Source organism: Enterovibrio makurazakiensis, from assembly GCF_050336585.1.
GTDB lineage: Bacteria > Pseudomonadota > Gammaproteobacteria > Enterobacterales > Vibrionaceae > Enterovibrio > Enterovibrio gelatinilyticus.
Genome location: NZ_JAKJSE010000039.1, coordinates 1 through 47,679 on the forward strand (window position 1 = coordinate 1; position 47,679 = coordinate 47,679).

A 47,679-nucleotide genomic window follows, 5' to 3' on the forward strand; every position below is an offset into this window, starting at 1 on the left:
GTGCAATCCATCCACCGACTGCATGAACGACGACCGAGCCAGCAAAATCATGGAAAGCCGCGCCAAATGTGGCTTCTAGCCAATCTTGGAAACCGAAGTTACCGTTCCAAATCAGGCCTTCAAAGAATGGGTAAACAAAGGCGACAATCGCTGCGGCTGCTATCAACATCGGCGTAAATTTTGCGCGCTCTGCGACACCACCAGAAATAATGGCGGGAATCGCGGCGGCGAACGTCATCAAGAAGAAGAATTTAACCAGTTCGTAGCCATTGTTGGCTGAAAGTGTTTCTGCACTGCTGAAAAAGGTTGTGTCGTAGGCTACCCAGTAGCCAATAAAAAAATATGCGAGCGCAGAGAAACCGAAGTCGGACATGATTTTAACCAGTGCGTTAACTTGGTTACGATGCCTGACCGTACCGACTTCTAAAAAGGCAAAGCCTGCGTGCATGGCAAGTACCATAATGGCACCCATCAAGATAAAGAGCGTGTTCGCGCTTTCCGTCAGCGTTTGAATCGCGCTACTAATATTTTCCACAATGATTTCCTCTACTTCCTTGAGAACGGTGTTTTCCTAAAGGGTGTTTAAGCACGAATCGTGCCGAGTTGCTCAAGAAGGGGGCAATGAAACACCAAGAAGGTGCGCATGGCCTATAACATCATGATATCAATGGGGGTGAAAAGGCTATTTTTGGGAATGTATTGCACCGTTATTTAACGATGTGGAAACATCAGGTGCATCAAAATTGTGCAAGTTACCGACTTTCACCGCACCAACATGGTGCTCTGCAATGTCCCCCTACATGACAAGGCGTGATGTAATACTGTGTGAGGGCAGAGTGAATCGCGTTACTCTGCCCTCTGTGTTATCAGGGTTACGGTGGCGTTGTTTTACTATTGCCAGCTACTTGCTTAGATTGCATTCCAGTTGCTCAACTCGACACAATCACCCTGATACAGCAGCTGACTGTTAGGATCGCCGTTTTCTGTCACGAGTAGCTCTGAGCTATTTTTTAGAGCCTTCCATTCCTCTGGGCTCATGAATCGAGTGTCATTGATGCTCCGTAACGTCCCCACCTCTCGCAATTTCCCACTCGATTTGTCACGCATCCATACCATGGCGGTCTCTGATGGCAATGTTGTTTCCCTCAGGTTTCGTTGTAGTCGGAGTGTGGACTCTCCGGCTCTAGCGCCTTGATACGCGACTAGAGCAAATTGATTATCTTCGACTTTCGATGACATCATGGCGAAGTAAGCGGCAGGCTGAACGCGGGAAATTGACGTTATTGATGGCGTATCATTTATTGGTGTGTTTTGCTCTGGAGTAATGATAGGTCTTAGCAATAGCCCCAACACTAAAGCAAAGGTAAAACCAACAGGCATGAACCACAAGGGCCATTGGCGTGTAGGTTTGCGAGTGATGAAATTTGACGCATTTCTATGTGTTTGAGGGAACAGAGCCATTGAAATCCGATCCCAGACCTTACTGGGAGGAGTCGAAAACTGCTGCTCTTCAAGGTGTTCATCCATCGACGGTGTTAACCCGCTAAAGTGTTTCTGCCAATGGGCGATATTTTCCCACCATGTTGGGTCTTGTTGAATCAAGTTCTCCAGCCGGCGACGCACTCGGGGAGGCAACGTACCCAGCACATATTGCGCAGCAAGTCTGTCGCGAACTTCGAATGATGCATAGCGCTTTGCTGTTATTCGGTTAGGCATCGCTTCAACTCCTGTAGTCCGCGTCTGATCCATGACTTTACTGTACCCAGCGGCGAATTGATGTGCTCTACGATTTCTTGGTGTGTCATGCCATGTTGATAGGCGAGTACGATGGCATTGCGCTTTTCATACGCCAACGCCTCGAGGCAAACATCGAGGCGTTGGGGGTCTTTTGATTGGCTTGATACATTCATGGCGGTAGATGGCACATCCGAAAGCACATACGGTGACTGGTTATCGCCTTGTCGTCGTCTTCGCTGCCGTAGTTCATCAATAGCGAGGTTTCTCATGCTTTGGCACAGCCAGGCCCAAGGATGTTCGACGGGGTAACGACGATCGTCAAACCAGAGTTTTAGGAAGCCCTCTTGAAGAAGATCTGCTGCTAGTTGTTCATCTTTCACCATGGCAGTTAATAGGTTAAATAGCCGAGGACTGGTTAAGGTATAAAGCGCTTCGAATGCTTCTCTGTCTCTAAGCGCTACGCGTGAGAGTAGCGATGTTAGTTGTTGTTTTTCGACGCTCACTGATTACCCCTGTTGTTGAATGATATGTTGAACGTTTTCTCTACGTCATCACTGGTGTGATCGAGTGTTTTTGTTTGTCTTTAAACCAAAGATAAAGAGGCGTGCCATTGTGCAATCATTGGTGTGTGCCGTCTGTCCATTCGGTGATACCACAGCCAAGACTAAGACTTCGCAAAAGCACATGACGCCCTAGGAGAGAAGGTTTATGACTGCAATATTTGGGTCTGAATTTTGTATCGTGACGTGGTTTAGACCTAGAACAAGAGACGGAGGAGAAAGAAAATTGGATGCAAGAAAGTGAAAAAAAATGGAAAAATGCTCTCTTACAGGCATAAAAAAGCCCAATGTGTCGCGCATTGGGCAGGATATGACGCCATGTGCCTGTTTAGTGCTAGCTGTCGTCTAGCTGTCGTCTAGCTGTTGTTTAATGCGGCGCGAATAAAACCATTGTGATGCTCAAGCCTTGTTTTGGCTTCTTGTGCATCAATCCCCGCCAGTAACATCAGAATGGCGGTTTTGCAGTGGCGATGGCAAGCATTGAGCGCTGCTTCGGCTGCTTGAGGTGACTCGCCGGTTGCTTCAATCACAATGTTCACCTGACGCTGAACCAGTTTGGCGTTGGTGGCTTCCACATCCACCATCAAGTTGCCATACACTTTACCGCTGCGAATCATTGCGCCGCTGGTCAGCATATTCAACACCAGTTTCTGCGCCGTACCTGCTTTCATGCGTGAAGAACCTGTCACCACTTCAGGGCCAACAACTGGGGTGATGGCGATATCCGCTTCATCAACCATTGGGCAGTGCGGATTGCACGCAATGGCGACCACCGTTGCAGCAACTGATTTGGCGTAGCGCATACCGCCTAATACATATGGTGTGCGCCCACTTGCCGCAATGCCAACGACAACGTCGTGGCGTGTTAAGGCTAATTCTTCAAGGTTGCGCTGACCAAGTTCTGCGTTATCTTCGGCATTTTCGACCGCTTTTAATATCGCTGGGTGTCCTCCTGCGATAAGTCCAACGACGATTTCTGGTTTTGTGCCATAGGTTGGCGGGCATTCACTGGCATCTAAAATACCTAAACGGCCTGACGTTCCTGCCCCCATGTAAATTAAGCGACCACCATTGGCAAAGGCATGGGTAATCGCATCGACTGCAAGGGCGATGTTGGGCAGTTGCGTTTCCACTGCGAGAGCGACTTTTTGATCTTCTTGATTGATCACTGTCAGCATGTCTAATGTCGATAAAGTATCGATGTTTGCACTGGCGGCATTGCGACTTTCTGTGACGAGTTGGGTTAAATCAATATTCATTGGGTGCGTCTCTTATGTCGCTAGTGAGCAAGGATTTTTCTATTTTGCTCAGTATTCCTTATCTGTGCCTTTAACCTCAAGTGAAAAGCCGTTTTCTGCGTTGTTATTGCTGTGATTTTCTGACTTTTACTACGATAAAAAACGTTTTAGATAACGAGAAATAACGCGATTGGTCATTTTTCTCAGGAAGCATAGACTTGCGTTTTTTCTGGCGGTGGTGGATCCCCATGTGTTGCAAATTCTTTGATCAGCATACGTGCCGTTCCTGTTCATTGAGAGAAATACCTTACACAGAACAGATTGAACAAAAAGACGAAGCGTTAAAATCCTTGTTTGAACAACGTCTGCCGGAGCAGTGGCTATCGCCCGCGCTAAGCGATGAAGTGGCTTGTCGTAACAAAGCGAAAATGGTGGTGATGGGCGCTGCACATGCGCCGGTATTGGGTATTGAGATGCCCAGCGGAGAACCCGCAAGCCTGACGCATTGTCCTCTATACACAGACGACATGAAGGAATTGTTGGATTACCTGCGTGATTGGATTCGTACCTCGGGTATTTCGCCTTACAACAAAGCAAAGAAGAAAGGAGAGCTGAAGTATATTTTACTGACTCGCGCGGCGATTAGCGGTGAGTTTATGCTGCGATTTGTTACGCGAAGCCAAGAGGCTATTGCGCGATTTGAAACGAATCTACCTCGTTTACAGCAATCGTTTCCAAAGGTTCGCGTTGTGACGGTAAACATTCAGCCAGTTCATATGGCACGTTTGGAAGGTGACGAAGAGATTTTTCTCACACAAAAACAACACCTTATCGAACGATTCAATCATGTGCCTTTGGTGATCCGTCCGAAAAGCTTTTTCCAGACTAACCCTAAAGTTGCTGCTCAACTCTATGCCACTGCGCGTGAGTGGGTAAAAGAGATAGCGCCAGAGCGTATGTGGGATCTTTTCTGTGGTGTAGGCGGCTTCGCCCTGCATTGTGCTGACGTGACGAATTCAGTGACAGGGATTGAAATCGAACCCGAGGCCATCGCTAGCGCTAAACGGTCTGCGGATGAAATGGGGATCACTAACCTCGACTTCGATGCGTTAGATTCTACCCAGTTTTCACAGCGTCAAAACTCAGCACCTGATCTGGTCTTGGTGAATCCGCCGCGGCGTGGCCTCGGCACTGAATTGGCCGAACAGCTTTCGGCGTTGGCGCCCAAACACATTGTTTATTCAAGCTGCAATCCTGACACCTTGCGAACAGACCTTGATGCTCTGCAATGCTATACCGTTAAACGTTTGCAGTGGTTCGATATGTTTCCTCATACCGATCACACTGAGGTGATGGTGCTGCTCGAGCGCTCGGAAATCGCTTAAGTTTCACGTCACTGGGCAAGGGATTGCCCTGCATTCACTGTTGTAAGTACGCGTGACTCAGCAAAAATTGTTCTCTTTTCTCTTTTCTCTTTTCTCTTTTCTCTTTTCTCTTTTTTTCTCGCATTTGTCGCCCATTACGCCTTTCGTTCTCGCTTAGAGAACAATCATTTCAATTTATCGCTGTTTATTCATTTCATGAGGTTGATTATTGTTTGTCCATCAAAGGTTGAGACGAAGGAAGCGAGATATGGGTTTATTAGTGGATGGAAAATGGCGCACCGATTGGTATGACACATCGAAAACCAACGGACGTTTTACTCGCAAAGCCACCAGCTTTCGCAATTGGGTAACGCAAGATGGCTCAGCAGGACCAAGCGGCGAAAGTGGCTTTAAAGCAAAACCTGGTCGCTATCATTTGTATGTTTCCCTCGCGTGCCCTTGGGCACATCGCACCTTGATCTTCCGTGCGTTAAAAGGGCTAGAAAGCATGATTTCAGTGTCTGTCGTGAATGCCTTTATGGGCGATGACGGTTGGACATTCTTGCCGGGTGACGACGTGATTGCAGACAGCGTGAACAACAAAACGCATCTGCACCAAGTGTATACGGCAGCACGCGCTGACTATACCGGACGGGTTACCGTGCCTGTGCTTTGGGATAAGAAAACCCAAACGATTGTGAGCAATGAATCCGCAGAAATCATTCGCATGTTCAACAGCGCGTTTGATGACGTTGGCGCAAAGGGCGGCGATTTTTATCCCGAATCGATGAGAGAGGTAATCGATGAAATTAATGACTTCATTTACCCAAACATCAATAACGGCGTTTATCGCGCAGGGTTTGCGACGACTCAAGAAGCCTATGACGAAGCCGTGGACGACCTTTTCAGTGCCTTGGACAAACTGGAAGAACGCTTGGCAGAAAGCCGATATTTGGTCGGTGACCAAATCACTGAAGCTGACTGGCGTTTGTTCACCACCTTGGTCCGATTCGATGCTGTTTATGTCGGACATTTCAAGTGTAGCCGTCGCCGCATCGTCGAATATCCAAACCTCTCAGGCTACTTGCGCGAGCTTTATCAACAGCCGGGCGTTGCAGAGACGGTGAACATCGACCACATCAAGGCGCACTATTACGGCAGCCATGAAACGGTCAACCCGACACGCATTGTGCCGATTGGCCCAGCATTGGATTTCACGACACCACACGGCCGTGAACAAATAGGAAAATGATTCAAACACGTCAACGCAGAGAAGGCGAGTGACGTGCAGTTAAGGAGTGAAGCAATGGGAAAATTAGTTGAAGGCCGCTGGCTGACCGATGATGCGTTGCGTGAGTTGGAAGCCAAAGAATATGAAAACGCACAAGGGCGATTTGTGCGCGGTACGGCTAAATTCCGCAGTTGGGTGACAGCGACAGGCGAAGCAGGACCAAGCGGCGATGCGGGCTTTAAAGCCGAAGCAGGACGCTACCACTTATTCGCGGCATTGAACTGCCCATGGGCGCACCGAACCTTGATTTATCGCCAAGTGAAAAAGCTGCAAGACGTGGTGGGCGTGTCTCTAGTTGCACCGCTTCGCACTGACCAAGGGTGGGTGTTTGATGCGAGCAATCCGCGCTTTACCGACGAGCTGCTAGGCCTTGAAGCCATGCACCAGCTTTACGTGAAATCGAACCCTGATTTCACCGGGCGCGTCACGGTGCCTGTGCTTTGGGATAAGAAAACCCAAACCATTGTCAGCAATGAATCGTCAGAGATCATTCGCATGTTCAACAGTGCCTTTAACGAGGTGACGGGTGATCAAAAAGATTTTTATCCTGACGCATTTGCGCAAGACATTGATGCGCTGAACGATTGGATTTTTAACACGGTCAATAATGGCGTGTACAAAGCAGGGTTTGCGCGAACGCAAGACGCTTATAGCGAAGCGGTGACTGTGTTGTTTGAATCATTGGAAAAGATCGAAGCCCGCCTTGGCGAGCAGACCTTCTTGCTGGGCGATGCGATCACCGAAGCGGATTGGCGATTATTGCCGACGCTGGTGCGCTTTGATGTGGGGTATTTCACCGCCTTCAAATGCAACCTGAAAGCCTTGCGTGATTACCCAAATATCTCGGCATATTTGAAAACATTGGTGAAACAACCGGGCGTGCGAGACACCATTGATCTGGATGTGTACCGCCGCGGTTACAACTCGAAAAGTCCACTGCGCAACCCGCACGGTATTGTGCCTGTTGCCCCAACGGTCGACTTTTTGTAAGCGCAGTTTTCTATGCGCTAAGAAAAAATACGAACAAAGCAATATTTACCAACGTACGGAGGAGTCATTATGTTATTCACAAAATCAAACACGGCGACAAGACTATTCAACGCAGCGCCTGACATGTCTGCGTTGGTAAACGATGAAATGCTGAAAGACAGTGCATTCCACCCCAATTTAGGTGGCGTGACGAAAGGCGGCATGGCGAACCATTACCCGATGACTATCATGTCATTGCAGGGCTTGGGCGCGAGCGATGAAGCTATACGTAACTTCCGCTCAACCTGGCCTCGCTATCGTTCGAAAATCAGTGATGATTTACGCTTAATGGACAAAGGCGTGATCACCCAAGAAAACTGGCCTGACTATTTAGGGCAAGCCAATATGCTGGCAGATTTTCAGCGTGTGTTCTTTGAAGGCTTGAATGCCACCGACGATCAAAATGCGTACTTGATGGCAGTACTTGAAAGGCTGCAATACGCACTGCCAATGGGTTTGTTTCACCCATTGATCCGATTAAGCTTTGCCATGATGCACGGCGATAAAGGCTTGATTGCGGATGCACTCGCTTACTGGGCGATCCGTTACGAAGATTTGTATAAACGTATGCTGCCACCTCGCACGGATTTGACAACGGTGTCAGCCAGTGCTGCGGAGAATTGGGCACTGCTGCATGCGGCGAAACCCCAAATCAGTTTCTGGGGTGGAAGCCTGAGTGTGTGTGAACGCCTGTGTTCTGAACCTGTGCTTCACGACATCGCCGTTGCTGAGAATTTCTTTATTACTGAAGAAAATCTTGAGCTGAAAATTCAAGAAATCGGTGATCGTGCTATTAGCTTGTACCTGTTCGAGCCAGCACTCACGACCTTGCATTGTGTGACCGCATATCAAGCACTGGCGGATATCACTCAGCAAATGCTGCAAAGCGGTAACAGTGTTCGCCCAGTGTTGGCGGAGCTTTGGCAACGTTATTGGATATGGTTGACTGGCTTGTACCTTGAAAAAGGTTTCCCTGAAACCTTGCCGACGATAGCCTCAGAAGCGCAAGCGTATGTGGATGCGACGGAATGGCAAGACATTGCAAGCGGCATCACGTCAGTGCCAGAAGTGCATGCTATTAAAATGGTGTTTAGCTGCAAGTGGCTTTTTGAGAACATTGAAGCGAACCCGCTCTACAAAGCGGCGGCCATCAATGTGCTGGCAGAGCACACAAGGGTAAAACCTGTTGCACTCAACTAATGCTGTAGAGTGTGATAACGGAAAAATAACAGAGCGGGCATTGCCCGCTTTTGTTTTATTCAGCAGCTAATTTCCTCGAGCCCCAATTTACTCAGAACGTAATTTACTCAAAACCTAAGACTCAATGCGCAAGGTGAGAATTTAGAGCTCTGCACCAATCCAGCGATAAAAGCGAGCTGCCTGCCTTGTTATGTGCGCCAAATTGATCTTCGTATGGTAGTTTGTGCTCAAAGCTATTGAACGGATTCAACCTCTTGATAAAGAAACTGTTACTTTCTTTTTTTGCCATTCTTATTGTCTGTGTCGTCATCGCGTTTACCTATCAGCCAAGTTATGGCGAAGGACATTCTCCTAAGGCCGAGCAATATCATTCTGGCTATCAAGCCAATACTGTACTTTCGAATTATTTCTCGAAGCCTGATGGTGTGCCTGATGCGTTTTCAGGTTTCTTCCCCTTAGAAACGGGCCATGATGCATTGTTGACTCGTTTAGCCATGATTGAATCGGCTGAGCATAGCCTTGATCTGCAGTACTACATCTTCAGTAACGATGAAACGAGCCAACTGATTGTCTGGCGCTTGTACGAAGCGGCAGAGCGAGGTGTAAAAGTCAGGTTACTGATCGATGATATGCAAAGCCGTAAAGACAGCGATCTTGCGTATCTTGATGGTCACCCAAACATTCATGTTCGCTTGTTTAACCCTCATCAATTTCGTGCCCTCAGAATGCTGTCTTGGATTACCGATTCAAAGCGCTTGAACCGACGCATGCACAACAAATCGATGACGGCAGATGGCGTTGTCTCAGTGGTGGGTGGACGCAATATTGGCAATGAATATTTCTCGTTTCGCTCGAACGTGGAATTTGGAGATTTCGATGTGCTGCTCAATGGCCCTGTGGTTGACGACACCGCAGAGCAGTTCGACCTGTACTGGAATAGCGAACACGCTGTGCCGATGTCCTGGATACAAAAGAGCAAGCGAGTACCTAAAGCGGAAGATGTTGCTCGCTGGCGACAAGATTCGCGCATCGAACACAAGTTCACCAGTGATGAATATAACTTCGCGACCTTGCCGCTATACAAAAAAATCAAAGATAACCAGATTGCCTTGAACTGGGGGCCAGCCCGTTTGTTGTTTGATTCACCCGCTAAAGTTGACGATGGCGACAGTCTTTTGATCACTGGGCTTACCGAGGTACTTGAAGGGGTCGAAACCTCGATAATACTCATCTCTCCGTATTTTGTACCCACAGAAGCAGGCACGCGAGCCTTGATTCAAGCGTCACTGAGCGGTAAGCGCATCGTGGTGCTGACCAATTCCTTGGCGTCCAACGATGTCTTTGCGGTGCACGGTTGGTATGCGAAATATCGCCAAGCGTTAGTGGAAGGGGGCATTGAGCTTTGGGAAATGAAAGCGCACAGTTATTTACGTCATCATTGGAGTGTCACAGGAAGCAGTCGCTCAAGCCTTCATGCCAAAGTGATGATGCTTGATTCAGAAAAACTCTTTGTGGGCTCGATGAATTTAGACCCACGCTCTGCCCGTTTGAATACGGAAATGGCAGTGATGTTTGAGACGCCGAACTATGTGTATGGCGCCGAGCGTACCTTCTTTGAAGAACTGAGCAAAAACGCGTATCAGGTGAAAATGGAAAATGGGAAGATGCATTGGATTGACCACCATTATCGTCGTTCCTTTGAGACCGAGCCTGATACTGGATTTTTGTTGCGCACGGGGGCATGGCTGAGTGGTTTGTTACCCATTGAAAGCTGGCTGTGAAGAGTAGCAATAAGCCTTGATAGAAATAAAAAAGTTCGCCAACACTGGGCGAACTTTTTTTATGCAGCAGGAGTTGCTTGCCTGTGTTGGGGGCGGGAAATGTCACATTTCATCGCATCACTATCTGTATGGCATAAGCAGGGCAGGCGACGCGGCATTGGGCACAACCGGAACATTTTTCAGAGTTGATAGCGATACTGCGATTTACAGTGTCAATCGCTTGATGAGGGCATGCCTCTGAACAGGATTGGCAAGGCGCACTCATTTGACGAATACACATGCCTGATAGCGTTGCCACTGCGCCTGTTGATGGCAATGTATCAGGTGATGCATTGGCCAATGCCAGGGTGGGACACGCGCGTTGGCATTCTCTGCATTCAGTGCACGCGCCTCCATCTAAAGTAAGTACTGGCTTACCTTCAATCATGCTGATAATACGCGGTGGGCAAGCATTGGCACACTTTCCACACCCGTCACACAAACGATTCAACAGACTTTCATCAACCGCTGTCGGTGGCCTTGGCACGGTGCGCTTTGCGGCAAGGCCTGCTTGTGTTTTTACGGGCTTACTGACGCCAGACCACAAGCCACGAAACAGCCCACGACGGCTGCATGTTTGCATGTTGAGTTGTGCAGTGTAGTAACGCTCGTCTCTGTCAGACATGATGAATTGCAGCCTATATTAGCGGTAAACCGTCACGATTTTGTATTGTGCATCGACCTGTGAGGCCAGTTGCTCCAACGTACCTTCAGCCAATAAGCTCAGGCCTTGGTAAAACTCGGTGGTTGCGCCTTCTCGCATTACTGCGAAGAAACGCGGTGCCCACGTCAGTACATGGTCTGTGAGGAAGGTTTGCAGTGATACCAAGCTCTCGTTATGTGCCATTTCGATGACTTGCGTGGTCAGCGCGGTTTCCACCAAGTAGGCGATAAATGAAAACACCAAGCCGATGTGATCTTCAGGTTCGCGTTCGCCGGTGTCGATGGCAATGCCGTGGTCTGCATAAAAGGCGCGGATCGCCAGGGTGGTTTTGCCACAAGTGGTTTGCTCTTCTGCAAGATACACAGAACCCCAAGGCGCAGCCGCAAGGGTGTTAGGCCCGACAAACAGTTGCGCGTAATCACGGGAAATGGCCTGCAAGTCAGGGCGTGCTTTTAACAGGGCTAAGCCGTGTTCCACTTTGTCGTTTCTGACTTCAACAGGCCATTCTTCGAACAGTGCTTCGTCGTACAAGGCATTGATAAACGCGGTATCTGGCGCTTGGTGCAGAGCACGGTAAAAAAAGTGGCTAGCGATGGTAAGGCTTGCAAGCGTTTGGTAACGAAAGTCATTCATGGCAATGGGCTTATTCGACTGAAATTAGTAAGGTAAAAACAACGTGTGTTGGCAACAAAAACAAAAAGACGGTGGAAAAAAGAAAAAAGGTAACGCGATAAAACAAAGAACGAGCAAGAAAAAACTAAAAAAGAAGGGGCTGGCTATCCAGCCCCTTGAGAACAATTCGGCGATGATTTACATGCCAGAACTTGCGCTGATGAAGGCGTCGTAGAAGAACGCACGACCAGACAATTCTGCCATTACCACCATAAAGAACGCGGCAATGGTGATGCCTGCGTTTTTGTTGTTGCCACGCAATGCTTGAGAGGCAAACAGCACCACACCTGATGCCATCAAACCGATGCGCGCCATAGTGAAGGCTTCTGCGTTCGCAATCGCGAAGGGGTTGGTGTAAGCGTCTAGTTGGCCTAGCCACACCGCATAACCGCCAAAGCCAATCAAAGAGATTGCCATGGTGATCAGTGCAGCCATACCCAGCGTGCGATCCGCACAGGCTTGGGCTTTACCAAGCTGAGGGGCAAGCACACGCAATGTCATCGCGGCTGCAACAGGGCCAACAACGCCCGCCGTCATCAGGAATTGGAAGGTTGTCCAATGTGAGTTCCAGCTCACCACGGTTGGCAAACGGTACACGTTAACGATCGCAAGGATGAAGACCACACCCAGTGCCATGGCGGCAGGTAGCGTTAGCTTTTGTAGTGTTGGTTGAATGTTCAACACGCGCAGCGCGGTGTAGGTAAAGGCTGCGCCACCAAACAGTGAAAGCGCAACGATTTCCAAGCTCAGCGCTGACAGGTGCGCCAGACCAAACATGACGTTGAACATGCGGAATGGCTGACCCAAGTGCGTCACCGATGCCATTGCACCTAGACCGAGCAATGTCAGCGATGCCATGAATGCGATGTTCATGCCTTTGCGTTCAGGTTTGAAGAACAGCTCAACCAACCCTAGCGCGATAAACATACCGACGGCGGATTGCGCCAGAACGGTAAAGAAAACCAGCGATAATTCACTCATAGCGATACCTCTGTCGGGTTTTGGATGCTGCCGGTGGTGTCACCCGTTGGACGAGAGTTACGGCATGTGGTCACGATCAAGTTAGGTGAAGTCAGACGTGGGTCTGGCAACGGCGCAACATCGTTCTTGGTGCCGTACATTTCGCGCAGCTCGTCCATTGGACCAAAATCCAACGCACGCAATGGGCAAGATTCAACACACACAGGCTTGCGGCCTTCAGCAACGCGCTCGTAACAGCCATCACATTTGGTCATGTGTTTCTTTTCAGGGTGGTATTGCGGTGCGCCGTAAGGGCACGCCATGCCACAGTACTGACAGCTCACACACACGTCTTTATCGACAACCACAAGGCCATCTTCAGTACGTTTGTGCATCGCGCCCGTTGGACAGGCTTTCACACACGCTGGGTTTGAACAGTGGTTACATGAAATCGACATGTAGTAGGCGTAAACGTTTTGGCTTACTGTGCCATCATCGTTTTGCACCCAGTCACCGCCGGCGTATTCGTAAACACGACGCCAGTTAACGCCCACAGGTAGATCGCTGCGGTCTTTACATGAAACCTGACAGGTTTTACAGCCAGTACACTTACTGGTATCGACGTGGAATCCGTATTGAGTCATCTATTTATCTCCCCTTAAACCTTGGCCACTTGAACCAAAATGGTGTGCTGAGGATTCCCCTTCGACAGTGGTGTGTTCTTCTGTGAGGTCAATGTGTTGATACAACCGCCCAGATCGACACCGTCTTTATCTGGGTTGTACCAAGCGCCTTGGCCCAGTGCAGTTACGCCCGGCATGATGCGTGGGGTGACTTTGATAGCAACGCGAATTTCGCCACGATCGTTGAATACACGAACATAGTCGCCACTTTCAAGACCACGTGCTTTCGCATCAATGGGGTTCATCCAAATACCGTCGAACACCACTTCACGCAGCCACGGAATGTTGTGGTAGGTAGAGTGCGTGCGGCCTTTGGTGTGGTAACCAAAGAATTGCAGCGGGAACTGCTCGGTCTTTGGATCCAAGTGGCTTTCCCATGTAGTCACGTACTGAGGAATAGGCGTGATGATTTCATCGTCAGCCAAGGTCCACTCTTTCGCGATGGTTTCCAGCTTGGTGGAGTAGATTTCAATCTTGCCAGACGGCGTGCCCAGGGCGTGCTTTTCTGGATCGTTACGGAAATCTTCCAGTGCGATACGACCTTCTTTTGGCGCTGCCAAGGTGTAAGGACCGTTTTTACGCAGGTCTTCCAGTGTAGGCAGATTCGCATCTTTTGCACGCGCACCTTCGTAAAGGTATTCCAACCAACCGTCACGGGTGCGGCCTTCGGTGAACGCGTCTTTCACGCCTAGGCGCTCTGACAGACCCACACACATGTCGTAGGCACAACGCGTTTCGTACAGTGGCTCGATAGCGCGCACCAGTGGGAATACGCCGCCCAGTGAACCCGAAGAGTAACCGTCCGAGCTCACTTCGTTGTTTTCGATGGTGGTCACGTCTGGTAGAAGCAGGTCAGCGAAACGCGCAGACGAGGTCATGTGGTTATCGCACACCACAATGAATTCTGCTTGGCTTTCATCTTCGATCAGTTTGCGGTGTTTGTTGATGTCCGCATGCTGGTTCATGATCATGTTGCCTGAGTAGCTCAGTAGGAACTTGATCGGGGTACGAAGGCGTTCCGCACCTTGAATGCCGTCGGTTTTGTCGGTCATTTCGTGGTGACGGTAAATCGCATCGCTCCATTTAAAGAACGGCACTTTTACTTGAATCGGGTTAACGCCGGTTGGAATACGCGGTGCTGGGTAACTCCAGTTCGCAGGCATATCACCGGTGTTTGTGCCAGGGCGGCCGATGTTACCCGTTAGGATTGGCAGCATCACGATCGCACGAGACGTTTGCTCGCCGTTCGCCTGACGCTGAATACCCGTACCTTGGGTAATGAAACACGCTTTTGCCGTGCCGATTTCACGCGCCAGTTGCACGATTTGATCAACAGGAATGCCGGTGATTTTCGATGCCCACGCAGGAGTCTTCTCGATGCCGTCTGGGCCTTGACCTAAGATGTGCGCTTTGTAGTGACCGTTTTGCGGTGCGCTGGCTGGCAGGGTAGACGCGTCGTAGCCTTGGCAGTACCTGTTCAAGAAATCTTGGTCAACCAAGTTCTCGGTGATCAAGGTGTGTGCGATACCTTCAACCAGTGCCGCGTCAGTACCTGGGCGGATTGGCAGCCAGAGATCTTCTTTACCCAACATGGTGTCGGTGTAACGCGGATCGATAATGATGGTACGCACGTTATTCTTACGCTGTGCGTTGATGTGCTCGTGGATCTCACCACCACCACTCATGCGGGTTTCCGCAGGGTTATAACCGAACATCACCAGCAGATCAGCGTTTTCGATTTCCGTGGTATAGCTACCGTAAGCAGACGGTTTGATGGAGCCGTAAGTGAACGGCAGAGCAAACTGAATTTGGCCCCAGCTGTAGTTACCGTAGTAATCAAGGAAACCACCCACAAGGTTGAACAGACGCTTGAAGCAGTCTTTACCGTCAGTGCGGTAACCTTGTGTGCCTGAACCATAGGTAATGAAGATCGAATCATTACCGTATTCTTTGATGGTGTATTGGAGTTTTTCCGCCATCAGATCCAGCGCTTCGTCCCAGCTAATGCGTTCAAACTGGCCTTCGCCACGTTTGCCGATACGCTTCATTGGGTATTTCAGGCGGTCTGGGTTGTAAACACGGTGTTTGATAGAGCGGCCACGCAGACACGCACGCACTTGGTGATTACCAAAGCCTTGGTCATCGCCACGGTTGTCTGATTCAATTTGGGTGATCACGCCATTTTTGGTGTGCACTTGCAGCGCACAACGGCTACCACAGTTCACCATACAAGCAGACCATACCGTTTTGGTTTCAATGGCATTTGTTGCGGTGGTTTTGGCAACCGCTTTCAGTGGTAAACCAGCAGCCAGTGCCGAACCACCGCCAATGGCAGCCCCCCACTTCATGAAGCTTCGACGCTTCATCGGCGCTAATACCGCCTTATCGATCCAGTTTTTCATTGTCAGTCTCACACCGCTTTCGCGGATATGTGTGCTAATTGACTTAGCTATTTTTATTAGCTTCAAACTCATTAACAAACATTCACCAAATGAATGTTTGTTAGGGTCTAAAACGTAGAATCTTTGATGAAATATTGCGGGGGAACTATAAGTACTCACTAAATGTGAGGGAATGTTTATTCGGGGGAAATTGGTGCTACAACCAGCATGAATGAAGGTTTATTGATTCTAATCAAGATTATTGAGGAGTGACTTTTCCTGAATGCGATCTATTCGCAATCTAAGAAAAATTAGCCATTGCGGACTGGCGCGGTAACGCGCCCATTGAGTTGCCTAATCAATTGATATGTTTAAGTGATGCGACTTGCTTAGTGGTGGGGCGATGTGAATGATTTGTGGCGATATCTTGTTGATTATGCAGTGTGCTTGGTGCTTGAAGTGATAGCAGTGATAGCAGTGATAGCAGTGATAGCAGTGATGGGGGAGACAGGGGAGATATTGCTGGTTGTTAACTTCAAAAAAAGAGCAGACAAGCTGCTCTCTCATTTCACATTGACGCACATCAGCGTTTTTGTTTTTTCGCCAGACTGGTGAGGTCGAAATCAAACTCATCTGGGAATAACACCACACCTTCTAGGTCTGTGTTTGGGAATGCAACGATAGACAATTCGTCATCCAGCAGGCCGTTAGTCCAGCGGCTATGCCACTTGTTCAGACCAATGGCTTCAGGTTTGCAGTGTTCCCATTCACCCGTTGCCCACTCTTGAGCGAACTCTTGGTTAGGCCACACTGGGACACAATCTTCTTCTTCGGTATTAAGCATGACGCAACCGTGCTCGTCTATCAGTATCCAGATTTCGCGATTCTCGACGACTTCTTTCACGAGGTATTTATAACGTTGGTCAACGTCTAATTTGAGGATCTCTGCGATGCGCTCTTGTGTCAGCGTCTTTGCCATATTGGATTCCACCGGCCAGTAAGAAAGGGGTCATTATACTCACGTTGCAGATAAATGCGCGGATTAGAAGGGAGGATTTTTCGACCGCTACTTATCGTGGGTTTGGCTTGTTAAACCGCTCAGTAAATGAGGATGTTGATGGAGCAGGCTTTCGGTAATGGTATCAATTTGAACCCGACCGTGTGGAGAGGTGATGAAACGCTCAATCGGTTGGTTAATGTGCAGTGAATGAATCACTGAAGTGGGAGAGCGGCTAAGAAACCAAATCTCATCTGCTAGTGATATGGCTTCACGCAAATCGTGAGTAACAAATACCATGGTGGATTGGTTTTTGGCCCACAGTGCGAGCAGTTGACGCCTGAGTTGATCTGCGGTTGGGGCATCTAAAGAAGTAAATGGCTCATCGAGTAACAAGAGATCGGGGTTATATACAAACGCTCGCGCGATGCTTACCCGTTTTTGCATACCTCCGGATAACTCTGCAGGGTAGGCATCTTGTTTATCAAGGATGCCCATGGCATCAAGGGTTGCTTTTATCGCCGGATTGTCTTTGCCGCACACCAGTGCGAGATTCTCTTTCGCCGTAAGCCAAGGCATGAGTCGCGGGGTTTGAAATATATACCCTACTTTGGGTTTGTTGGCATTGGTGCTGGAAAACTGAATGTCGTGGGCATGCGATGGTTCTAGACCTGCAATCATGTTTAGCAGGGTGGATTTTCCGCAGCCTGATGGACCAACAATGGCGGTGATTTTCCCAGATTTTATCTCTCCGGTTAAGTGGCGGATAACCAATGCATCATCGTGGTACTGCTTACTTTGAATGTTTAAAGTGATTGAAATCATACGCGCCCTCGCGACACAACCTTGTCTAAGGGGCGGAATATCAATGCTTCAAGCAGGTAAATAATGGCGACGAATGCAAAGGTATAGGCGAGGATGCCTGCAATGTCGAAAAACTGAAATAGGGTGTGAAGCTTGAACCCAACGCCGTTACTTCTTCCAATTAACTCGACAACCAAAACAATCTTCCAGATAAGAGAAAGTCCAGTGCGTGCAGACGCCATGATGTACGGATAAAGTTGCGGCAGAAATACTCGAAGAAAACGTGTAGCGGGTGATAGGCGAAACACGCGCGCGACGTCAATTAATTCGTTATCAACCATTCGTGCACCTTCGCGGATCATGGCGACGACTGTCGGGATCTTATTCAGTGCCACGGCGGTGACAGCAGCGGCTTCAACAAGGCCAATGCTCAGGTAACAAAGCAAGATTGTTACCAATGCAGGAATGTTCAAAGCGAGGATCAATACTGGGTCGGATAGCTCATTGAGCCGAGGGAAACGCCCCATTATGATGCCAAACATCACACCAAGCACCATAGAAAACGCGAAGCTCAGTATGACGCGCCACAGCGTCATACCAAGGTGATAAAGCATTTGTTCTTGCGTTAACTCAAACACAAAAGCGTGGTAGACCGCCACTGGAGTAGGGTAGTCCGGGCTATTGATTAACACGGCCGACCATTGCCAAAAGACCATCATCAATATTGGCATAACAAGACGCAGGTAGTTGGCGCGCTCCGCGTTTGATCGAGCCAAGTTAGGTCGAGTCACGTGTTGGCAATTCCTTTACCGTTTCACGTTTATTGGTTGAGCCAGAATGTGCCTTCACTGAGTGAAGTGGACTTCCCAACAAGTTTTGGCCCGCCTTCTTTGGCAAGAATGTCGAAAATCTGCGCCGCAGCTTTTTGCTGTTTTTCACCGAAAGTGCCCGAGAAGCCACGTCGATAAGCTGCTCTCAGTGCAGTAAACACTTCGTCAGTTTTGGCTTTGGTTAATGGGCGAATGATCTCCCATTCTGCGTCTGATGTTCGCAATATGGCTCTGGCCTCGGAGGATGTTTTCAAGAAAGCAGCGATTAATTGAGGGTTGGCCTTAGCCCATGTTTCATCAAATACCCAGCCGAGCATTGGCACTTGAGTATCAATGCCTAAACCTTCAACGATCTGATCAAGAGAAATCACTGGCTGAAACCCTGCCGCTTCAAGTCTTGCGCCGTAATGCCAAAAATTGATGCCGGCGGGTAGCTTGCCCTGCATGAGTAATTTATTAAGAAGTGGCGGCGCGACAAATTGCTGTTCGGTGATTTCACTGACGTCTTTGTTCTCTTTTGCTTTGCAATACGCTTGATAGAGCACCCATGTTTTGTCTACTGCACCGCCTGCGATACCAAGCTGTTTTCCGGCGATGTCGCAAGGGGAGGCGAGTGTGATATCAGCAGCGGCAAATAACCCACCTGCGGTCGCAGAGGTGGGGGATAAGGTATAGCCTTTCCCTGCTGCGCGCTGGCGACTTACCCAGACCCAATCAGAGAAAATGACGTCTACGGCGTTGCCTTGTAGTGCAACAGACGACGCGTTTTTCGATGCCAGTGGTGTGATATCGAGAGTAAACCCAGCTTTTTCATCAAGTTTGTTCCGCTTGATCACGTCCATTTCCCAATTGACGGTGCCGAATTTCAGCACACCAACTTTGATGACGGGAAGTTCGTTAGCGAAGGTCGTTAAAGGGACAGAAATCAACGCGATAGCGATACATACAACACGAATTCTTTGTGCGAGTTTCTTGCTGTCCATCATCATTTAACCTCTTGATTTATTTGGGTTCAAAATAAACCTAAGCGCATATTGATAATGTCGCAATGCTACTTTGTGAGGAAAAAACCATTAATCTGAGCACGATTAGTGCTTTTGAGACTGCGTAAGCGGTGTAGAGGCGACTCACGTTCTTGGGTCGTCACGTTTTCTGGGTTACGCTGTAGGTCTCCGTGATTGAACAGGGAAAGGAACGCCATGTCAGACATCGCTAACACGCCAGCGCCGCCTTACTACGCCGTTATTTTTACCAATCTAAGAACAGCGCTCGATGATGGCTACGGTGAAACTGCCGCTCGAATGGTCGAATTGGCTGAACAGCAACCTGGTTTTTTGGGTGTGGAGTCTGCACGAGACACTCTGGGTATCACCGTTTCTTACTGGAGAGATCTCGATTCTATCAAGCAGTGGAAAGCGAATGTTGAGCATATCGAAGCACAGAAGCTAGGACGCAAAAAATGGTATGCCGCTTTTACAACGCGAATAGCTAAAGTAGAGCGGGAATATAGCCTTTAAAACAATGGAAAATAATCAATGAAAATCGCGATTATTGGCTTGGGTGACATTGCCACCAAAGCTTATTTGCCTTTGCTGACGCGTATGTCAGAACTCGACCTCATCCTATGTACCAGAAACCCAGAAAAACTTGCCGCTGTAGCGCGTGAATATCGCATTGCAGAGACCTGCACAAACTTTCGTAAATTGGTGGAGATGAATGTCGATGGTGTGATGATCCACACCAACAGTGAAACCCATGCGCCCATTGCCACCTTCTTTATTGAACAGGGTATTCCCGTTTTCGTTGATAAACCTGCCGCTTTGAATTTCTCTGATTATCAAAAGCTGCATGATTTAGCTGAGCAGAAATCAGTGCCATTGTTTGTTGGCTTCAATCGCCGCTACATCCCTATTTGGCGATCGCTGGTGGCGCGAGATGATCTTCGTACGATCAGTTGGCACAAACACAGATTGAACCTTGCAGGAGCAGCGCAAGACTTCGTTCTCGATGACATGATCCATGTCATTGATTCACTCAATCTTGATGGGGAGATTGACAAGCAAGATGTGCAGATTTCAGTTCAGCGAAAGGGCGGTGACATCGCGATGATCAACTTGAGTTGGGAGGAAAATGGCACTTTGTTCAGAGGCCAAATGAACCGCCAATTTGGGAAAACTTGCGAGTCTGTTTCTCTGTGTTTTGAAAATGAAGCCTATCAATTTGACAGCTTTCTGTGCGGTGAAAAGTTTGAAAACGGCAAAACTGAGCGCATCGAAATGCCTGATTGGACTGATACGTTAGAAACCAAAGGTTTTAAAGCCATGCTAGAAGACTGGGTGCGTGTTGCTAAGTCAGGAAAGGGCGACGAACAGGTTCAGCTTAGAAATCTGTCGACCCATGCTTTTTGTGAAAGGCTGGTGCGAGAGATTTCATCGTCTTAAAAATATGGGTTCGAGCATCTTCAGGTTGTTTGGGTATAGCTGGCAAGAACAATGTATGAGTCAGCGCAACCTGTGTCTGACTCATAATTGAACTGATTCGAGGCTTTGCTTTAGAAGTTGTAACGTACGCCAAGTGTCAAGCTTTGATTGGATATATCCATGCCGTAGAAGCCATCGAAATCAGCTGTTTGATAGCGGTATCCAATACCGAGATCCCAATCGTCAATCATATAGCCAACTTCAAAACCCGCTTGGTAAGACAGATCGGAGTCTTTTATGGTTTGACCATTATTCTTGATCTCGGCAGACATAGAGCCAACACCTAAAATAAGAGCGCTGTATAGATTATTACCAACTTCAATGAATTTAGGTTTAGCGTTTATATAAACAGCGTCACTTTCTACATGGTAAGTATCGGTAAATTTTGCTTTACCGTATTTCACATACTCAACTTCAATGCCGAGCTCTAAACCCGGTGACATTGCAAAACTGTAGCCGCCAAATGCGCTTGCGCCGATATCACTGTTCTTATCTGATGTGTTGCCACTTAGTTTTAGTTCGGTATCGCTGTAGAGGAATACGCTGGTACCGGCATAGAAATGGTTATTGGCAAAGGAGTGGGTACTAAAAAGAAGCAGTGCAACAAGGAGTTTTTTCATCGATAAACCATACATAGCTTGATTGGGCTTAAGAGGCACTTGAAAGAAAAATCGCTTCAAAACATTTTGCTTCCTGTATGAAAACAATGGATGTTTTTTCATTTCCAGAAGAACGACTTTTCTATCCCTCTCAGAGAGTTATCGGTGAAATATAACATTGCTGTGAGAACCTACCCTTTGAAGGCCGTCTCAAATGGTGGCTTTATCTGCTCTAGGTGGAAACAAAGTCTGAGGAATGTATTCTGGGTTGAAGTTTGGCTTGTCGCTAAGGTGTCTGTTGTATTTTATTGTGAGGAATGTTGGAAGATTGGAGGCATCTTTCGGTCGGGCCTGGAGCGTTCTACAAAAACTGCCTCAGTACTTCCGTTACAAGAAAAGATCACGTTGCGAATGACTAAGAAAGAATAAAAGCATCGGAGTAGCATGGATAAAACAATCGTCCTGTAGAGCGAATGATCGATCATTCGCTACACTAAATGACACAGAGAACAAACTCAATATACACAAGGAAGTGATGAGCATACCAATACCCCACCGCCCAAGCGGTATTCTTCTTGGTGATCCCCAAGCGTCGGTGACGATTGATGTTTTTGTCGATATTCAATGTCCACACTCACGCGCAATTTGGCCAAACCTCATGGAGGTTATGCGTCACTACACAGGTGCGTCGGTCAGCCTTAAAACGCATTTGATAACCCTGAGTAATCACCGACAAGCATGGGACATGAGCTTGGGGTTGTTTGCCTTGGCAGAGGGAGATGCAGACAAATTCTATGGGTTCGCTACCTTCCTCTATGAGCAACAAGATACGTTCTACAACGGGCCTTTCCTTCATAAAACCCATGACGATTTACGACAGCTTGTCGCTGACTACGCCGAAGAACATGGCAAGGTAGAAAGAGACGCGTTTTTCGAGCGTATGGATAGCAGTGAAATCTATGTGATGGCAAGAACGCCCATTCGCTATGCCGCCACACGATCGGTCTGGGCAACGCCAACGGTGTTCATCAATAACGCGGGTTTGGTGCCAGTTGATCACCACTCAAGCCTAGAAAATTGGCAAGCGGTGATTGATCCTTTGTTGTAGGTTCCCGTCTGGTTAGAGAATCAGGAAGAGAGGAGGTCGGTGTTGAGTAGGTGTACATAGCTCTATTCACCGCTTACGTATTTCGCTTCTTTTTACTGGCAGATTGCTAAAAATGGCTGGTCGATAGCAAACCGACCAGCGTTTAGATTCACGTTACTTGTTAGGCTTATTTACCTTTCAGCTGCTTTAACGCACCCGCCCAATCTTCTACGTGATGCGATTTGGTGATTTTGCCATTCTCGATGGTATGAACATCAATCGTCATAATGTCGAAGCTCTTACCAGCACCATCAACGCCGAAGAGAGGACCCGTTGGCGTGCCAGTTGCGCGGCCTCGCACAATCACACGATCATCAGCATGCGTCATCTCTTCGATATTCCAATTTAAGTCTGGGATTAATTTGGCGAAGTATCCCATTTGACCTAGGAAAGCACCTTTCGATTTATTCTTGCCAGAATAGTTACCGACACTTACCCAGTTATCTGCCGTGTTAGCGCTGAAGGCTTTTACCGCTTCTTCAGAACCAGGGTTACTCAGAAGTGTATAGAACGTCTCTACCGCTGTTTTATTCGATTGTGTGTTGTCATTGTACGCTTTAGATACCGCATAGCTGTCTTCCATCCAGTTCCAGCTTTTTACTTTATCGTCTTCTACATGCACACGAACAGCCCACGTGAATTTGCCAGTATCAGCACCTGTGTTGTTGAGAACAGCGCTCATTGAGCCCATAAACACCGCTTGATCTGCATTAGCAAAACTGTAGTCGGTGCTCCAGCTTGTCACCGTCAAACCTTTACCGAATGCGGGCATAAATTTGCCCATCACTTCTTCTTGGCCTTTCCAAGGACCAATCCAAGGGATCTGTTTGTCGCCTTCGTTATGCCAAATAAAGTCGTCGCTCATGAGTTCGTTCAGTTTTGCGCCGTTACCACTCCCAGCGGCTTCGAGGAATGATTTAGCAACCGCTAATGTGTTGTCCGATTGCGCATCTGCATGGCTGGTACCCAAAGGAAGCATCGAAATGATCGATACTGCAATTATTCTTTTCAACGTATCCATACTTTCACCTTTTCAACAAGTTAAGAGCAGTAATGCTCCATATGTGACGATGAAGATGATCTTATCTAAATTTTTATTGGTTGATAATTGTGTATTATTTGACTTGATAATTCGCAAAATCGGAACAATGAGAGATCGATTAGGTGAAATGGTGGGGGATAAAGGTGTAGGAGAGACAATACTAATTTGGGCAGAGGTGAAGGGGAGAATGCATATATTCGTAGTTGCATAACGGCTGCACTGACGAGTGCTGACCTTCTACTTACTACAACAAGACTGTGTGTCCTGCTTATTAATTTCTACTGATCTAGAATACAATATTATATCATTAATGTTAGTGGAACTCTTAAAGCCACAAGGCCAAAAACCATCGGTATATGATGAGAAAACACCTCCGAAAAAGCTGTTGGAATCTGCTTCTATAACGCGGCTATATATGCATGCCTCTAGGTCAGATATAACATCATCTAATAATGCACTGTGTTTTCTATCTGGCTTTCTTTTAACTTCCTCGGATAATTCTTCCAATATTGATGTTAGTAGGTTTTCTATGTCCGAGAATTTATCATCATTCTCATAGATTTTCTCCCAAATATCACTCACTTTGTTGGCGCGATAATCTGCCCATGTAAGTTCATCATCACCATATGTTTTCTCCCAAGCGTAGTATTTGGCTTCATCCAGTTCACATATTACATTCTTATGTTTTTTGGTATCATCAGTTGGCGTAAGTAGCTTATTACTGCGAGCGAACTGAAAAACCTCGTTAACTAATTTAAAGTTACTTATATCATCTATTTTTCTAACCATTTCTTCCATGCTTCTTTCTTCGCGCCATCAACATTTCTAACAGGCATGCCTGATTTAGTTATTGCTCTCAGCTTAACTTAGAGATTGTGAACTTTCTCTTGTAGTATATCCATACTCTGATTTCTATCCATATTATTTAACTGTTCTCTGACAGTCTTTGTGTATTCAGGATGACTCACTGACTTTAAGCATCGCTGTTTTTCTTCGCTCGCTTTCTCTGCTTCTGTTCGTGAGGCGTTAACATTGCCTCGTAATCAAACTCAAAGGGAGGGAGATCTTCGCCGTTTGCTAAGCGCTCGATGTACATCGCCATTTCATCAGAGCGTCTGTCAATTTGTGCTTTTGTCATTCTTTTCCAATACTTGGCTGGTCGTCCAACTGTACCGTCATAGGCTTTCGTTGTTGGGTCAAGGTGCCTAACCGTTTCGAAGACAGGAGAATCAGGTAAGGGTTGTTCGACATCCATGTAACGCTGCAAGAAATCCCAGAATGCCAAGGCATCTCCACGGCTTTTAAGGTTGGCCATCCCAATGGCACCGAAACTGATGCGTCGTGAATCTTTGTGGGCGAGAATGACATTCCATCCTGCCCCTGTTCCCGTTGGTGTCACAAGGTGATGCAAGTAAGGAATAAACTCAGAAAAAGGTATAATAATGGTTTTGCGTTTTATGCCAAGGATTGGGACATATTTCCAAATTGTTACCATGCCAGTTTGACGACTCACTTGAATATGAGGGACAACACCGCCAAAGAATATCTTAGGGATAGGAGGAGGCATGAATTGTATGCAGAATAAAAATAAACCAGCCAGAGCTAAAAATACATAATTTGAAATAAAATCAACGGATTTTATCGAGTTTGTAGAGTAGTAGAAATAAGATTCAAACCCAAGAGATAATATACTAACAAGGCATAAGCCAAGGCCACATATTGTTGCCATCATAGGAAGAATTAAGCTTCGTGAGACAGTAACTGTTCGTATGATTTTCGAATTAAACTGGTATGAATTTAGGCATTTTTCATCATCTAAGTCATCTTCACTATTATGAATGATATGATACATATCTGCTGTATATGTTGAAGGATTAACATTGCGATAGTCGCGATGAGGTAAGAGGATCATCCCTGAGAGTGTATGTGGCTTATATGGTGATTGCTCTTCCCATAGACTGCCTCTGTACACAGTTTTCGCGTATGTGTTTGAAGACTCTTCCATAGCAATGGTTGTTCCTTTTTTATCCCGTATTTACAACGTAATCTCTTTGAAGTATCAAAATGCCTGATCTTTATCGGAGAAGTTGGGGAGATCGTCCGCATCAGAAAACTTGTTGTCAAGTTTAGCGATAGGCGATGGAAACACCCAGCCTCGACCTGATCCGCTGTCATCTCTTATCTTACCCACTATTTGATACTTCATTCTAAATTTTTATTTAGGTTGCCTGTCACCAGTACTCTGTACTCGCGGATTTTTTAAAGTGACTGTCCCGGTTTTTTATTCATGCCTTCGATTTTAAATGATATTTTTGTCCTGAATTCAGGGTGTTCTCTAACTTTGTCAAAGAAATTTATTTCTTCTTTTTTTGATTTTGATCTAAAAAACAAAACCTTATCTCTAACTTGGTCTTCAATATGTTCTAAAATTTCGTCGACAGATTTATTATTCAAAATAAATTGCGTGCTTCTAAAGTCATCAGAAAAATATAGAGTGCCATCTACGATAGACGAAAATTCGGATTTGTGGAATATTTCAAGCTCATTTTCTTTTTCTGTATGCTGCAAACATATGATGGATTCGTAAGGTATTCTCTCGATACTAATATTGTTTTCTATCTCGGTGAATTTTAATGCCATTAATGCAAAACCACCTGCACCTAAAAATATCATTGGGCCAAAAATAAAGCCGGATATTATGCAAAAAACAACACAAAACAATGCTATTTTGCGAACAATTCTGTAGACAAATTCGGGTCTGTTTTCATTTTGTCTAACGCAGATGGAATTCTCGCCAAATCTATAACGATAATAAAATCCTGCGAACATATCCCATATTACATAAGCTATGAGTGATGAATACGAGACTGATACTACAGTTTGCCAACTAAGAGAAGGAATTAGTGATGTTAAGGTTAAACTTGTTGCTAGCCAGTATGATGGTAAAAAAAACAATATAGCTATTATCATTCTTTTATTCGCACTCTTGGCATCCCAGTTTAATGTATTTCTCTCATTTTCAATGTTTTTAAAGTACTCTTCATCGTACTTTTGTATTGCTTCTTCTGTCGGTGTTTTTTTAATTTTTTCGATGTATTTATCAGTTAATTGCACTCGCGCTAATTTTTCATTTATCGTTTCTTCTATTTTTTCCATGATATCTTCTCTTGTGAGCAGTCACGATAAGTTAGTTTTGTGTTTTTTCTATAATGTAACAAACATTGGTAAAAATTATCTCCAGTTATATCATCTAAATTGGCGAATAAAAAGGACACACACTTTAAGAAACCCATTAATTGGTCAGTTTCATCTGATAGTGCTTCAAGGCTTAAAGACAGCTCTCCAAGATTAATGCCGCGTTGCTGAACGATATGATCCCCGTATTGTTCAACGACTCGTCACTTATATCTCAATGACAAAAGCTCGTTCATCCCTCATTAGTATTGACGCTACCCCTTACTATCACAGTGTTTCTCGTTGTGTGCGTCGTTCATTTCTTAGCGGATATGATGAAAAAGCGCTGCGGCGGCGATGGCCTACGTAGATTTAAACCCCGTGCAAGCTGTGATAGCGAAAATGGCTGTTTCCCTGAAATGGCGATTTTTAAAGTGACTGTCCCAGTTGTGTTTCTATAAATTAAGAGCAAGCTAGAGGGGAAGTGGACAATACCACCTTTTGATTCACCCCCAGGAACCCATTCACCATCATAAGCGCAGGGCTCCCTACCGCTTGGCATTTTGTCGCTAAACCTTGCATCATCTGGGGCGATCTTGATAACTAAAATGGGTTGGTTTTTGAACTTAGCGAAATCTTCGCCTTATAGGCCAAGTGCAAATTCGTCATTTAAGAGTTGATAGTCTCCCGTTTTTTAAATTCATCAATGATGGGATCCATGTCCTCTGGCAAACCTGCAAATTTTCCAAGAGGCCACGTTTGAAATGGCGAGTTAGGGTCTAAGAAAGATCCAGGTTGAACGATTGTAGCCCCCTGTTGATGTAAATTATTCTGATGCGTAGCGATGTACTCATCAGGAAGGTAGCTCTGAGGTGGATATCTTAGTGACTTTTCTTTGTTGATCACTTCGTCAAACTTTTGCTGACTGATTGGGATATGGTCAGGTTTTTCAAAGTGAGCTGAGTTTCCAGAATAGGGAGGACATGTAACAGAACAATATGCATTTGATTTTAGATGATTTTCTGTATTTCTAAGGATGTGTGTTCCACCTATTTTCACCGGTTCTGACGGTGATAGTCTGGGAGCCTAAAAATTAGTCGAAATGCACCTCAAATTTATCATCCAATTCCCACTTGATATCTTGTTTTACAACACGTTCTAACAACGTTGCAATTTTATCAAAATCATCACCCATGAATCTTTGAGATAACTCTGAATCTTTCCAAATCAATGAGAGTGGCCTTTCTACTTCTGTACTTAAATAATCCCATAGTGCATCTAAATTTTTACCGTAGTAAGCAGAGAATTCGAATGCCTCTGAAAGATTTTTATGAAAATCACGCTCTGAATGAATTTCATTGCCATGGATAATAACGTTCATTCATTTATCCTCAACCTTTCCATCTACCGATCAAAGTCACTGAATCATAGTGATCAGGAGTCAACAAGCGCTAGGTTGGTGGTTTTGTATGTTTGATATCTATCTGTCTACGTAGATTTATGATGGTGTTGCTTTAATGAGCGCTAACTATATCTAAATTCTCTCATTACTCCTAATAAATTAAAAGGTGCGAGGCCGAATTTTTTTAAAAAAACGAAAGTCCTAGATGTTCATATCTATGAACTAATTGATTTTTTGGTTCATCAATAATGATCATAAAAAGGTCGGTAAGATTAGACCATGCCGGGTCTCCTCGATAACTTCTATCATTTTTTTGTGTAATCGTGAATGACTATGGATTTCTTAAAGCGACTGCCCCAGTCATTAATTTTAAATGAGACCAGCCATTGTGTTGCGATATGCCAGTTTTGTCTTTAGGGGGGAGTATATCTTCTTCAAAGCGCATATATTACTTCTCGCTCAGACAAAGACCTACTGCTACATTCCTCACGCTTTCAACTGTATTTAGTGATAGTCAGCGTCCTAGTTTTTAGTAAACCACTAACTTGTTATCGGGCAGTAGACCGCATGGCCAATAACCTTGAGAGTAAACCTTAAACACCTCGACCCAAATGCCTTGATTATTGCTTAAGCACTCCATTGCCGCCATTCTGACACAATACAGAGCAGCACTTTTAGCGGTAATTGAATAGTCATGAGGCCCACTAACAAACTTCGTTTTATCATAATTCGAGAGCTTTTTTGAAGCGACTTTGTAGGCAGTCATTACTTTGGTCTTTCCACCTTCGACTGCAGCGACTCTTTTTGTTAGTTCTTGTCCATGGAATGGATCTTTTTGATCTCTAGATGAAGGGAACCAGTCCATAGAGCTAGCAATTTTTTTCATCTCTGCGCTTAGTGACTCTTCAAAAGTCGTGTCGTTCCAAGCGCTTAAACTTGGAATTCCTATAGTATTACCCGAAGAACGATAACTACCTGAGTTCGTAAACCATGAGGTATTGTCAATATTCGTTAATAACTCTTCATATGTCATTATTACCTCGGTTTGTAGTGGTAACCAAGATTGGCCACGGTTTTAGCAACTGTCTCAAAGGTTATATCCTCACGACTACTTAATGAAAACAGCCATCTGCATCACCAAGAATATCTAACATGGCTGAGGTTGATATCCTGTTAGATTCATTGAATGCGCCTTCCCAATCCACATCGCTGTTTACTTCCACAATGAAAATTTCAATATTTTGTGTGTCAAAGAAAGATATGATTTTTCTAATTTTATCAGCTATTTAGTTGTGATCATTTAAGAAAATCTCTCCACTAAAAAACGCTCCATTGTTGCCATTATTTAGGCAAGTTTTAGCTGTGGACAGAGACATCCCGAGTAATCTGTGTAGAAACTTCGTTGCTTCTAAGCTGTCAACGGAATTAGCGACAGATATAGAAATTTTTGACATTCAAATTCCTCAGGTATGTTCGGGTTTAAGGGCTTTCCATGTGTGGAGTTTTGTAAGTTGCCACCATGCCACCTGTGTTGGTGGCCGTACTTAGTTGCAGGATATAGATTCGTTCTCTCATCAGCAAGGTGAGGGTATGTGGCAGCATTGTACTTGTTGTGTGCAGCAATTATGTCTACCGCTATATCTTGGTTTTCTAAGTGAGACATGTAGTCGGCTTGTTGGGGCGTTCAATTCCTAGATCCTTGCTGACTAGAAAGGAGCCTTACCTTTGCTTGGCGACAACGCCTTTGTGGATTTCGATTACCGACTCACTCTCGGATACAGCAACACTCATTTGCAACCAACACAGCATCGGTGGTTTTTATCTGCCAGATTGTCACTAAACCCGTTGCCAACACACTCAATTCTCTTTTCTAGACATAGAATCCAAGATAAACACCCTGAATTCGTTCGGTGGGAAAAGTTTAAATTATGATGAGTTCTTTTATTGTTTAATTTTTCTGCTCATTTAAATTGTTTTTCACTTGTTAATTATGCATCCAGAGTAGAGTGAATTTCACACTTAAAACATGAAGGTAATATTATTTATGATTTATAAAACCAACTGAACCATCTCCATTTTTTTCTAACTTGTAGAAGTATAATAATAACTGGTCAGTATGGTTTGATATATTTTCAGAATGAATGGCAATCAAGTACTTTCTATCTTTATCTATAGCTACAAATTCAGGAGATTCTTCATAGAGTTCAAATGCATCAACGATATTGACCCCATTTTCTACTCTAATACTAATCCAATTTTCAAATGAATCAATGGATGATAACAATTCAATATCTCCACTGCTAAATTCGTTGATTTTATTCCATAGTAGTCTAGACGCTTGGCTAGCTATTCCAGAAAAATCTCCTTTTATATCTATCTGTGCGAACCCATTATAAAGGCCTATTGTTGGTCTCCAATATGATAATATTTCACCATCATAAGCTTTAACATCACCTAAGTAATCAATGCCTGGGTAGGAAGATAGATTGCTTTTTAAGTCTGATACATCCTCAGAGCTATATGACATATTTACTCTCCTTTTTATGGAGTTAAACCTCTTTCATCTCATTATTTTCAATCAAAGACTATTCTTGAATAATAATGATGATTGTCAGGGTGGGCTTATTTTTCAAAGTAACCATTATATCCTCTTCACATCAAATCATTAACCCTAATCGGTCAACCTATGATAAAGGATTCTTTACATATTGATAGCTATTTAGCCCGCCAGCCAAACCGACAGGATCGGAGGTTATGAACCTAAATATTACTGGGCTATAGTAGCGATGTTGGTTGTAGTGTAGACCGCTTTCTTCATCGAAATATTGCCCTTGAAAACGCAGAGGATTGACGATTTCCTCAACGTGTTTTTTCATCACATTGCCGTTTCTAAAAGCGACAGTCCCAGTTGTTCTAAAGGGTGATGAGCTCTTTGATTATTTAGGTAGCCTGTCCCGTTGAATTTCTGACAATCTGTGATTTAGTGAACCGTGACTTCTTCATGGTGTTCTCCTGCATTTTCTGTGGCAGAAAACTCCAGTTTAGACTGTTTAGCATAGGGGAAGTGGACAATTGGACAGGACGTCAAAGCCGAGAAGACAAGCACGGTTATATTGATAGTCGAGAGCCTGAGATTCTTCATCATTTAGGATTTGATTCTTTCGCGTGACGTGATACGTATGCGCAAGAAGAAAAGGGGACTCTGATTGGCACAGAATCCTCCATCAAAGCAGCCTTGCCTTCATTAGGACGAAAGCGATTGTGTGGACTTCGTATTCCCACTAGCTAGCATCGTCAAACATTCCCAACGTCTAATAAATACCAAATTGGTGTTATTCGCCTGTCTGTTATTTGTCAGTCTACGGGAATTTAGTATGGCTTTGTGCTAGTGGGCGCTTAGCCAATCAAAATCGCACATTATTCAGGTGTGGGTGCAAACTCTACAAGTTGGTCAATTAGGAGCTCAGATTGACCCAATGTTGTATCTTTAACACTATTAATATCGCCCCAGGCTTTAAGAAAAGGCATATCAAAATCAGCATTGTCAGCCGTCTTTACCCACTGCAATACTTTGTCGTCTTGATCATACGCTTGTAGCCGTTTGCTCGCGGCCTCCCAGTCAAGTTCGCTATACACCCCTTTGAGCTCAATAAGCCAAGGTGTTATCTGTTTGTAATCTTTACCTTTCATTAGTGGAGAGGGATTGCCAGTTGAACACGCTAAACTAACCTGCACCTTCTCATCGTAGAAGAACTGAACTGAGCCTTTGTATGCAGTAAGGGGATAACGACAAAGTCCACTTTTGGCATTACAACGTACATCGTCTTCCACTAACCACCTAGTATCAGAGCCTCGGTACACACCCGTTACTACATCTAAATTACACAGTTTTACCATCTCGGGTTTGATAGATAGGTGCACTTGATGTGGCGTGATGAATAGAGTGGGATATGAATGCTTACCCGTAATAGCATTTCTATCGTAGATCGTTTCGATAGGCGCTTGGTTTTTGACGCTTCTCACTGCTTGGCTCAAAGGGATCTTAACTGTTTGTGTTACAGGCTTTTCATACCAAGTAAACGGAATACCTTCCGCTGGTTCTTTGTCAAACCAGATCACATATTGAAACGTTCTCTTTCCCAATGTTGCATGTTGCCAAACTGATGGGATAGCGCCAATTAAATCTATATTCGCATCTTCTTCTTTCTTTGGCTCAATCCATTTGAAATCACTCACTCTGACCTTTTCATCTTTGTTAGCAAAGGAATAGTATGCAACGTTTGAGTCTGCTAACTCCGTTAAAGTAAAACTCCAAACCGTATCGTATCTTTGCAATTCACCAACAAGTGTAAATTCTGGGTGGGTAAACGTAACCTTGCCTTCTTCTATAGGTATAATCTGAGTGTGTTTTCTATAATTTGTCGGTGTGTAGCTTAGCTGAAGATAGGATGGAGAGACTTTACTCTCCTGAGGCTCGCTAAGCCAAATGTAATTGTCATCGTCAAAATCATCAGAATCACCAAATTTAGCTCTATCTGAGTAGGCTCGGTAGAATCGGTAGTCATCAACAAAAAAGTGTTGTTCAATATGCTGACCATGCTTATCCAGAAATTGGTAATTGCTCAGTATTGGCGGAAAAAAGCCCTTTTGAGTTGCTACGATATTAAAAGCTGTGGCACCCCACTCATAAGTATGCTCGTCAACCGAATACTCAATTGCTTGATTAAAATTAATAGGTATAGCCTCCATTGCCTGTTTCTGGAGTTTTGACTGCTTAGCGAGGGGATTTTTAAACCTACGTAGTTTGTCTTCTTGCTCCATGATCGGCTCATTGGAAACTAAAACAACACCCTGAATATACTCATATTTTGACTCATCAACCGTGATTTCAAACGTTGCTCTCAATTGAATCAATTTGCCTGTTTTAGGCTCATAGTCAGCCCAACCGACAATGTTATCACTTGGTAGGACAATTTGGTTTGAACCCAGTGTCGACTCTTGGTCCAAAATCGCTGGATCAGCATTGGGGTTGCTACCACTGAATCCGACGCGTATGCGTTGTTCTGTGGCTAATTCAACACGATAAGTGGTTTGAAAACCCGATGAAAAAAGCTCCGTTACCGTGGACCCAACGTCCAGTCCAATCCTTGGCGGCAACATGGACAATGAACGCATAGCACCATGTTTATGCAAATCTTTCATATAGCCGAGCATTGCTGTATTCGTCATTTTGCTCGCGATGGCCGACTGCTCTTTACTAACCTCAAAGGAAAATAGAGCATCACCTTTCCTCTTCAACCGCAGACCTTCGTCTATCCAACTGAAGAATGGCTCTTCATCCCCTTGGATTGCGGAGAAACTTGCACCATAGATAGTAACCTGAGCACTTTTTTCATTTGATTCAGCCCTTTGTAGCGGCTTAAGCGAAAAAGGAGTTGTAAAAGCAATATCTCTTATATCGCTGTGATAATCGAATGGTGCCGTTAATTTAATTTCTACCTGGGCATAATACTGAGTAGGTGCGTCGGTTTCTGGCTGATAATCCAAGACAGAGTTTTCTGTACAACCTAACAAAAAGCTGAGAGCCATCAACGTAGCCCATTCTTTCCATCTATTGGTTAACATCTTCAAATTTATTCCTTTATAACAATTATGCTTTTCTCGGTGAGAATGTTTCATAAAGATGCAGCTCAACCTTCTAACAAGAAGGCATTAGGCACATTAATATTACAAGCCCAAGGGATATCATTATGATCCCGTCGAGGAGACCAATTTGGGTTTTGAGTATTAGATGAAGAAGATCTGAAATCCAAGTACTTATCCCACACCATTTCACCTTCGTTATTAAAGTGTTGCCAACGGCCTAGGGGATAACCGTCTTTGTAGTTCATGTTGCATTCAACCGCGCGGGTATAACGATAAAAGCGTTTCCATACGCCGACTGGTACACCTCTTTCAAATACACCTTCAAGTTGTAGTTCGCCAAAATATGTGAAAGCTCGCCATTTGCCGGTACGAAGACCATCAAGGTAAGTTCCTTGTACCACCAACGCTTTTTCTAAATTAGCTTCAACTCGATATCCATCTGCGTCAGGCTTGTTCGTATTGTTCTTATATATCACGAGTCCATCAGCGCTGGTGCGTACCATCCAATTTCCTATTGGTGTGCCCGCATCAAACTGACCTGCAATAAGTTGAACGCCATCTTGATCTGTAAATCTATAGATTCCGTGTAGAGCACCATTTTGATATTCAATTTCAAGCGAGGAACGCTTCACTACGTGGTCTAACTTGAGTTCAATGTCGCCGATACCGAGTTCTCGAGGAATAGGCAAAAACCTTACATCTATTTGCCGCCAAAGGCCGTGCTTTTGTCCTCGTTTATACACTCCTTCTTCAAGCAACTCGCCTTTTGCATTTACCTTTTCATACTTGCCATGGGGCTGATCATTCTCAAATTCAGTATGCTCAATCGTTCCATAACTGTTGTAAAGTTGAATGCCTTCTCGTTTATCGTCAACTTTCTGGGTTCTTTCAAGCAGTTCTCCAGTATCACTATATCGAGTGAGTAAGTACTTTCTTTCACTAATTAATTCTTTTATTTCTTGTCTTAACGCACCATTACCATAATACTTGGCCCTTACATTCCATTTTCTTTCATCTTTTGGCAAAATAGTTTCAGTGGTCAATGTACCATCTTCATTCCATCTTCTTTCTACATAACGACCATTGTCATCATCTATCCTTTCACTTTTGATGATGCCGTTCTGGTAAAAAACCTTAATGTGTTTTTCCAATTGGCCGTCTTTGCTTTTTATAATCTGCAACAGAGCTCCGCCAAAACCGAAGTCTTTAGTTATATTCCATTCTTGAGAGTCAAGAGGTCTGAATGTGGTCGATACAGTTTGCCCTAACGTCCCAAGTTCTTTTATGTGTATGTTGCCTCCCTCATCATGCTGCATTTTTTCCTTTAGTTGGCCAGTTTCAAAATATTTCTCCCAAGATACTAAGCGTTCTCTCTCTCCATACAAACGCTTTTCCGACAGATTACCGTTATCAAAGTAGTAATTTGTCTCACCTGAAACTAGACCATTGTGAAAATTACTTTCATATATCAAATTACCGGATTCATTATATTTCGAATAATTTCCGTGCTTTTTCCCGTGAGAAAAATATTGACTTTTTCTCTTCATTTCATTGATGTACACCACTACAAGGCCGTGTCTTTCCCCCGCCACATAAGGGTCAAACATTTTTAGTTTTAAGCTTAAATCTTCGCTTTCTTGTATACCGTCTTTCAGGCCATTCACGTAATAAGACGTACAGATAATATTATCGCCAATTTTTGAGTGATGGGTGTAATTATCGCTATTATCAGGGTCATACTCATAGGTGTCTTTTCTAGAAACACTACCATCAGATGAAAACAGTAATCTTTCTGTTAACAGCCTCTTATCGTAAGTGCTCTGCTCAGAAATCGTCCCATCCTGTCGGTAGGCTATCACTTCACCGTCGCGTTTTCCTTCGTCAAAATGGCCCTTCTCTTTGAGAGCTCCGTTCGGGTGCGAAAAGGTATAGTCACCTTGGTAGACGAGCGTTCCAGTATCGTCCAGCTGACCTGTGGTTGATAAGTAGACCTGTTTACTCTCTTTGTAGTAAACCTTGACCAGAAAATTACCTTCACCACCTCTTTCAAATTGAGAATGTTGGTATGACGCAGAAGCTTTATCTGTCGGTAATAGAGCATCATCTAAATAGGCGAACGGAAATTGCGAAGCTTGCAATGGCCCTACCATTATTGAGTAAACTAACGCTAAACTGATGATTAACTTACTCTTGAATGAAAATTTATCAAAAATATGCGTTGCGACCGAAATTAGCTTAAACACCCATGAACTCCATAAATTCTCCTGACAAGGTTGCAGTGTTTATTGAGAGATTAAGCTCTATTTTCCTATATCGAAAATAATATATCATCCCAGATTTAAGATAATTCGATGTGAAACAATAAATAGGACACACACTTTAAGAAACGCATTAATCTGTCAGTTTCATCTGATAGTGCTTCAAGGCTCAAAGACAGCTCTCCAAGATTAATGCAGCGTTGCTGAACGATATGATCCCCGTATTGTTCAACGACTCGTCACTTATATCTCAATGACAAAAGCTCGTTCATCCCTTTGCGGATATGATGAAAAAGCGCAGCAAAGTTATGAACATCGTCGTGGTTGGATTGAAGAACGCTTGCTCGTACTGGCGGGTGCTTTTTGTATTGATATATGCGCTTATGCCATCATGAGTAATCACTATCACGCCGTGCTCCATATCCATGCAAATAAAGCCATGCATTACTTGATGAAAAAGCGCTGCGGCGGCGATGGCCTACGTAGATTTAAACCCCGTGCAAGCTGTGATAGCGGAAACGCCTGAAACTTCAGAACACACGTCCGTCAAGGCGCGAATAGCGTCATTAAGAAAAGAACAAAGCACAGCGCCTCATCTCTTTCCTTTTGCGGGAACCCTAGAGAGCCGATGCCAGAGGGGCTGCCTTTTCGATTGGTGGATTATCTTGAACTTGTTGACTCTGACGAGTGGCTTGACATTTATGCCCAGGTTGAAAAAGGAACCCTGGTGGGCACTGAAACCTCTATCAAAGATGCTTTACCGCTGCTAGGGCGAAAGCGATTATGCGGATTTCGTATACCTGTTAGCTAGCATCACCCAGCCGTTACTCGTTTTCTTCGAATAGCCAACGTCTTGGTGGTTTTCGTGTGCCTGTTATCTCCTGGTATAACCAGATTTAGTCTTTTCTTGTGCTGAAGAGCGCTAAGCCAATCTAAAATCGCGCATTATTCCGCAAAGCTGAAAAGGCGTTCATGCCGATTTTTGGTCTCCTCTAAAGGCGACTGTCCCAGTTACTACGTCTGTAATAGCTTCACTCTCTACTAAGCTTTTTCTCTTTCCATTCTTTAGAGATAAGGCCAAATGGGAAGCTTTCCTTTCCACCTAAGTTAGGATCAATAAACACACCTGAAGAATCTTGATAAATAAAAGGCTTTTCACCATTTGATTCAAGCACCAGTTCATTTGCAATATTAGTCAATATATTATTAGTGATTACTATTAGCTTCGTTGACCATTTAATATTATTTGTAAATATTTCAAACCAAAAACAATAATTGAAATCACATCCATAATCCTCTCGCGCAAATGAAAGGTTATGCCCATTTGTAGTGACTCTTAATGTGAATGAGTCATTACATATCGATAATTCTGAATCTGAATCTGAGCTGAGTTTACTATCAGGTAAAGTCTTCGATAGGAATTCTTTGACTTCATCTAATCTACTCTCGGTCGAAAAATATAAAACATAAAACATTTATCCGTACCTTCTATCTTGGTAAGAGCCTAGAGATTTCGCCATTCTTAATGAATAAAAGTTCATCGAGAGAATCTATTTTCCAATCATTAAATTGACTTTCAAGTTTAGTGATTGATCCGGAGTAATCATCTAAATTGATTACAATTCTACTCGCTTGAGTCTGAGAGTTGTACTCAACCGTGCTCCATATATTCCTGACATTCTTAGTATTAGGAGAAAAAACATCAAATGCATTCCCGTTGATCAAAAAATCAGGGTTAGACTCTGGTTTGATACCAAAACCATTGCCTCCTTTAGTCGCTGGCAACATCTCTACATCATAGCCTTTAGCTGCCAACAAATCAGCCGCCTCATTTTGGCGAATAATAGGCCTTGGGTCTTTAGGGTCTGGAGTTTCGTAGCGCCCTTTCGGTTCGCCTCCAAGTGGTCCTATCATAAAGGCGACTGTCCCAGTTACTTTCCAATAAAGTGTGTCATTTCTTAAAGCGTGTTTTTGTATTCAAATTTTGAAACTATTCGCTGAAGCTGTGCATTGCTATGGATTTCCATCCATATATTGTAATAGTTTCTATGTTTGGATTATCTGTCTCGAAGTCCTCCTCAAGCGCAAGAAAGCCTTTAGAATTATCATGGGCTTCTTGCGGATTTAGCCAACCTCGCTCGCATTCTTCGCAATGCAAATACATTCTTTTATTTGTTGTATCTTCAGTCAAGATAAGCCTTCCTTGGTTGCAATTCACACATTGACTATACCAGTAGTACTTTTCCATGGTTCCTCCTAATTGCTGGGGTATCAAGTTATTATTTTGTTTGTATTAGGCACTAGTATTATAAGAATAATGGGGATATAAGAATAATGGGGACACACACTTTAAGAAAAGCACTAATTAGTCAGTTTCATCCGATAGTGCTTTCGGGCTCAAAGACAGCTCATCCAAGATGAATGCAGCGTTGCTGAACGATATGATCCCGTTATTGTTCAACGACTCGCGACTGATACCTCAATGACAAAAGCTCGTTCATCCCTCATTAGTATTGACGCTACCCCTTACTATCATTGTGTTTCGCGTTGTGTGCGTCGTTCATTTCTTTGCGGATATGATGAAAAAGCGCAGCAAAGTTATGAACATCGTCGTGGTTGGATTGAAGAACGGCTACTCGCGCTAGCAGGCGCATTTTGTATTGATATTTGTGCCTATGCCATCATGAGCAATCACTATCATGTGGTGCTTCATGTTAATGCAGATAAAGCTAAACAGCTGACGGCACATGACGTTGCCGAGCGCTGGTTGGCGTTTCATCAAGGACCTTCACTCGTTCAACGCTTCATTCAAGGCAATACGCTCACTGATTCAGAAACAGAACGATGTGTTGAAATAATAGAGGTTTGGCGAGAGCGTTTGGCATCAATCAGTTGGTTCATGCGTTTACTTAACCAACACATTGCGTCACAAGCCAACCGAGAAGACAAATGCACCGGTCATTTCTGGGAAGGGCGGTTCAAAAGCCAAGCGTTACTCGATGAAAAAGCCCTTGCGGCGGCGATGGCCTATGTGGATTTGAATCCAATAAGAGCGGCGATAGCGGAAACTCCTGAAACCTCCGAGCATACGTCCGTCAAAGCGCGAATTGAGTCATTGAAAAAAGAAGAAGCCACCGCCCGTCACCTCTTTCCTTTTGCAGGAAACCCGAGAGAGCCGATGCCAGAGGGGCTGCCTTTTCGTTTGATGGATTACCTAGAACTCGTTGATTGGACAGGACGTCAAAGCCGAGAAGATAAACGGGGTAAGATTGATACCCGAACACCTGAGATACTTAATCGACTCGGGTTTGACTCTGACGAGTGGCTTGACACTTATGCCCAGGTTGAAAAAGGAACTCTGGTGGGCACTGAAACCTCTATCAAAGATGCTTTACCGCTGCTAGGGCGAAAGCGATTATGCGGATTTCGTATACCTGTTAGCTAGCATCACCCAGTTGTTACTCGTTTTCTTCGAATAACCAACGTCTTGGTGGTTTTCGTGTGCCTGTTATCTCCCGGTATAACCAGATTTAGTCTTTTCTTGTGCTGAAGAGCGCTAAGCCAATCTAAAATCGCGCATTATTCCGCAAAGCTGAAAAGGTGTTCATGCCGATTTTTGGTCTCCTCTAAAGGCGACTGTCCCAGTTACTCAGTTACTATCGTCACCCAAACTGTCGAGCTGCCCGATTGGATAGATACTCTGGAAACCAAGGGCTTCAAAGCCATGCTGGAAGATTGGGTGAGTGCGGTGGCATCAGGCCGAATGGATGAGAAAGCTAAGCAACGAAACCTGTCGACCCATGCGTTTTGTGAGTGGTTGAGAATTAGCTTTGATTAGCGCTCAATATACAGCGAGATGTATATTGAGACTACAATAACCTACCAACTTAAATTTTGCCAAGTTTTTATCCTATTAATGATAATAGCCCAGTGTGATACTGGGCTTTATGGCTAAAATATGGTCTATTCTGCTATGTAGCTAAAATGTCCGAGAAATATCGGGTCGTCGGCAACTCTTCTCTTCACTCTGCTTGGATCATATGCAAAATCGTATTGCACCGTAACCCAAAGAGCTTGTGATAGCCCTTTATTTTGAGCTGCATCTACCGCTTCGTTCAAAAATGACTTGTAATAGGAAAGCTCTTTTAGGAGATCCTCTAAGGCTACTAGCCTAAAGTCAAAGCAGTTAGCTTCTTGATTATCTAGCTCATAATATCCAACGCCGCACAAATCCTGCAGAACATCCAAATTTTCGGGATCGTCAGTATTGTCTTTTAAGCCGACCCAAATAGATACAACCCCATTCTTCTCAAACCCCTGAGTGTAGTAGTCGTCTTCGTCAGAATAGTCTTTTAATGGCATACAATTACCCGTTTAGTCATGAAAACCTGAAGGTAGTGAATCATACCCTCCATTTATCCATTTCTCTGCCCATGCTCTCATGTTTGTCTTATATTCATCTAGACTGCTAGAATTCCGAATTACCAACTGCAATTCATTGTGCGCAGTTTTTGAGCCAGGTGCTTTAGAGCCCTTTATTCCAGTGGAATGCTTCCAACCTTTAGCTAACCCACCCTCATTGAGTGTTGATATTGGAATTGCAAAATCTTCTTGCACTTGCTGAGCCTTAACCCCCCATCTACTCCACTGAGGGGCTTCAACAACCATCATAAATTCGTGTTTACCTCCAGCGCCACGTAAACCGTCAGATATTTTGTTTTTAAGTCCTTGGTTTTGATACAGAGCGGCAAGTTCCTCTGGTGTTCTTGCATCGAACCAATCATTAAACTCCCCACTTTTAAAAGACGGGATATCCGATGGAGTTATATTATCTAAATCGATGGAAGTATTGTTTGGAGCCTCAGGACAGTCCCCCTTACACATGCTTAAACCTAATGGGTCAATCCATGATAAAGGATTTTTAACGTATTGGTAGCTGTTCAGCCCGCCTGCCAGACCAATAGGGTCCGATGTTATAAACCTTCCTGTCGCTGGGCTATAGTAGCGATGTCGGTTGTAATGTAGGCCGCTTTCTTCATCGAAATACTGCCCTTGAAAGCGTAAGTTGCTGGTGACTTTCTCTGCCCGCTTTAAGGCTAAGTTGCCATACGCTTTATAGTCTACGGACCAGACAACTTCTCCGGATACGCTCGTAATTTCTAGTGGGGTACCGAGCTGATCGAGCTGATAGAAATAGGTCTCTTGGTTGTTCGCCCCTTCACCATCTATTAGTGCTAAAGGACGGAAGCTACCATATTCATAGAGGTAGGTCTGATAGCGCTCAATGTTATCTGTTTCTACCAATAGTTTGTCGGCCTGCCAGATAAACTCCGTTGAGCTTGTGTTGCCCGCTTTGTCGGTGATGGATTTGGAAATCCTTCGCCCAAACGCGTCATATTGATAAGAAGCTTTTGAGCCATCGGGTTTTTCCAGCTGAACGAGCCTGTGTTGACAGTCATAGGTATAGCTGGAAACGAGCTTGCTACCTTTTCCTCTTGCTTCCAGTGTTAGCCGGCCAAATTCATCGTACTGATAATGGCTGTCTCCCTGAAACAGCAATTTGTTGCCTTCAACATTGGCCTGTTTATTCAGCAGCAGGTTTCCAGCGGGGTCATGATGAAAATCTTCGTTCTGAACACCCCTTACCGCAGTAAGACGATCAAGCGGGTCGTAGTGGTATTGCTTCTGACCACGTTCGCTGTCTTCTATGTCGGTGAGGTTTCCAACGCTGTTGTAGTGATACTTACGGTGGATTTTCTCAAGCTGCTTTTGCTTAACGCGATGTTCGAGTAACCGACCTTGATCGTCATGTTGATAATAACTCGTTAAGGCACCTTGCTGACGTTGTAACTCAAGGCCGGAAGCTTGATAAGTATGCTTCGACAGCAATTGGTTATTGAGGTTAACCTGACTTAGCTGACCGCTGTCAAAACGGTAGTCCACGCGTTGACCATCAGGCAATACCATGGCATTGAGTCTGCTGACTTCATCGTAGCAGTACCCCAGCGTTGCCCAGCCTTGGTGTTCTTGTGTGAGTCTACCTAACAGATCATATTGGTAGGCGAGTGGCCAATGGCCGTCATCAACAGCAACTAGCCTTCCATGGGTGTCATATTCATAACGTACCTCATTATCATCTGGTAACGTTTTGACGATGACATTGCCCAAACTGTCATATTGGTATTGAGTGGTGAGCTCAGCACCGTTGACCCCTTTTTCTGTTTTTGAAGTAAGTTGAGTATGTTTGTCATACTGATACGTCAACTCACGCCCATCAAAGGTGACTTCTCGGCTGACGTGCCCTGTTGATGCGTAATCAATATGGTAGTGCTCACCATTTTCATTGACGATATCACTCAGGAATTGGAATGCGTTTTCGTATTGATAAGAAACTTCCGTTCCATCTGGATTGATTGTTTTTGAAACCTGATGAGAAGGCCAACGATATTCATATTGAGTAAGGCGGCCTTTTTCATCTGTGAATTTAGTGACTTTGCTATAGGCGTTATATTCGTAATATCGCGTTTTACCGCCAGGCAACACATGCTTAGTGAGTCGGTCGCTGCGGTCATAATGCATCTCATGAATGCCGAGGCTATCTTGCCGGTATCTTAGCCTTCCCAATATGTCGTATCGGTAGCGGATCTTTTCTCCCTGAGGCGTTGTTTCCTCTACCAGTTCGCCATTGACGTTCCAAACAAGTGAGTGCTTCGTGCCATCAGGGTGATGGATAGCATTGATGAGACCATGGTTGTTGTACCCGTAGCGAGTCACGTGCCCTAATGGGTCACGTTGCCAAGTGATGTTACCCAATTTATCGTGCTTATAATCCCACTGAGCTTGGTCTTGGCTTACCTGAACAAGACGTCCATCGAGATAGGTGTAATGTGTTACTAATCCATTGGGTGCTATTTTGGTTTGCAGTTCACCTGATTTGGAATAGATATACTCAGTGGTATTACCGAGAGGGTCGATTTCTTTTAGAAGCTGGCCTTTATTATCGTATTCTTTTAGGTATTCTCCGCCGCCAGCATCAACCTCCTTAATGAGCCGCGCATTTTCATCATGTTGATAAACCTGCTGCGTCCCATTACTGTTTGTTAACGTAACAGCGTTGGATGATTCATCCCAAGCGTAAGTCGTATCAATGTTGGAAAGGTTACTGTACTGACGTATCGCTTTAGATGACTTACCTTCCCCTTGCCACTCCCAATAAAATATCGCGCCGCCAGCTAATTCGCGGGACTGGATAACATTGTGGTCATCGTATTGATAGCGTTCGGTTTCTCCACTGGCATTGGTTGCCGCGATGAGCTGCTCAGATTCGTTATAGGAGTATTCTGCTTGTGTGTGTATGAATACCCACACAGGGCGTTCATCTTGTTCTTTTTTGTGATAGAGGTCGACGCGAGACAACAATAGATCTTGGTAAATGAGTCTGAAACGAAGGCCAGATTCTGTCGTTACTGTTTCCACTCTATTATGGTTGTCGTGTTGTATAAGTAAGCGATGATGATATTTGTCGCTTATCTCATCTAGCAGCCATTCATCCTCTTTTGCTTTGAAATGAAAGCGCTGACCATTTTCTGCGATGGTGACGATTCGCTCATTTTCATCAAAGTAAGCGGCAGCATGGGCAGTCGTGTTGGTAATAATAGGGAGCTTACGGCTAGGTTTTGGGAACCGTGTTTGTTTGTTTTCAGCATCAGTCCAAATGACATCTTTACCAGCATTGTGGAGTTGATGTGAGAGACTATGCGACCAACCAAAGCCTAAACCTTGGTTTAATTCAGCGGCACTGGTGCGGTAAAGCCTTTTCCATTCAAAAGGAATCAGCCCAGGTAGATAGCCATCTTGAAGGGACAGCAGTTCTTCGCCTGTAGCCATTGATATTGGGTCTTTATCGCACTCAGTGTTTTTTTCGCTTTGTGTCGGTTTATCATCGGGATTGGTAGATGGACTGCTATCGTCAGGTATGTCGGTGTCACTGTCTAATTTCGATGTTTTCTGGTTGTCTGTTTTGAGTTGAACCTTGCCGTTTCGATAACTTCCACCCTTTGCATCGTTAATGGCAACACGTTTAAACTCGCCAGATGCTTTTTCTATCAGTTTTTTGACCATATCAAACACATCGGTCATAAAATCCGCAATAGGCTTTAGAATTCGTTGGACTGCTTTTGCTGCAGTTTTTGCTGCACGATATAAGAAATAGGCTGTGCCAACGACTGGTGAGGCAATGAACGATATTATTAACCCACCCAGAATACCAATAATGATATCTGCGATAACGGCGCCGGATAGCTTTGCGAGTTCATTGATAATACCGCTGATCGGAATGATCGAGAGATAGATCATTATGGCTCTGGTTAGCAGATACAACGCAGCCTCATCAGAGGCGAACAACATCGCTTTTTCAAGTTGTTTTGGAGCATTCGACGCGGCATTTTTTATTGCTGAAATGATTTCACTGGCGCCTTCTGACATGTTTTCCAGCGCTTTTTCAGGATCTTTAAGTAAGTCATAAACTTCGCCAATACCATTCCAAAGTGATTTCAGCGCATCCCAAATACCCTCAAAAAAGTTACCGATACTCTCTAAAACGGTGTCCACTTTCGATTGAGAAAAATAGTGATCCCATTCAGACTTAAAGCCTTTCCACTCTGGTTCAAAGCCTACCCATTTTCCTTTTAGCCAGTTAACCAGATCTGTTCCCATAACGTTATAGTTGGAAAATAAGGCATCTAGTTCTGCTTGTGTAGGTTTATGGTCAACGACGATTTCATACACTACCCCAGCCTCTAGATTGTCAACTGTTGCTTTACCTTGTTGATCCAGCGTAACGGAATGCACTTCTTTACCGTCTTCTGATTTTACGTATACCTGAATGGAGCCTAACGGCACGTTGTATATAGATTGAAAAACACTCTCAATTTGGAGTTCTCCGCTCTTTGGGCAAAGCGCTTTAACGGCATAATCATCATCATCTTTACCAACGGTGGTCGTTGAGTCACCCGCTTTGATGGTTTTATCCATAGATAAGAGAGAGGGTAGATCGAACTTTTCGGAAGCATAATCTGCGGATCTAAGATACCACGCGTTCATTTGCTCACGATAAGCATCCAATAGTTTTGGGAAAGCAGTGAATTGCTCATCTATATAGTTATAATAATCCTGCTTACTACTCATCGTGTATACCCTAAACGTTGTTGTTCTTCTTCTAGTTGAATGATGAAATTGGCTAGATAGCTTTGATCTTTACCTTCATAGCGATTTACAAATCGAGTCGCTTTGTACTCCAATATCTTTTCTGGGTAACTCAGGTAAATATCTTCTCTCTCCCCAGCCAGCCCTTTCACTAGGTTCATTGCTAATACACTTTTATCTAAACGTATTTTCTCAATGACATCCTTCGGCACATCCCACCAAGGAAACGGTTTTTCGTTTAGAAAAGGAGTGGGTGTGGTGTTAGTCACTGAACGGTTTTTCGCGTTCCAGCTAACGCAAGGGCCCATGAGCGTACTGCGTTGTTCGTCGTTGCAGCACTGCGCGACATTCACGCTGAATCTTGGGTCGTAGAATCGGAAAAAAGCGTGTCCGCTGGTGGGCATCCAAACTTGTGTGAGGCTTCGAAAGTGTTTAAAGGTGTTTTCAAACGAATCTTCCGTGCTGACAATGATTCCCCAATCGTCGGGGGCTTCTTGTTGTTCCCAGTTTAGGAACGCGGCGTGATCGGATATATCGGCGATGTAGGGCATAACATCATGCCATTCAGCGTAAGCCGTACCGCTCCAAAGTGGCTTGGCATCGTTGCCACCTAATCGGTAAAAATGCTTGAGCGCGTTCTCTTCACTGGTGCCGTTAAAAATGGCATAGGTGTTGAGTTGGGTGTTTTGCTCGTTCTCTATACTGCGCATTGACCATCCTTACAGGCTTCGCACTCTTCACAGAAAGGTGCTGCAGATTTCATCGTCGCGATTTGTGCGGGTGAGAGCATGGGTAATGGGTCGGCTGGCTTTGGTGGTAATTGTCCCGGCAATGTCGGCGCTATTCCCCCAAACCCTGAACCACTGCCTGCACTGCCGCCTGCGTTGAGGTCTACAACTGGGCCCGAAATATGAACGCCTGAACCATCAACGGTGACAAAACATCCGCCCGCTTTCAGGGTGATCTCGCTACCGGCTTCGATGACGAGCTTAGCGCCGGATTTCTGGTGAATTTCCGAGCCTGCATCGACGAGTTGGCTAGTCGCTTGTTTGACATGTATTGAGCTGTCTGTCGTGACGGTTTTATCACCTTTGATGTGTTCTTTGCTTTGCCCATCGACCGTCAGGTGGTCATCCACCTTGATGTGTGAAAAGCGCTCGTTCTCCACATCCAAGTGCAAGTCGTGTTTGATGTTGTCTTTGCGGTCGTTCTCGACCAGCAGGTTCATGTCCTTTTGGGCATGCACATAGATTTCTTCTTGCTCGGCTTGGTCCTCAAAACGCAGCTCGTTGAAGCCTTCCCCCTGATGGGTTTCGGTTCTGATAACCGTGCGGGTTTTGTTGGCAGGCAGCGGGTAGGGCGGCACATTGGTGGCGTGATAAGTGCGACCAGTGATAATCGGTTGGTCAGGGTCGCCCTCTAAGAAAGAAACAATCACTTCATGACCAATGCGCGGTATCGCCATCATGCCGTATTGACCGCCCGCCCAGCCTTGGGATACGCGTACCCAACAACTTGAAGCATCATCACTGTTGCCGTATCGGTCCCATGGGAACTGCACTTTCACGCGCCCATGCTCATCACAGAAGATTTCTTCCCCTGCGGGGCCCGTGACAATGGCAATTTGAGGGCCATGCACACAGGGTTTTGCCTGTGGTGTGGTGCGCCAAGGCCTGTGTGCCGGGATAACCGAGAAGGTATTGTGGTAYGTGGTCATGCCTTCACCGCCATGCTCTTCCARTGCTTGCGGTTGCGTGCCTTCACATGTCGAGCTGACCACCACCCAATCACGGTTAATGGCCTCATCGGGRTGGTCGGTTAAATCAAACAGCATGCCGGCTTGGATTTGGCGCACATTGCTGGATGCTGTTGCCGTGATGGCATCGCGACGAAGATGCTCTAAGCGGTATTGGGTAAAGGGTTTACCGGCGGCATCACTCTTATAACGTCCGGGGAAATCATAGTGTTCATACGTRCCRCGTTGGTAGGCCATCTCAGTGCCCGCGTGGTCATGCAAAAAGCCATACGCGGGCTTTTTGAAACTGTAATCTTTCAGTTGGGCGGAGGAAGGGCGAGTCTGCGCGGAGAATTGCCAGCCTTTCACAAAGGTTGAACTGGCAGTGCCGCCCACAGTGGCRTTATAGGGCAGGGCAAGACCGGACGAAGATAACGTCTGCGTGTCATCAGAGAACAACACCGTGTGTTTGTCTTTGCTGTGCAAGAAGGTATAGAAAATGCCCTCTTCAGCGGCGATACGGGTTAAGAASGCAAGGTCAGATTCGCGGTACTGCACACAGTATTCACGGGTTTGTGGGCTGCCTGAAAGGGAGAAAGCATAATCATCAATGCCCATTTCTTGCAGCAAAATACTCATGATTTCAGGGGCAGATTGCTGCTGGAAAATACGGCTGTTATGACGAAGGGATAAACGCGAGAGGGCAGGCACCATTTCCAATGAATAACGGGTGTGGCTGAACCCCGTGTCACCGCGAGTAAA

General features: G+C 45.1%; 40 protein-coding genes and 3 pseudogenes. 12 read left to right on the forward strand and 31 right to left on the reverse strand.

The window, feature by feature from the left end:
* The 4 genes from L4D06_RS23575 to murQ all read right to left on the reverse strand — a co-directional run.
* Positions 1 to 535 (reverse strand): ammonium transporter (locus tag L4D06_RS23575; protein ID WP_429741811.1); only part of this gene is annotated, 535 nt, incomplete at its 3' end.
* Between the two features lie 374 nt (positions 536 to 909).
* Entirely contained in the window at positions 910 to 1,716 is an 807-nt protein-coding gene (locus tag L4D06_RS23580; protein ID WP_274165848.1) for a hypothetical protein, read from the reverse strand.
* On the reverse strand, positions 1,701 to 2,240 hold the full coding sequence (locus L4D06_RS23585) for an RNA polymerase sigma factor (RefSeq protein WP_429741813.1): 540 nt from the start codon (positions 2,238 to 2,240) through the stop codon (positions 1,701 to 1,703). Before L4D06_RS23585 ends, L4D06_RS23580 begins: the two co-directional genes overlap by 16 nt.
* A 413-nt stretch (positions 2,241 to 2,653) precedes the next feature.
* A complete protein-coding gene (murQ, locus tag L4D06_RS23590) occupies positions 2,654 to 3,556 on the reverse strand; it encodes an N-acetylmuramic acid 6-phosphate etherase (protein WP_274165846.1) in 903 nt (300 codons plus the stop codon).
* A 227-nt stretch (positions 3,557 to 3,783) separates the two neighbouring features.
* On the opposite strand from murQ, the gene rlmC reads away from it, so the two are divergent.
* The 5 genes from rlmC to L4D06_RS23615 all read left to right on the forward strand — a co-directional run bounded on the left by rlmC (position 3,784) and on the right by L4D06_RS23615 (position 10,200).
* On the forward strand, positions 3,784 to 4,920 hold the full coding sequence (gene rlmC / locus L4D06_RS23595; RefSeq protein ID WP_429741816.1) for a 23S rRNA (uracil(747)-C(5))-methyltransferase RlmC: 1,137 nt from the start codon (positions 3,784 to 3,786) through the stop codon (positions 4,918 to 4,920).
* A gap of 247 nt (positions 4,921 to 5,167) precedes the next feature.
* Positions 5,168 to 6,151 carry a glutathione S-transferase family protein gene (locus L4D06_RS23600; protein WP_429741818.1) on the forward strand — a complete coding sequence of 328 codons (984 nt, stop codon included), beginning with the start codon at positions 5,168 to 5,170 and terminating at the stop codon, positions 6,149 to 6,151.
* Positions 6,152 to 6,205: 54 nt separating this feature from the next.
* Positions 6,206 to 7,180, forward strand: coding sequence for a glutathione S-transferase family protein (locus tag L4D06_RS23605; RefSeq protein ID WP_429741819.1), 975 nt, complete (start codon positions 6,206 to 6,208; stop codon positions 7,178 to 7,180).
* 69 nt (positions 7,181 to 7,249) lie between these two features.
* Positions 7,250 to 8,419 carry a questin oxidase family protein gene (locus L4D06_RS23610; RefSeq protein ID WP_429741820.1) on the forward strand — a complete coding sequence of 390 codons (1,170 nt, stop codon included), beginning with the start codon at positions 7,250 to 7,252 and terminating at the stop codon, positions 8,417 to 8,419.
* A gap of 254 nt (positions 8,420 to 8,673) precedes the next feature.
* Positions 8,674 to 10,200 carry a phospholipase D family protein gene (locus L4D06_RS23615; RefSeq protein ID WP_429741822.1) on the forward strand — a complete coding sequence of 509 codons (1,527 nt, stop codon included), beginning with the start codon at positions 8,674 to 8,676 and terminating at the stop codon, positions 10,198 to 10,200.
* A 109-nt stretch (positions 10,201 to 10,309) separates the two neighbouring features.
* Here L4D06_RS23615 and L4D06_RS23620 read toward each other — a convergent pair whose 3' ends face one another.
* From L4D06_RS23620 to L4D06_RS23660, 9 genes are all read right to left on the reverse strand, one after another.
* Positions 10,310 to 10,864: a 4Fe-4S binding protein gene (locus L4D06_RS23620; RefSeq protein ID WP_429741824.1), complete on the reverse strand. Its 555-nt coding sequence runs from the start codon at positions 10,862 to 10,864 to the stop codon at positions 10,310 to 10,312.
* 18 nt (positions 10,865 to 10,882) lie between these two features.
* Positions 10,883 to 11,536, reverse strand: a complete 654-nt coding sequence (locus L4D06_RS23625) for a TorD/DmsD family molecular chaperone (RefSeq protein WP_429741826.1) — start codon at positions 11,534 to 11,536, stop codon at positions 10,883 to 10,885.
* Between the two features lie 177 nt (positions 11,537 to 11,713).
* Positions 11,714 to 12,556, reverse strand: a complete 843-nt coding sequence (locus L4D06_RS23630; protein ID WP_429741828.1) for a dimethyl sulfoxide reductase anchor subunit family protein — start codon at positions 12,554 to 12,556, stop codon at positions 11,714 to 11,716.
* Positions 12,553 to 13,179, reverse strand: coding sequence for a DMSO/selenate family reductase complex B subunit (locus tag L4D06_RS23635; RefSeq protein ID WP_429741830.1), 627 nt, complete (start codon positions 13,177 to 13,179; stop codon positions 12,553 to 12,555). The genes L4D06_RS23630 and L4D06_RS23635 overlap by 4 nt, the downstream gene beginning before the upstream one ends.
* A gap of 14 nt (positions 13,180 to 13,193) precedes the next feature.
* Positions 13,194 to 15,620: a DMSO/selenate family reductase complex A subunit gene (locus tag L4D06_RS23640; RefSeq protein WP_429741832.1), complete on the reverse strand. Its 2,427-nt coding sequence runs from the start codon at positions 15,618 to 15,620 to the stop codon at positions 13,194 to 13,196.
* A 562-nt stretch (positions 15,621 to 16,182) separates the two neighbouring features.
* Entirely contained in the window at positions 16,183 to 16,578 is a 396-nt protein-coding gene (locus tag L4D06_RS23645) for a DUF2750 domain-containing protein (protein ID WP_028021546.1), read from the reverse strand.
* Positions 16,579 to 16,665: 87 nt separating this feature from the next.
* The gene (locus L4D06_RS23650; RefSeq protein WP_429741834.1) at positions 16,666 to 17,421 is read right to left on the reverse strand and encodes an ABC transporter ATP-binding protein; all 756 of its coding nucleotides are present in this window, start codon (positions 17,419 to 17,421) and stop codon (positions 16,666 to 16,668) included.
* Entirely contained in the window at positions 17,418 to 18,191 is a 774-nt protein-coding gene (locus L4D06_RS23655; RefSeq protein WP_429741836.1) for an ABC transporter permease, read from the reverse strand. Before L4D06_RS23655 ends, L4D06_RS23650 begins: the two co-directional genes overlap by 4 nt.
* A gap of 29 nt (positions 18,192 to 18,220) precedes the next feature.
* Complete coding sequence (locus tag L4D06_RS23660) at positions 18,221 to 19,219, reverse strand: ABC transporter substrate-binding protein (RefSeq protein WP_429741838.1); 999 nt, start codon at positions 19,217 to 19,219, stop codon at positions 18,221 to 18,223.
* Positions 19,220 to 19,429: 210 nt separating this feature from the next.
* On the opposite strand from L4D06_RS23660, the gene L4D06_RS23665 reads away from it, so the two are divergent.
* Positions 19,430 to 19,747 carry an antibiotic biosynthesis monooxygenase family protein gene (locus L4D06_RS23665; protein WP_274167001.1) on the forward strand — a complete coding sequence of 106 codons (318 nt, stop codon included), beginning with the start codon at positions 19,430 to 19,432 and terminating at the stop codon, positions 19,745 to 19,747.
* 18 nt (positions 19,748 to 19,765) lie between these two features.
* On the forward strand, positions 19,766 to 20,671 hold the full coding sequence (locus L4D06_RS23670; protein ID WP_429741841.1) for a Gfo/Idh/MocA family protein: 906 nt from the start codon (positions 19,766 to 19,768) through the stop codon (positions 20,669 to 20,671).
* A gap of 110 nt (positions 20,672 to 20,781) precedes the next feature.
* Here the strand turns inward: L4D06_RS23670 and L4D06_RS23675 are convergent, their stop codons facing one another.
* On the reverse strand, positions 20,782 to 21,330 hold the full coding sequence (locus tag L4D06_RS23675) for an outer membrane beta-barrel protein (RefSeq protein ID WP_274167003.1): 549 nt from the start codon (positions 21,328 to 21,330) through the stop codon (positions 20,782 to 20,784).
* Positions 21,331 to 21,844: 514 nt separating this feature from the next.
* Between L4D06_RS23675 and L4D06_RS23680 the strand changes: the two genes are divergently transcribed.
* Positions 21,845 to 22,417: a DsbA family protein gene (locus tag L4D06_RS23680; RefSeq protein WP_429741844.1), complete on the forward strand. Its 573-nt coding sequence runs from the start codon at positions 21,845 to 21,847 to the stop codon at positions 22,415 to 22,417.
* A gap of 166 nt (positions 22,418 to 22,583) precedes the next feature.
* Here the strand turns inward: L4D06_RS23680 and L4D06_RS23685 are convergent, their stop codons facing one another.
* The 4 genes from L4D06_RS23685 to L4D06_RS23700 form a co-directional block, all read right to left on the reverse strand.
* Positions 22,584 to 23,477: an ester cyclase gene (locus L4D06_RS23685; protein ID WP_429741846.1), complete on the reverse strand. Its 894-nt coding sequence runs from the start codon at positions 23,475 to 23,477 to the stop codon at positions 22,584 to 22,586.
* Positions 23,478 to 23,735: 258 nt separating this feature from the next.
* Positions 23,736 to 24,296: a hypothetical protein gene (locus tag L4D06_RS23690; protein WP_429741848.1), complete on the reverse strand. Its 561-nt coding sequence runs from the start codon at positions 24,294 to 24,296 to the stop codon at positions 23,736 to 23,738.
* Between the two features lie 175 nt (positions 24,297 to 24,471).
* Positions 24,472 to 25,503, reverse strand: coding sequence for a hypothetical protein (locus L4D06_RS23695; protein WP_429741850.1), 1,032 nt, complete (start codon positions 25,501 to 25,503; stop codon positions 24,472 to 24,474).
* A 254-nt stretch (positions 25,504 to 25,757) separates the two neighbouring features.
* Positions 25,758 to 26,654 carry a hypothetical protein gene (locus L4D06_RS23700; RefSeq protein WP_429741852.1) on the reverse strand — a complete coding sequence of 299 codons (897 nt, stop codon included), beginning with the start codon at positions 26,652 to 26,654 and terminating at the stop codon, positions 25,758 to 25,760.
* A 256-nt stretch (positions 26,655 to 26,910) separates the two neighbouring features.
* On the opposite strand from L4D06_RS23700, the pseudogene L4D06_RS23705 reads away from it, so the two are divergent.
* Positions 26,911 to 27,033 (forward strand): annotated as a pseudogene (locus L4D06_RS23705) (alpha-amylase family glycosyl hydrolase); the annotation flags it as partial.
* A gap of 732 nt (positions 27,034 to 27,765) precedes the next feature.
* Here the strand turns inward: L4D06_RS23705 and L4D06_RS23710 are convergent.
* The 6 genes and pseudogenes from L4D06_RS23710 to L4D06_RS23735 form a co-directional block, all read right to left on the reverse strand.
* Positions 27,766 to 28,053 (reverse strand): barstar family protein, encoded by a 288-nt coding sequence (locus L4D06_RS23710; RefSeq protein WP_429741854.1) that lies wholly within the window; start codon positions 28,051 to 28,053, stop codon positions 27,766 to 27,768.
* A gap of 550 nt (positions 28,054 to 28,603) precedes the next feature.
* Positions 28,604 to 29,107 carry a hypothetical protein gene (locus L4D06_RS23715; protein ID WP_429741856.1) on the reverse strand — a complete coding sequence of 168 codons (504 nt, stop codon included), beginning with the start codon at positions 29,105 to 29,107 and terminating at the stop codon, positions 28,604 to 28,606.
* 1,005 nt (positions 29,108 to 30,112) lie between these two features.
* A complete protein-coding gene (locus L4D06_RS23720; RefSeq protein WP_429741858.1) occupies positions 30,113 to 30,601 on the reverse strand; it encodes a hypothetical protein in 489 nt (162 codons plus the stop codon).
* Positions 30,602 to 30,764: 163 nt separating this feature from the next.
* Positions 30,765 to 30,941 (reverse strand): annotated as a pseudogene (locus L4D06_RS23725) (RHS repeat-associated core domain-containing protein); the annotation flags it as partial.
* A 550-nt stretch (positions 30,942 to 31,491) separates the two neighbouring features.
* Positions 31,492 to 33,705: a hypothetical protein gene (locus L4D06_RS23730; RefSeq protein WP_429741860.1), complete on the reverse strand. Its 2,214-nt coding sequence runs from the start codon at positions 33,703 to 33,705 to the stop codon at positions 31,492 to 31,494.
* A 59-nt stretch (positions 33,706 to 33,764) separates the two neighbouring features.
* On the reverse strand, positions 33,765 to 35,963 hold the full coding sequence (locus L4D06_RS23735; protein ID WP_429741862.1) for a toxin-antitoxin system YwqK family antitoxin: 2,199 nt from the start codon (positions 35,961 to 35,963) through the stop codon (positions 33,765 to 33,767).
* Positions 35,964 to 36,201: 238 nt separating this feature from the next.
* Between L4D06_RS23735 and L4D06_RS23740 the strand changes: the two are divergent.
* Positions 36,202 to 36,789, forward strand: a pseudogene (locus L4D06_RS23740) (hypothetical protein).
* A gap of 220 nt (positions 36,790 to 37,009) precedes the next feature.
* On the opposite strand, the gene L4D06_RS23745 reads toward L4D06_RS23740, so the two are convergent.
* From L4D06_RS23745 to L4D06_RS23755, 3 genes are all read right to left on the reverse strand, one after another.
* Positions 37,010 to 37,453 carry a hypothetical protein gene (locus L4D06_RS23745; RefSeq protein ID WP_429741864.1) on the reverse strand — a complete coding sequence of 148 codons (444 nt, stop codon included), beginning with the start codon at positions 37,451 to 37,453 and terminating at the stop codon, positions 37,010 to 37,012.
* 13 nt (positions 37,454 to 37,466) lie between these two features.
* Complete coding sequence (locus L4D06_RS23750) at positions 37,467 to 37,892, reverse strand: CdiA C-terminal domain-containing protein (RefSeq protein WP_429741866.1); 426 nt, start codon at positions 37,890 to 37,892, stop codon at positions 37,467 to 37,469.
* 76 nt (positions 37,893 to 37,968) lie between these two features.
* Positions 37,969 to 38,226 carry a hypothetical protein gene (locus L4D06_RS23755; RefSeq protein ID WP_274167026.1) on the reverse strand — a complete coding sequence of 86 codons (258 nt, stop codon included), beginning with the start codon at positions 38,224 to 38,226 and terminating at the stop codon, positions 37,969 to 37,971.
* Between the two features lie 234 nt (positions 38,227 to 38,460).
* Between L4D06_RS23755 and L4D06_RS23760 the strand changes: the two genes are divergently transcribed.
* Together L4D06_RS23760 and L4D06_RS23765 are read left to right on the forward strand one after the other, a co-directional pair.
* A complete protein-coding gene (locus tag L4D06_RS23760) occupies positions 38,461 to 39,423 on the forward strand; it encodes a transposase (RefSeq protein ID WP_429741868.1) in 963 nt (320 codons plus the stop codon).
* A 171-nt stretch (positions 39,424 to 39,594) separates the two neighbouring features.
* Entirely contained in the window at positions 39,595 to 39,816 is a 222-nt protein-coding gene (locus L4D06_RS23765) for a hypothetical protein (RefSeq protein WP_429741870.1), read from the forward strand.
* A 125-nt stretch (positions 39,817 to 39,941) separates the two neighbouring features.
* On the opposite strand, the gene L4D06_RS23770 is transcribed toward L4D06_RS23765, so the two are convergent.
* The 4 genes from L4D06_RS23770 to L4D06_RS23785 form a co-directional block, all read right to left on the reverse strand.
* Positions 39,942 to 40,340, reverse strand: a complete 399-nt coding sequence (locus L4D06_RS23770; protein WP_429741872.1) for a hypothetical protein — start codon at positions 40,338 to 40,340, stop codon at positions 39,942 to 39,944.
* Positions 40,341 to 40,352: 12 nt separating this feature from the next.
* On the reverse strand, positions 40,353 to 45,164 hold the full coding sequence (locus tag L4D06_RS23775) for an RHS repeat-associated core domain-containing protein (RefSeq protein ID WP_429741874.1): 4,812 nt from the start codon (positions 45,162 to 45,164) through the stop codon (positions 40,353 to 40,355).
* Positions 45,161 to 45,892, reverse strand: coding sequence for a DUF4123 domain-containing protein (locus L4D06_RS23780; RefSeq protein WP_429741876.1), 732 nt, complete (start codon positions 45,890 to 45,892; stop codon positions 45,161 to 45,163). The genes L4D06_RS23775 and L4D06_RS23780 overlap by 4 nt, the downstream gene beginning before the upstream one ends.
* On the reverse strand, positions 45,880 to 47,679 hold a 1,800-nt coding region (locus L4D06_RS23785), incomplete at its 5' end, for a type VI secretion system Vgr family protein (protein WP_429741877.1). The genes L4D06_RS23780 and L4D06_RS23785, both read right to left, overlap by 13 nt.

Coding starts and splice junctions, on each gene's coding strand:
- L4D06_RS23635 (WP_429741830.1), bottom strand. CDS start 13,179: ATGACTCAATACGGATTCCACGTCGATACCAGTAAGTGTACTGGCTGT.
- L4D06_RS23630 (WP_429741828.1), bottom strand. CDS start 12,556: ATGAGTGAATTATCGCTGGTTTTCTTTACCGTTCTGGCGCAATCCGCC.
- L4D06_RS23745 (WP_429741864.1), bottom strand. CDS start 37,453: ATGTTTTATGTTTTATATTTTTCGACCGAGAGTAGATTAGATGAAGTC.
- L4D06_RS23720 (WP_429741858.1), bottom strand. CDS start 30,601: ATGTCATATAGCTCTGAGGATGTATCAGACTTAAAAAGCAATCTATCT.
- L4D06_RS23685 (WP_429741846.1), bottom strand. CDS start 23,477: ATGGATACGTTGAAAAGAATAATTGCAGTATCGATCATTTCGATGCTT.
- L4D06_RS23660 (WP_429741838.1), bottom strand. CDS start 19,219: ATGATGATGGACAGCAAGAAACTCGCACAAAGAATTCGTGTTGTATGT.
- murQ (WP_274165846.1), bottom strand. CDS start 3,556: ATGAATATTGATTTAACCCAACTCGTCACAGAAAGTCGCAATGCCGCC.
- L4D06_RS23695 (WP_429741850.1), bottom strand. CDS start 25,503: ATGGAAGAGTCTTCAAACACATACGCGAAAACTGTGTACAGAGGCAGT.
- L4D06_RS23755 (WP_274167026.1), bottom strand. CDS start 38,226: ATGGAAAAGTACTACTGGTATAGTCAATGTGTGAATTGCAACCAAGGA.
- L4D06_RS23625 (WP_429741826.1), bottom strand. CDS start 11,536: ATGAATGACTTTCGTTACCAAACGCTTGCAAGCCTTACCATCGCTAGC.
- L4D06_RS23605 (WP_429741819.1), top strand. CDS start 6,206: ATGGGAAAATTAGTTGAAGGCCGCTGGCTGACCGATGATGCGTTGCGT.
- L4D06_RS23690 (WP_429741848.1), bottom strand. CDS start 24,296: ATGGAAGAAATGGTTAGAAAAATAGATGATATAAGTAACTTTAAATTA.
- L4D06_RS23645 (WP_028021546.1), bottom strand. CDS start 16,578: ATGGCAAAGACGCTGACACAAGAGCGCATCGCAGAGATCCTCAAATTA.
- L4D06_RS23710 (WP_429741854.1), bottom strand. CDS start 28,053: ATGAACGTTATTATCCATGGCAATGAAATTCATTCAGAGCGTGATTTT.
- L4D06_RS23650 (WP_429741834.1), bottom strand. CDS start 17,421: ATGATTTCAATCACTTTAAACATTCAAAGTAAGCAGTACCACGATGAT.
- L4D06_RS23700 (WP_429741852.1), bottom strand. CDS start 26,654: ATGGAAAAAATAGAAGAAACGATAAATGAAAAATTAGCGCGAGTGCAA.
- L4D06_RS23775 (WP_429741874.1), bottom strand. CDS start 45,164: ATGAGTAGTAAGCAGGATTATTATAACTATATAGATGAGCAATTCACT.
- L4D06_RS23600 (WP_429741818.1), top strand. CDS start 5,168: ATGGGTTTATTAGTGGATGGAAAATGGCGCACCGATTGGTATGACACA.
- L4D06_RS23780 (WP_429741876.1), bottom strand. CDS start 45,892: ATGCGCAGTATAGAGAACGAGCAAAACACCCAACTCAACACCTATGCC.
- L4D06_RS23610 (WP_429741820.1), top strand. CDS start 7,250: ATGTTATTCACAAAATCAAACACGGCGACAAGACTATTCAACGCAGCG.
- L4D06_RS23580 (WP_274165848.1), bottom strand. CDS start 1,716: ATGCCTAACCGAATAACAGCAAAGCGCTATGCATCATTCGAAGTTCGC.
- L4D06_RS23675 (WP_274167003.1), bottom strand. CDS start 21,330: ATGAAAAAACTCCTTGTTGCACTGCTTCTTTTTAGTACCCACTCCTTT.
- L4D06_RS23750 (WP_429741866.1), bottom strand. CDS start 37,892: ATGATAGGACCACTTGGAGGCGAACCGAAAGGGCGCTACGAAACTCCA.
- L4D06_RS23680 (WP_429741844.1), top strand. CDS start 21,845: ATGAGCATACCAATACCCCACCGCCCAAGCGGTATTCTTCTTGGTGAT.
- L4D06_RS23670 (WP_429741841.1), top strand. CDS start 19,766: ATGAAAATCGCGATTATTGGCTTGGGTGACATTGCCACCAAAGCTTAT.
- L4D06_RS23770 (WP_429741872.1), bottom strand. CDS start 40,340: ATGCCATTAAAAGACTATTCTGACGAAGACGACTACTACACTCAGGGG.
- rlmC (WP_429741816.1), top strand. CDS start 3,784: ATGTGTTGCAAATTCTTTGATCAGCATACGTGCCGTTCCTGTTCATTG.
- L4D06_RS23665 (WP_274167001.1), top strand. CDS start 19,430: ATGTCAGACATCGCTAACACGCCAGCGCCGCCTTACTACGCCGTTATT.
- L4D06_RS23620 (WP_429741824.1), bottom strand. CDS start 10,864: ATGTCTGACAGAGACGAGCGTTACTACACTGCACAACTCAACATGCAA.
- L4D06_RS23715 (WP_429741856.1), bottom strand. CDS start 29,107: ATGACATATGAAGAGTTATTAACGAATATTGACAATACCTCATGGTTT.
- L4D06_RS23640 (WP_429741832.1), bottom strand. CDS start 15,620: ATGAAAAACTGGATCGATAAGGCGGTATTAGCGCCGATGAAGCGTCGA.
- L4D06_RS23760 (WP_429741868.1), top strand. CDS start 38,461: ATGACAAAAGCTCGTTCATCCCTCATTAGTATTGACGCTACCCCTTAC.